The 54,852-nt window shown below is 71.8% G+C and carries 58 protein-coding genes (2 of these 58 only partly in view); 25 read left to right on the forward strand and 33 right to left on the reverse strand.

The window, feature by feature from the left end; genetic code table 11:
* The 4 genes from DMA15_RS23050 to DMA15_RS23065 form a co-directional block, all read left to right on the forward strand.
* Positions 1-99, forward strand: the 3' end of a protein-coding gene (locus DMA15_RS23050; RefSeq protein WP_125514648.1) for a Uma2 family endonuclease. 486 nt of this gene lie to the left of the window's left edge; only the last 99 of its 585 coding nucleotides appear in the window; its start codon lies beyond the left edge, outside the window; its stop codon occupies positions 97-99.
* A gap of 161 nt (positions 100-260) precedes the next feature.
* Complete coding sequence (locus DMA15_RS23055) at positions 261-1,178, forward strand: hypothetical protein (protein ID WP_346428920.1); 918 nt, start codon at positions 261-263, stop codon at positions 1,176-1,178.
* A gap of 218 nt (positions 1,179-1,396) precedes the next feature.
* A complete protein-coding gene (locus tag DMA15_RS23060; protein WP_240659899.1) occupies positions 1,397-3,301 on the forward strand; it encodes a DUF4157 domain-containing protein in 1,905 nt (634 codons plus the stop codon).
* 58 nt (positions 3,302-3,359) lie between these two features.
* Entirely contained in the window at positions 3,360-3,731 is a 372-nt protein-coding gene (locus DMA15_RS23065) for an STAS domain-containing protein (RefSeq protein WP_240659900.1), read from the forward strand.
* On the opposite strand, the gene DMA15_RS23070 is transcribed toward DMA15_RS23065, so the two are convergent.
* Together DMA15_RS23070 and DMA15_RS23075 are read right to left on the reverse strand one after the other, a co-directional pair.
* Positions 3,642-4,625: a sigma-70 family RNA polymerase sigma factor gene (locus tag DMA15_RS23070; protein ID WP_125514650.1), complete on the reverse strand. Its 984-nt coding sequence runs from the start codon at positions 4,623-4,625 to the stop codon at positions 3,642-3,644. The genes DMA15_RS23065 and DMA15_RS23070 overlap by 90 nt on opposite strands.
* Positions 4,626-4,738: 113 nt before the next feature.
* Entirely contained in the window at positions 4,739-6,025 is a 1,287-nt protein-coding gene (locus DMA15_RS23075) for an MFS transporter (RefSeq protein ID WP_125514651.1), read from the reverse strand.
* 62 nt (positions 6,026-6,087) lie between these two features.
* Here DMA15_RS23075 and DMA15_RS23080 point away from each other — a divergent pair, with 62 nt between their 5' ends.
* Entirely contained in the window at positions 6,088-7,062 is a 975-nt protein-coding gene (locus DMA15_RS23080; protein WP_125514652.1) for a LysR family transcriptional regulator, read from the forward strand.
* 48 nt (positions 7,063-7,110) lie between these two features.
* Here DMA15_RS23080 and DMA15_RS23085 read toward each other — a convergent pair whose 3' ends face one another.
* Positions 7,111-7,875: an alpha/beta fold hydrolase gene (locus tag DMA15_RS23085; protein WP_125514653.1), complete on the reverse strand. Its 765-nt coding sequence runs from the start codon at positions 7,873-7,875 to the stop codon at positions 7,111-7,113.
* Positions 7,876-7,977: 102 nt separating this feature from the next.
* Here DMA15_RS23085 and DMA15_RS23090 point away from each other — a divergent pair, with 102 nt between their 5' ends.
* Complete coding sequence (locus DMA15_RS23090) at positions 7,978-9,147, forward strand: adenosine deaminase (RefSeq protein WP_125514654.1); 1,170 nt, start codon at positions 7,978-7,980, stop codon at positions 9,145-9,147.
* A gap of 150 nt (positions 9,148-9,297) precedes the next feature.
* Entirely contained in the window at positions 9,298-9,696 is a 399-nt protein-coding gene (locus tag DMA15_RS23095; RefSeq protein ID WP_125514655.1) for an ATP-binding protein, read from the forward strand.
* A gap of 74 nt (positions 9,697-9,770) precedes the next feature.
* Here the strand turns inward: DMA15_RS23095 and DMA15_RS23100 are convergent, their stop codons facing one another.
* From DMA15_RS23100 to afsQ1, 5 genes are all read right to left on the reverse strand, one after another.
* Positions 9,771-9,974, reverse strand: coding sequence for a PspC domain-containing protein (locus DMA15_RS23100; protein ID WP_125514656.1), 204 nt, complete (start codon positions 9,972-9,974; stop codon positions 9,771-9,773).
* A gap of 87 nt (positions 9,975-10,061) precedes the next feature.
* On the reverse strand, positions 10,062-10,610 hold the full coding sequence (locus DMA15_RS23105) for a VanZ family protein (protein ID WP_125514657.1): 549 nt from the start codon (positions 10,608-10,610) through the stop codon (positions 10,062-10,064).
* A 114-nt stretch (positions 10,611-10,724) separates the two neighbouring features.
* Entirely contained in the window at positions 10,725-11,336 is a 612-nt protein-coding gene (locus tag DMA15_RS23110) for a hypothetical protein (protein ID WP_125514658.1), read from the reverse strand.
* Positions 11,333-12,895 carry a HAMP domain-containing sensor histidine kinase gene (locus DMA15_RS23115; RefSeq protein ID WP_125514659.1) on the reverse strand — a complete coding sequence of 521 codons (1,563 nt, stop codon included), beginning with the start codon at positions 12,893-12,895 and terminating at the stop codon, positions 11,333-11,335. The genes DMA15_RS23110 and DMA15_RS23115 overlap by 4 nt, the downstream gene beginning before the upstream one ends.
* Entirely contained in the window at positions 12,892-13,569 is a 678-nt protein-coding gene (gene afsQ1 / locus DMA15_RS23120) for a two-component system response regulator AfsQ1 (protein WP_030779097.1), read from the reverse strand. The genes DMA15_RS23115 and afsQ1 overlap by 4 nt, the downstream gene beginning before the upstream one ends.
* 213 nt (positions 13,570-13,782) lie before the next feature.
* Here afsQ1 and DMA15_RS23125 point away from each other — a divergent pair, with 213 nt between their 5' ends.
* Entirely contained in the window at positions 13,783-14,508 is a 726-nt protein-coding gene (locus DMA15_RS23125; RefSeq protein ID WP_125514660.1) for a SigE family RNA polymerase sigma factor, read from the forward strand.
* A gap of 139 nt (positions 14,509-14,647) precedes the next feature.
* On the opposite strand, the gene DMA15_RS23130 is transcribed toward DMA15_RS23125, so the two are convergent.
* A complete protein-coding gene (locus DMA15_RS23130; protein ID WP_125514661.1) occupies positions 14,648-15,286 on the reverse strand; it encodes an ATP-binding protein in 639 nt (212 codons plus the stop codon).
* Positions 15,287-15,441: 155 nt separating this feature from the next.
* Between DMA15_RS23130 and DMA15_RS23135 the strand changes: the two genes are divergently transcribed.
* Positions 15,442-15,828: a hypothetical protein gene (locus tag DMA15_RS23135; RefSeq protein ID WP_125514662.1), complete on the forward strand. Its 387-nt coding sequence runs from the start codon at positions 15,442-15,444 to the stop codon at positions 15,826-15,828.
* 94 nt (positions 15,829-15,922) lie between these two features.
* Here DMA15_RS23135 and DMA15_RS23140 read toward each other — a convergent pair whose 3' ends face one another.
* The 3 genes from DMA15_RS23140 to deoC are packed head-to-tail and all read right to left on the reverse strand — an operon-like array spanning position 15,923 to position 19,179.
* Positions 15,923-16,807, reverse strand: coding sequence for an aldehyde dehydrogenase family protein (locus DMA15_RS23140; RefSeq protein ID WP_125514663.1), 885 nt, complete (start codon positions 16,805-16,807; stop codon positions 15,923-15,925).
* Entirely contained in the window at positions 16,800-18,236 is a 1,437-nt protein-coding gene (locus DMA15_RS23145; protein ID WP_125514664.1) for an aldehyde dehydrogenase family protein, read from the reverse strand. Before DMA15_RS23145 ends, DMA15_RS23140 begins: the two co-directional genes overlap by 8 nt.
* Before the next feature lie 4 nt (positions 18,237-18,240).
* Entirely contained in the window at positions 18,241-19,179 is a 939-nt protein-coding gene (gene deoC, locus DMA15_RS23150; RefSeq protein ID WP_125514665.1) for a deoxyribose-phosphate aldolase, read from the reverse strand.
* A gap of 100 nt (positions 19,180-19,279) precedes the next feature.
* Here deoC and DMA15_RS23155 point away from each other — a divergent pair, with 100 nt between their 5' ends.
* Positions 19,280-19,915, forward strand: a complete 636-nt coding sequence (locus DMA15_RS23155; protein WP_125514666.1) for a PH domain-containing protein — start codon at positions 19,280-19,282, stop codon at positions 19,913-19,915.
* Positions 19,916-19,942: 27 nt separating this feature from the next.
* Here the strand turns inward: DMA15_RS23155 and DMA15_RS23160 are convergent, their stop codons facing one another.
* The 4 genes from DMA15_RS23160 to DMA15_RS23175 form a co-directional block, all read right to left on the reverse strand.
* A complete protein-coding gene (locus DMA15_RS23160) occupies positions 19,943-21,148 on the reverse strand; it encodes a mannosyltransferase family protein (protein WP_125514667.1) in 1,206 nt (401 codons plus the stop codon).
* 174 nt (positions 21,149-21,322) lie between these two features.
* Positions 21,323-22,975: a phospho-sugar mutase gene (locus DMA15_RS23165; protein ID WP_125514668.1), complete on the reverse strand. Its 1,653-nt coding sequence runs from the start codon at positions 22,973-22,975 to the stop codon at positions 21,323-21,325.
* Positions 22,976-23,707: 732 nt separating this feature from the next.
* Positions 23,708-24,532: a purine-nucleoside phosphorylase gene (locus tag DMA15_RS23170; RefSeq protein ID WP_055536250.1), complete on the reverse strand. Its 825-nt coding sequence runs from the start codon at positions 24,530-24,532 to the stop codon at positions 23,708-23,710.
* A 125-nt stretch (positions 24,533-24,657) separates the two neighbouring features.
* Positions 24,658-25,095, reverse strand: a complete 438-nt coding sequence (locus DMA15_RS23175) for a gamma-glutamylcyclotransferase (protein WP_030795388.1) — start codon at positions 25,093-25,095, stop codon at positions 24,658-24,660.
* A 120-nt stretch (positions 25,096-25,215) separates the two neighbouring features.
* Here DMA15_RS23175 and DMA15_RS23180 point away from each other — a divergent pair, with 120 nt between their 5' ends.
* Together DMA15_RS23180 and DMA15_RS23185 are read left to right on the forward strand one after the other, a co-directional pair.
* Complete coding sequence (locus DMA15_RS23180) at positions 25,216-26,664, forward strand: NAD(P)H-quinone dehydrogenase (protein WP_125514669.1); 1,449 nt, start codon at positions 25,216-25,218, stop codon at positions 26,662-26,664.
* Positions 26,665-26,840: 176 nt separating this feature from the next.
* Entirely contained in the window at positions 26,841-27,812 is a 972-nt protein-coding gene (locus tag DMA15_RS23185) for a DeoR/GlpR family DNA-binding transcription regulator (protein ID WP_125514670.1), read from the forward strand.
* Between the two features lie 34 nt (positions 27,813-27,846).
* On the opposite strand, the gene DMA15_RS23190 is transcribed toward DMA15_RS23185, so the two are convergent.
* From DMA15_RS23190 to DMA15_RS23220, 8 genes are all read right to left on the reverse strand, one after another.
* On the reverse strand, positions 27,847-28,410 hold the full coding sequence (locus DMA15_RS23190; RefSeq protein WP_125517955.1) for a TetR/AcrR family transcriptional regulator: 564 nt from the start codon (positions 28,408-28,410) through the stop codon (positions 27,847-27,849).
* Positions 28,411-28,573: 163 nt separating this feature from the next.
* Positions 28,574-28,774, reverse strand: coding sequence for a hypothetical protein (locus DMA15_RS23195; protein WP_125514671.1), 201 nt, complete (start codon positions 28,772-28,774; stop codon positions 28,574-28,576).
* Positions 28,774-29,655 carry a hypothetical protein gene (locus DMA15_RS23200; RefSeq protein ID WP_125514672.1) on the reverse strand — a complete coding sequence of 294 codons (882 nt, stop codon included), beginning with the start codon at positions 29,653-29,655 and terminating at the stop codon, positions 28,774-28,776. The genes DMA15_RS23195 and DMA15_RS23200 overlap by 1 nt, the downstream gene beginning before the upstream one ends.
* A gap of 237 nt (positions 29,656-29,892) precedes the next feature.
* Positions 29,893-31,668 carry a biotin carboxylase N-terminal domain-containing protein gene (locus DMA15_RS23205; RefSeq protein WP_125514673.1) on the reverse strand — a complete coding sequence of 592 codons (1,776 nt, stop codon included), beginning with the start codon at positions 31,666-31,668 and terminating at the stop codon, positions 29,893-29,895.
* A gap of 341 nt (positions 31,669-32,009) precedes the next feature.
* On the reverse strand, positions 32,010-32,615 hold the full coding sequence (locus DMA15_RS23210; RefSeq protein ID WP_125514674.1) for a nucleoside triphosphate pyrophosphatase: 606 nt from the start codon (positions 32,613-32,615) through the stop codon (positions 32,010-32,012).
* Positions 32,616-32,643: 28 nt separating this feature from the next.
* Positions 32,644-32,772, reverse strand: a complete 129-nt coding sequence (locus DMA15_RS38030) for a hypothetical protein (protein WP_276314365.1) — start codon at positions 32,770-32,772, stop codon at positions 32,644-32,646.
* Between the two features lie 72 nt (positions 32,773-32,844).
* Complete coding sequence (locus DMA15_RS23215) at positions 32,845-33,051, reverse strand: acyl-CoA carboxylase subunit epsilon (RefSeq protein ID WP_125514675.1); 207 nt, start codon at positions 33,049-33,051, stop codon at positions 32,845-32,847.
* Positions 33,052-33,071: 20 nt separating this feature from the next.
* Positions 33,072-34,655, reverse strand: coding sequence for an acyl-CoA carboxylase subunit beta (locus tag DMA15_RS23220; protein WP_125514676.1), 1,584 nt, complete (start codon positions 34,653-34,655; stop codon positions 33,072-33,074).
* Positions 34,656-34,779: 124 nt separating this feature from the next.
* On the opposite strand from DMA15_RS23220, the gene DMA15_RS23225 reads away from it, so the two are divergent.
* The 5 genes from DMA15_RS23225 to hutH all read left to right on the forward strand — a co-directional run bounded on the left by DMA15_RS23225 (position 34,780) and on the right by hutH (position 41,103).
* Positions 34,780-35,640 carry a biotin--[acetyl-CoA-carboxylase] ligase gene (locus DMA15_RS23225; protein ID WP_125514677.1) on the forward strand — a complete coding sequence of 287 codons (861 nt, stop codon included), beginning with the start codon at positions 34,780-34,782 and terminating at the stop codon, positions 35,638-35,640.
* Between the two features lie 386 nt (positions 35,641-36,026).
* Positions 36,027-37,115, forward strand: coding sequence for an adenylate/guanylate cyclase domain-containing protein (locus DMA15_RS23230; RefSeq protein ID WP_125517956.1), 1,089 nt, complete (start codon positions 36,027-36,029; stop codon positions 37,113-37,115).
* A 109-nt stretch (positions 37,116-37,224) separates the two neighbouring features.
* Positions 37,225-38,022 carry an enoyl-CoA hydratase-related protein gene (locus DMA15_RS23235; protein WP_125514678.1) on the forward strand — a complete coding sequence of 266 codons (798 nt, stop codon included), beginning with the start codon at positions 37,225-37,227 and terminating at the stop codon, positions 38,020-38,022.
* Positions 38,023-38,126: 104 nt separating this feature from the next.
* Complete coding sequence (locus DMA15_RS23240; protein WP_125514679.1) at positions 38,127-39,293, forward strand: GGDEF domain-containing protein; 1,167 nt, start codon at positions 38,127-38,129, stop codon at positions 39,291-39,293.
* Positions 39,294-39,555: 262 nt separating this feature from the next.
* Complete coding sequence (hutH, locus tag DMA15_RS23245) at positions 39,556-41,103, forward strand: histidine ammonia-lyase (RefSeq protein ID WP_125517957.1); 1,548 nt, start codon at positions 39,556-39,558, stop codon at positions 41,101-41,103.
* An 8-nt stretch (positions 41,104-41,111) separates the two neighbouring features.
* Here the strand turns inward: hutH and DMA15_RS23250 are convergent, their stop codons facing one another.
* Positions 41,112-41,735, reverse strand: coding sequence for an AAA family ATPase (locus tag DMA15_RS23250; protein ID WP_240660249.1), 624 nt, complete (start codon positions 41,733-41,735; stop codon positions 41,112-41,114).
* A complete protein-coding gene (locus DMA15_RS23255; RefSeq protein ID WP_125517959.1) occupies positions 41,732-42,025 on the reverse strand; it encodes an LPXTG cell wall anchor domain-containing protein in 294 nt (97 codons plus the stop codon). Before DMA15_RS23255 ends, DMA15_RS23250 begins: the two co-directional genes overlap by 4 nt.
* 128 nt (positions 42,026-42,153) lie before the next feature.
* Between DMA15_RS23255 and DMA15_RS23260 the strand changes: the two genes are divergently transcribed.
* The 3 genes from DMA15_RS23260 (at position 42,154) to DMA15_RS23270 (ending at position 47,648) form a co-directional block, all read left to right on the forward strand.
* Positions 42,154-42,489 carry a hypothetical protein gene (locus DMA15_RS23260; protein WP_125514680.1) on the forward strand — a complete coding sequence of 112 codons (336 nt, stop codon included), beginning with the start codon at positions 42,154-42,156 and terminating at the stop codon, positions 42,487-42,489.
* Between the two features lie 360 nt (positions 42,490-42,849).
* Positions 42,850-44,112, forward strand: a complete 1,263-nt coding sequence (locus DMA15_RS23265; protein WP_125514681.1) for an Ig-like domain-containing protein — start codon at positions 42,850-42,852, stop codon at positions 44,110-44,112.
* Between the two features lie 200 nt (positions 44,113-44,312).
* Positions 44,313-47,648, forward strand: a complete 3,336-nt coding sequence (locus DMA15_RS23270) for a S8 family serine peptidase (protein WP_125517960.1) — start codon at positions 44,313-44,315, stop codon at positions 47,646-47,648.
* A gap of 10 nt (positions 47,649-47,658) precedes the next feature.
* Here the strand turns inward: DMA15_RS23270 and DMA15_RS23275 are convergent, their stop codons facing one another.
* Complete coding sequence (locus DMA15_RS23275; RefSeq protein ID WP_125514682.1) at positions 47,659-48,066, reverse strand: nuclear transport factor 2 family protein; 408 nt, start codon at positions 48,064-48,066, stop codon at positions 47,659-47,661.
* A gap of 25 nt (positions 48,067-48,091) precedes the next feature.
* On the opposite strand from DMA15_RS23275, the gene DMA15_RS23280 reads away from it, so the two are divergent.
* Positions 48,092-48,487, forward strand: coding sequence for a helix-turn-helix domain-containing protein (locus DMA15_RS23280; RefSeq protein ID WP_240659901.1), 396 nt, complete (start codon positions 48,092-48,094; stop codon positions 48,485-48,487).
* Positions 48,484-48,957, forward strand: a complete 474-nt coding sequence (locus tag DMA15_RS23285; protein ID WP_125514684.1) for an ASCH domain-containing protein — start codon at positions 48,484-48,486, stop codon at positions 48,955-48,957. The genes DMA15_RS23280 and DMA15_RS23285 overlap by 4 nt, the downstream gene beginning before the upstream one ends.
* Here the strand turns inward: DMA15_RS23285 and DMA15_RS23290 are convergent.
* Entirely contained in the window at positions 48,939-49,325 is a 387-nt protein-coding gene (locus DMA15_RS23290; RefSeq protein WP_125514685.1) for a VOC family protein, read from the reverse strand. The two genes, DMA15_RS23285 and DMA15_RS23290, sit on opposite strands and share 19 nt — an antisense overlap.
* A gap of 158 nt (positions 49,326-49,483) precedes the next feature.
* On the reverse strand, positions 49,484-50,536 hold the full coding sequence (locus DMA15_RS23295) for an NAD(P)-dependent alcohol dehydrogenase (protein WP_125514686.1): 1,053 nt from the start codon (positions 50,534-50,536) through the stop codon (positions 49,484-49,486).
* A gap of 163 nt (positions 50,537-50,699) precedes the next feature.
* Between DMA15_RS23295 and DMA15_RS23300 the strand changes: the two genes are divergently transcribed.
* On the forward strand, positions 50,700-51,608 hold the full coding sequence (locus DMA15_RS23300) for a helix-turn-helix transcriptional regulator (protein WP_125514687.1): 909 nt from the start codon (positions 50,700-50,702) through the stop codon (positions 51,606-51,608).
* A gap of 125 nt (positions 51,609-51,733) precedes the next feature.
* Entirely contained in the window at positions 51,734-52,078 is a 345-nt protein-coding gene (locus DMA15_RS23305) for a helix-turn-helix transcriptional regulator (RefSeq protein WP_240660250.1), read from the forward strand.
* Positions 52,079-52,108: 30 nt separating this feature from the next.
* On the opposite strand, the gene DMA15_RS23310 is transcribed toward DMA15_RS23305, so the two are convergent.
* Both DMA15_RS23310 and DMA15_RS23315 read right to left on the reverse strand, forming a co-directional pair.
* Entirely contained in the window at positions 52,109-52,717 is a 609-nt protein-coding gene (locus tag DMA15_RS23310; RefSeq protein ID WP_125514689.1) for an ATP-dependent Clp protease proteolytic subunit, read from the reverse strand.
* 19 nt (positions 52,718-52,736) lie between these two features.
* Positions 52,737-53,396, reverse strand: a complete 660-nt coding sequence (locus DMA15_RS23315; RefSeq protein ID WP_125514690.1) for an ATP-dependent Clp protease proteolytic subunit — start codon at positions 53,394-53,396, stop codon at positions 52,737-52,739.
* Between the two features lie 202 nt (positions 53,397-53,598).
* Here DMA15_RS23315 and DMA15_RS23320 point away from each other — a divergent pair, with 202 nt between their 5' ends.
* Positions 53,599-54,030 carry a hypothetical protein gene (locus tag DMA15_RS23320; protein WP_240659902.1) on the forward strand — a complete coding sequence of 144 codons (432 nt, stop codon included), beginning with the start codon at positions 53,599-53,601 and terminating at the stop codon, positions 54,028-54,030.
* On the opposite strand, the gene msrA is transcribed toward DMA15_RS23320, so the two are convergent.
* Both msrA and DMA15_RS23330 read right to left on the reverse strand, forming a co-directional pair.
* On the reverse strand, positions 54,017-54,721 hold the full coding sequence (gene msrA / locus DMA15_RS23325; RefSeq protein WP_125514693.1) for a peptide-methionine (S)-S-oxide reductase MsrA: 705 nt from the start codon (positions 54,719-54,721) through the stop codon (positions 54,017-54,019). The genes DMA15_RS23320 and msrA overlap by 14 nt on opposite strands.
* Positions 54,722-54,808: 87 nt before the next feature.
* Positions 54,809-54,852, reverse strand: the final stretch of a protein-coding gene (locus DMA15_RS23330) for a hypothetical protein (RefSeq protein WP_125514694.1). The gene runs 1,075 nt beyond the window's last position; 44 of the gene's 1,119 nt are visible here — the last part of the coding sequence; its start codon lies beyond the right edge, outside the window — the gene reads right to left on this strand; its stop codon occupies positions 54,809-54,811.

A 54,852-nucleotide genomic window follows, 5' to 3' on the forward strand; every position in this document is an offset into this window, starting at 1 on the left:
GTCTACCGCGTCCTGCGGGCCTGCAAGTTCGGCGAGCCCGTCAAGCTCCCCGAGCCCTTCGACCTGGACCTCGACACCAGCGCGTTCCCCCAGGACTGACGCGGACGGGGCGGCGATCTATCAGGACGCGATGAGTCGGCTGGTGAAGCCTGGCCTGTTGCGGCGCGTGGCTGTTTTCTTGCCCGCCTTCTTCCCGTACCGCCCTGGGGGCACCGACTCTGACCGGAAAGCGGACCTGAGTCTGTGTAGAGGAGACCGGCATGAGCGGGATGCGGAGCAGGGGACCCGGGAACGTCGCTGCCGACGGCTCGCAGGCGTCGGAGATCCCCGCCCCGGAGGGGATGACGGCGTTCGACGACATCTACGATCAGCCGGATCCGCGGGCCTATTTCCGGGCATTGGGCCCTCTGGAATACCAGGCACCCCATCACGGGCAGAGCGTCTTCCGGCGGGCGGTCGCGGCCCTCACGCGGACAGCCCGCCCGGCGGAACGACCGGTGACCGTGCTCGACATCTGCTGCTCGTACGGCATCAACGCCGCTCTCCTCAACCATGAGGTGACACTGGAGGACCTCTATGCCCACTACACCTCGCCGCAGGCCACCGCGCTCACCACAGCCGAACTGATCGAATGGGACCGCAGCTACTACGCGGCTCGCCGGCGCCACGATGCGGCCCGGGTCATCGGACTGGACCCGGCCACGAACGCCATCTCCTACGCATGCGAGGTCGGCCTGCTGGAACGAGGGTTCGCCGAGAACCTCGAAACCGCGCCTCCCTCTCCGTCCCTGCTCCGCGCCGCGCGGCACACCCGTCTGATCACGATCACCGGAGGGGCCATCTTTCTGTCCCCCCGCACCTTCCAGACGATCCTGACCTGTGCTCAAGACCCAGTGTGGGTCGCGGCCTTCGTGCTGCGCACCACCTCGTACAAGCCCATCGCCGCATGTCTGGCTTCGAACGGCCTGGTTACCGAGAAGGCCACCACGCATACGTTCCGGCAACGACGCTTCACAGACGCGGACGAACAGCGATACGCCGTTCAAGCGGTGACGGCGGCCGGCGATGACCCGTACGGGATAGAGACCGACGGCTACTTCCACACGATGCTGCACTTGTCGCGCCCCTCTGAAGACACGACGGCATTTCCGCTGACCGACCTGCTGCCGCGCCGGTGAGCCCGGCCCCGCCCACACACTCCCCGGACCAACGCCCTGCACCAGGGCACTCGCCGCGACCAGCGTGTGGTCCCGCTTCGAGGCGGCACCGAATTCCCGGCCTCCTCGACCCCATCTGCCCGTCCGGCCACCCCCTCCTGCCCTCCCGTACCTGGACCCCACGCCTCCCACCCCGTAAGCAGGAGGAGAGTCCCATTCCGCGCGGGGGAGAGGTCACCTTGCAGCAGCGAGAACACAGCCGTACGGCCACAGCCGACAAGGGGCGCGGGCCTGCGCGCAGGGGCGAGGGCGCGGTACCGGGTGCCGGGATCCTCGGGCTGCAGCGCGGTGCCGGGAACGCGGCCGTCGTGCAGATGCTGCGCCAGTCCGGGCACCCCTGGGCGGGCGAGCCGCACCAGCACGGCGCCGGTTGCGGGCACAGCGGTGAGGAGCCGCAGGTGCAGCGGTCCGCCGTCCATGACGTGCTGCGCGGCGCGGGCAAGCCCCTGGACGACGCCACCCGCGGTGACATGGAGAGCAGACTCGGCGCCGACTTCTCCGACGTACGCGTCCACGACGACGCCGCCGCCAGGGCCTCCGCCGCCGAGGTCGGCGCCCGCGCCTACACCTCCGGCAGCCATGTCGTCATCGGCGACGGCGGCGCCGACCGGCACACCCTCGCCCATGAGCTGACGCACGTCATCCAGCAGCGGCAGGGACCGGTCGCGGGCACCGACAACGGCGACGGTCTGAAGGTGTCCGACCCCGGCGACCGCTTCGAGCGGGAGGCCGAGGCCAACGCCCGCCGTGTCATGGCGGCAGACCCCGGTCCCGCCCCCGCCGAACGGGCAGCGGCCCCGCGGACCGCCGGCGCGAGCATCCAGCGGTACGCCTCCGGAACCGTCAAGAGCCTCGCCAGCGAGCAGAGCGATGAGCCCTTCTTCGAGTCGCAGTCACCGCAGGGCGTCCTGGTCCCGGACGCCGGGCGGCTCTCCAAGCACTCGGTGGACCATGTCGGCGCCCGCGCCCACGACCCCTTCCAACAGGACGTGTCCGAGGAAGAGGGAGTGCAGCTCGACGCGCCCCTGGGTCTGCCGGTGAGGGTCGCGGGCGACGGCACCCTGGCCGTGCACGACACCGAGCGCGAACCGAAGGAGTTCTACGCGACCCGGGAGGTCCTCGCCGCGAGCAACACCAGCCTCCAGGACGTCAACAGCACCTACCGGCTTGAGGCGCGCGGCCAGAAGATCACCGTGCAGAACCCGGAGAGCCCGAACAACTCGGTCGTCCTCGAACGCGTACAGCCGGTCACCGTGGAGACCCCCCAGAACGCCGCCTCGGGCTTCGCGAACCTGATGAAGCACGAGTGCATCGACGTGGCCAGGGAGCTGATGGGCGGCGGGAAGCAGACGGAGGTCGTCCTGGAGGGGCGGGAGCCCATGCCCTGGCAGGACAGCACGGTCGACTCCGTGGCCCATGACCTCGCCGACCAGGTCGGCGCGGACCAGGGGCCGACTCCTCAGAGGTACGGCGGCGCCCTGCGCGAACACCCCGCCGAGATGGACGAGGCAGCAAGGGAGCGCGGGGTGAACAAGGCGGCCGCCCCCGTGGTCGGCGAGGGCTATACGACCGTCTCGCTGGGGCAGAGCGACAAGCTCGACTACGCCGACTCCGCCACCCCCGAAGCCAGGCCCCAGGACATCTGGGGGTTCCACTTCGCGGGCGTGGCCGCGATGAGCGCCGACGGCCAGGACCGCGTCACCCTGGAGAACTACACGCGGACCGCGAACTCCGGTGACGCGCTGAAGGAACTGCTCCCCAAGCTCGTGGAGGAGTTCAAGAAGCAGACCGCCATCCCGCTGCTCCGGCCCGGCGGCAAGACCCCGCCCACCTCCGCCTTCGAGATGGACCGGCTGAACAAGCTGCTGCGCGAGCTGTCGGGAAGCGCCCAGAAGGCCGGGGAGGAGTTCAAGCGGCTCTCGGACGCGAAGAACGAGTGGAACAGCAAGTGGTTCTTCCGCATGTACGGGTCGGGGGCGGGCCAGACCTTCCACGAGCAGCAGTACAACAACGGGCGGGGAGACTTCGTGAACCCCCTGACCCTGCGCGTGCGCAAGCCGCGGCCGCAGCAGCCCGCCTCCTGAACGGCACAGCCCGCCCCCCGAACCGATGAGTTCCGCCCGCCGGGACGGTCAACCCTGCGTGGCAGATTCCGAAGCGAACCTCATCCGTATCGAGGGCCCCCTGCGCGCGGGCGACGTCCCGCCCCTGTGCGCGCGGGTCGCGGCCGCCCGGCACGGGCCCGGCGGCGGCGACATCATCTGCGATGTCGCCGCCGTCACCACCGCCGACCTCACGACCGTCGACGCCATCGCCCGCCTGCACCTGGCCGCCCGCAGAGCCGGCGGCCGGATCCGCCTGAGGAATCCCGCCCCCGCCCTGCTGGCACTGCTCGGCCTCGTCGGGCTCGTCGAACTGCTCGGCCTAGTCGTCGAGATGGAGGGGCACCCCGAACAGCGGGAACCACCGCTCGGTGTCCAGGAAGCAGTGGAAGCCGGCGATGCGCCCCTCTGAGATCTCGATGACCTGGATGGACCACGGCATGAAGCCGCCGTTCTCCGGATCCGGCTTGTACTGGGCGAAGCCCGGCGTGCCGTTCACGTTCACCGGCAGCAGGCGGCCGTTGGCACAGGCCGCGCCCATCGTGGACATGAAGCCCGTGATGTCCGCGGTGCCCCGCAGCCACAGGTCGAACGGCGGCATCGTCATGACGGCGTCCTCGGCGAGCAGCGCGGTCAGCGCCGCCATGTCGTACCCCTCGAAGGCGGCGACATAGCGCTCCAGGAGCTTCTGCTGCTCCTCGTCCAGCGGATCGGAGACGGCCGTGTCGTCCTCCGGCCGCTCGGCGAGGGTGGCGCGGGCCCGCTGGAGCGCGCTGTTCACCGAGGCGACCGAGGTGTCGATCAGCTCGGCGACCTCGCTGGCCTTCCAGGCGAGGACCTCGCGCAGGATCAGCACAGCCCGCTGCTTGGGCGGCAGGCTCTGGAGGGCGGCGACGAAGGCGAGGCGCACCGACTCCTTGGCGACGGCGGCCTCCGCCGGGTCACCGGGCGTCGGCAGCACACGGGCGTCGGGCATCGGCTCCAGCCAGGTGTTGTCCGGGCGCGGGGTGAGCGCCGCCTGCGCCAGCGGGGCGGCGGCGGTCAGGTCCATGGGGCGGGCGCGGCGGTTGCCCGCGTTCAACATGTCCAGGCAGACGTTGGTCGCGATTCTGTACAGCCACGAGCGGACGCTGGAGCGGCCCTCGAACTTCTCGAAGCTGCGCCAGGCCCGCACCATCGTGTCCTGCACGGCGTCCTCGGCCTCGAAGGCCGAACCCAGCATCCGATAGCAGTACCCGGTCAGCTCGACCCGGTGCTTCTCCAGCGTGACGTCCAGATCGGTCGTCGTCCCTGCGCTGTCGCTCATCCCCACCCACCCCTGCGGCTTCCGAGAAGGGCCCGCCAGTGAGGCCCGACACATCGGAAGCTACCGCAGCCCACTGACAACGGCCCCCGGAGTGGGAAAACCCGCAGGTGAAATCAGCAGGAGCGGGCCACGAGCCCCCGGCGCCGCTCCAGCCGCGCCACGTGCGAGCCCCACACCGTCACCGAGACGACGCCGGCCACCGCGAGCAGCCCGAGCGCCACGGTCCCGCCCCAGCCGCCCGCGTGGAAGGCGACGGCACCGAGCGTGCCGCCCGCGCTGGATCCCAGGTAGTACGCGGACTGGTAGAGCGCCGACGCCTGCGCCCGCCCGGTGGTGGCCGTACGGCTCACCGACGAGGACGCGACCGCGTGCCCCGCGAAGAACCCCGCGGTGATCAGCACGAGCCCCAGCAGCACCAGGACCAGCGAGGCCGAGAGGGACAGCAGCAGCCCGCCCGCCGTCGTGCCCACCGCCAGATACAGCGCCCCGCGCCGCCCGAGCCGCGCCACGAGCTTCCCGGCCGCCGCGGAGGAGACCGTACCGACGAGGTAGACGAGGAAGATCGAGCCGATGACGCCCTGGGGGAGCGAGAACGGCGCCTCGGTGAGCCGGTATCCGATCACCGTGTAGACCGCGCCGAAGACGGTCATGAACAGCGCGCCGATCGCGTACAGCCTGCACAGCAGCGGGTTCGACAGATGCGTACGCACCGTCCGCGCGAGGGACTTGGGGTTCAGCGAGCCCCGCGTGAAGTGCCGGGGCGCGGGCAGCAGCGCGCGGAAGGCGACCGCGCACAGCACCGCGACGACGCCGACGACCGCCAGCGCCGCACGCCAGCCCCACGCCTGCGCGACCCAGCCCGTGACGATGCGCCCGCTCATGCCACCGATGGAGTTGCCCGCCACGAACATGCCGATCGCCCCGACCAGCGCCTTGGGCCGCACCTCCTCGGCGAGGAACGCCATCGCGGAGGCCGGGAGCCCGGCGAGGGCCGCGCCCTGCACGGCCCGCAGCCCGATGAGCACCTCGACCGACGGGGCGAAGGGCACCAGGAGCCCGACCGCCACCGCGACGCTCAGCGACGCCGTCATCATCGCGCGCCGCCCGAAGCGCTCGCTGAGCGCGCTCAGCGGAAGGACGAAGAGAGCCAGTGCGCCCGTGGCCGCCGAGACCGTCCAGCTCGCCGTGCTCGCGCTCGCGCCGAAGTCGGCGGAGAGCAGGGGCAGCAGGGCCTGCGTGGAGTAGAGGAGGGCGAAGGTGGCGACGCCCGCGAGGAAGAGCGCGAAGCTCATCCGGCGGTAGCCGGGACCGCCCGGTGTCAGACGGGAATCGGCGGCAGGGGACGACGGAGTGAGGGCGGCCGCGTGGGTGGCGGACGCCCCGCTACTGGCAGGAGGCATGCCACGAACGTACGACCCCATTTTTGATGCGTCCAATGCATGGAAACCCCATAATCGTTCCCATGCAGCATCAGCAGAGGTCACAGCCGCGCCTGTCACACAACAGTGACGTGGAGGACATCGTGACGCTGCTCGCGCCACGCCTCGCGTACTTCGCGGGAGTCGCCCGCACCGAGCACGTCACGCGCGCCGCGCAGGAGATGCAGATCCCCCAGTCGACGCTCTCCCGCGCGCTCGTACGCCTCGAACAGGACCTCGGCGTCGACCTGTTCGCCCGCCGGGGCCGCACCGTCTCGCTCACCCCGTCCGGCCGCACCTTCCTCACCTCGGTCGAACGGGCGCTCGGCGAGGTGGAGCGCGCCGCCGAGTCGGTGCGCGCCGACGCCGACCCGGCCTCCGGCAAGGTCGCCTTCGGCTTCCTGCACACCATGGGCTCCGAGACCGTGCCCGGGCTGATCCGCGCCTTCCGCGCCGACCACCCCCGGGTGCGCTTCAGCCTCGTACAGAACTACGGCGAGGCGATGCTGGAGCGCCTGCGCGCGGGCGAGCTGGACCTCTGCCTCACCTCACCCGTGCCGGACGCCCCCGACCTGGTCGCCCGCCGCCTCGACGAACAGCGCCTGCGCCTGGTCGTCCCCGACGACCACCGCCTCGCCATCCGCAAACGCGTCCGCCTCGCCGAGGCCGCCGACGAGGCCTTCGTGACCCTGGAGCCCGGCTACGGCCTGCGCCGCATCACCGACGACCTCTGCAAGGAGGCGGGCTTCAAGCCCCGCGTGGCCTTCGAGGGCGAAGAGGCGGAGACCCTGCGCGGCCTGGTCGCGGCGGGCCTGGGGGTGGCCCTCCTGCCCCCACCGGCCGTGCCGCGCCCAGGAGTGGTGGAACTGACGGTGACGGGCCAGCGGGCGGTACGGGAGATCGGCGTGGCCTGGCTCGGCGGCCACCCGGACACACCTCCGGTGGCGGCGTTCAAGGAGTTCCTGCTGAGCAGAAAGGGAAAACTGCTGCCAGAAGGGGGTAGCCCGTCCGGCGATTGAGGACGAACTCGGCGAAGCCGGTGATCAACCGCGCCCCAAGCACGGGGCTCACCGCCGAAGAGACCGCCCGAACCCCGAGGCAAGCGGCATCCGCAACCCCAAGGGCGGCGGCGCGGCCAACGCGTCCTCCAACGGCCGCGCGAAATCCGTGCCGAAGAGCGTCCCCCGCACGAAGTCCGAGGCCAGCGCGAGGACTTCGTCCTGGTGCTGCTGGAGCCGGTGCCCGTCGGAGTGCACCTCGAACCGGCACACATCGCGGTTCGTCTTCTTCGCCCGCTCCGCCAGCCGGAACGACAGCTCGGGATCGGTCCGCTCGTCGTTCGTGCCGTGCACGATCAGGACCCGCCGCCCCGCGAGCTGCTTCACCGGCTCGGGGGGCGCCGCCACATCGTCCTCGGGGAGCCAAGGGGCGATGGCGAGCACGGAGCTGACCGCCGGGTGCCCGCCCGCGCGCAGCGCCGCCCGGCCGCCCATGTCCACTCCGACCAGACAGACAGGGACGTCGCCGTAGAGGCGTACGACCTCGTCCGCCGCCCATGCCGTGTCCTCGGCGAGGTGGGCCTGCGCGCCGTTCCAGCCCCGGCAGCGGTAGTGCACGACATGCGTGGCGAGGCCCTCGGCGCGCCCGTCCCGGGCCAGTCTGCGCCCCAGCGCGCGCACGGCCCCGGCCGCCAGCGGCAAGGGTCTGCGCGTGGACGTCTCGGCGCCGCCGGGCAGCAGGAGGGCCACGCCGCTCACCGCCGAAGGGGCCGCTTTGATCACTCGCCCGAGCCTGGGTGGGCCCGCGGGCCCCGCCGTCCCTTGCTGTGCCATGACAGAACAGTGTCAGAAGCCATGGTGTACGCCACCCGTCCGCAGGGTCACCGTTCCGTATCGACCAGTGAGTTCTACGCGCGTAGGCGCTAGAGTGCCGAAATGACGAGCCAGACACACGCGACCGGTCACACGGACCGTGAGACGCCCAGCGCCGACCAGATCCGCCGCGCCCCCAAGGTGCTCCTCCACGACCACCTCGACGGCGGCCTGCGCCCCGGCACGATCGTCGACCTCGCCCGCGACTGCGGCTACGAGGGACTGCCCGAGACCGACCCCGACAAGCTCGGGATCTGGTTCCGCGAGGCGGCCGACTCCGGTTCTCTGGAGCGCTATCTGGAGACCTTCGCCCACACCTGCGCGGTGATGCAGACGAAGGAAGCCCTCAAGCGCGTGGCCGCCGAGTGCGCCGAGGACCTCGCCGAGGACGGCGTGGTCTACGCCGAGATCCGCTACGCCCCCGAGCAGCACCTGGAGAACGGCCTCACCCTCGAAGAGGTCGTCGAGGCGGTCAACGAGGGCTTCCGCGAGGGCGAGCGCCGCGCGAAGGCGAGCGGCCACCGCATCCGCGTGGGCGCGCTGCTCACCGCCATGCGTCACGCGGCCCGCGCCCTGGAGATCGCCGAGCTGGCCAACCGCTACCGCGACCTGGGCGTCGTCGGCTTCGACATCGCGGGCGCGGAGGCGGGCTTCCCTCCCACCCGCCACCTCGACGCCTTCGAGTTCCTCAAGCGCGAGAACAACCACTTCACGATCCACGCGGGCGAGGCCTTCGGTCTGCCCTCGATCTGGCAGGCCCTCCAGTGGTGCGGCGCCGACCGCCTCGGCCACGGCGTGCGCATCATCGACGACATCGAGATCGCCGAGGACGGCACCGTCAAGCTCGGCCGCCTCGCCTCGTACGTACGGGACAAGCGCATCCCGCTGGAGATGTGCCCCAGCTCCAACCTCCAGACGGGCGCCGCCACCTCCTACGCCGAGCACCCCATCGGCCTGCTGCGCAAGCTGCATTTCCGCGCCACGGTGAACACCGACAACCGTCTGATGTCGGGCACCAGCATGAGCCGCGAATTCGAGCACCTGGTCGGCACTTTCGGGTACACGCTCGACGACATGCAGTGGTTCACAGTCAATGCGATGAAATCAGCGTTCATTCCTTTCGATGAACGACTCGCCATGATCAGTGACGTGATCAAGCCCGGTTATGCCGAGCTGAAGTCCGAATGGCTGTTCCGCCAGACCGTCTCGACCAGCGCGTCTGTCGGCGGCTAGCGGGCCCTGTCGCGTCCTTGCGCGGCACATCGGCGGCCGGGTTGTGCGTCACCCGGCCGCTTTTCGCTGCCCGCTGCCCGTGATCCGGGGTGTTTACGCTCGTTGAACCGCGCAGATCCCCGTCATCGAATTCGCAAGGACGCATTCAAGATGAAGCAGTCTGCTGCCAAGACCCTCGGTGTCGCCGCTCTCGGTGCCGCCTTCGCCGCCGCGGGCGCCGGCGCCGCGAACGCCGCCGCCGGTCTTCCCGACGTGACCTCGGCCCTGGGCCCGGTCAGCTCCGTCCTCCCCCTGGGTGAGGCCGCCAAGACGCTCCCCGCCGGCGCCCCCCAGTCGCTCGCCGCCGCGCAGACCGCCGTCGCCGGTGGCCTCACCGCCCTTCAGCCCTCCGTCGACAAGGTGGTCTCCTCCGCCCTGCCGCCCCAGGCCACCACCAAGGGCGCGGGCGCCGCCTCCGCCGCCCCGGCCGCCCCCGCCTCGCCGGTCTCCGGTCTGCTCGGCGGCCTGCCCCTCGGCGGCACCGGCGTCAACGGCCTGCCGCTCGGCTGACCCTTCTCGCGTACGCCGAATGGGGCGCCCCTCCACCAGGAGGGGCGCCCCGTCGCGTCGTCCGGTGGGCGGCGTCACCAGGCCTGACGGGTGGCCTTGTCCTCGGACGGCAGCAGGAACCACAGGGCGATGTAGAGCAGGAACTGCGGGCCGGGAAGCAGGCAGGACGCCACGAAGATCACGCGCATCGTGGTGGCGGAGGTGCCGAAGCGCTTGGCCAGGGAGGCACACACTCCGCCGATCATCCGGCCGTGGGTGGGGCGGGTCAGGGCGGTCATGTCGGGCTCCTTCACGAACCGTCGGGACGAGGCGGGTATGCCTCGATGCTTCAAAGCTACGGGTACCCCATCACCCGGAACGTCCCCCTACGGTGCGATCCCGACCCTGGGAATCGTCGGGGTCGACCCCTGAGAGGACTCCTCCCGCAGCAGGGCCGTGACACGCTCCGGGCCCTTGAGGCGGCGGAGCCTGGCCCGCGCCGCGGGCACCACCGCGAGATGCGCGAGGGCCACCCCGAGGGTGTTCAGGAACAGCGAGTCGATGTCGACGACCTGGCCGGGCACCCCGGTCTGGAGCAGTTCGATGCCGAGCGAGAGCAGCGCCCCCGCGGCGACCGTGCGTACGAGCGAACCCCACGGCGAGACGACGAGCCGTCCGCCGGCCAGGGGGAGCAGCACGCCGAGCGGGGCGAGCAGCAGCAGGCCCTCACCGATCCGGCGGGCCGCCTGGAGGCCGCCGAGCGCCAGATCCGCCTTGATCCCGGCGAGCGGCCGCAGATTGGCGGCGCTCACCCAGGGGACGTCCAGCGGACGCAGCGTGATCCACCCGACGAGCAGGAGGTGTGCGACGAGGAGGAATCCCCCCGCCGCACGGAAGCGGATGGCGGCAGTACGGCCGCCCGAGCCTTGACGCACGCCCCCCAAGACGCCAGAGGCGGCAGGATCGGTTCCGCGTCCCGCCGCCGGTTACTCCGCCGGTAACACCGGCTACGCCGACGAGAACACCGGCAGCCCCACCGGTGACACCCGCTACTTCACGGCCTCGGTGGGTAGCGCCACCGTGCCGGGCCGGGAGCGGACCTCGGGCGTGCAGGCGTACCGCCGCAGCGGATCGTCCGCGGGGCCGCCCATGATCACCGTGTGGTCCTCGGCCGCGGCGGCGCTGTCGGCCAGCGTGCAGACGATCTGCGCGAGCGCGAACGCGGACAGGTCCTCTGGCGGCGTACTGAAGCGCAGCGCGTCCTCGGGGTCGCCCTCGGCGGGCCCGGACACCCGGGCCCCGGCGCGTACGTCCGTGGCGAGGCCCGCCTGCTTCTCGGGCTCCGAGGGGGGCGCCGCCAGCTCGTCGAGGAGGGACTGGGCGATCCGCACCCGGTCGGTGACGGCCTCGTCGGCCCTGTTCTCCCGCACCCGCACGGTCCTGTCGACGCTCACCAGCTGGGCCGCGCAGACCAGGAAGACCTCCACGGGAACCCCGCTGCCCGACTGCGAGGCGATGCTGGAGCCCGACATCACGCACGGCACCCGCGAGGGGGCGGGCCCGAAGTCGGTGGGCACCTCCGTCGACCTGATGCCGCACCCCGCGAGCGCGGCGGCGAGCACCGCGGTGGCCGCCGCGGCCCGGATCCGTCGCCCGTTCATGCCTGGCCTCCCTCGGCAGGGACCTCGGTGGCCTGGCAGCCGACCTCGCTCTCGCTCTCGCACGGCAGCCACAGCGTGAAGACGGCGCCGCCGTCCGGGCAGTTGGCCGCGGAGATGTCGCCCCCGTGGATGTGCGCGTTCTCCAGGGCGATGGAGAGGCCGAGGCCACTGCCCTCGGAGCGGGGCCGGGACGCGCTGGCCTTGTAGAAGCGGTCGAAGACGTGCGGCAGGACGTCCTCAGGGATACCGGGGCCGTGGTCGCGTACGGAGATGACGAGCTTCGCGTCCTCAAGGCGCACCGACACCTCCACCGGGGAGCCGCCGTGCTTGAGGGCGTTGCCGATGAGGTTGGCCAGGATGACGTCGAGGCGGCGCGGGTCGAGCCGGGCGGTGATGCCGCGCTCGGCGTCCAGCTCGACCGCGTCCAGCCAGGCGCGCGCGTCGATGCACGCGGTGATCTGGTCGGCGATGTCGACGTCGTCGAGGACGAGGCGCGCGGTGCCCGCGTCGAAGCGGGTGACCTCCATGAGGTTCTCCACGAGATCGCCCAGGCGGCGCGTCTCGCTCACCACGAGCCGCACGGCCGGTTCGATCATCGGATCGACGGAACCGGTCTCCGCGTCCAGCTCCTCCTCCAGGACCTCGGTCACCGCGGTGATCGCCGTCAACGGCGTACGCAGCTCGTGCGACATGTCGGCGACGAACCGCCGGGACGCCTCGTCACGGGCGCTCATGTCGGCGACCTTCTTCTCCAGGTTCTCGGCGGTCCTGTTGAACGTCCGGGAGAGATCGGCGAGTTCATCGGTGCCGGACACGCGGAGCCGGGTGTCGAGCTTGCCCTCGCCGAGCCTGCGGGCGGCGACCCCGAGGCGGTGCACGGGTTTGAGTACGGTCGTGGCGGCGGCCTGCGCGAGCAGCGCGGAGCCGATCAGCGCCAGGGCCGTGGCGATCGCCAGGGACCAGCCGAGCGAGCTGAGGTCCTTGGCCTCGGGCTCCAGGGACTTGAGCATGTAACCGGTCGGGCCCCCGCCGATCACCGTGGCGCCGCCGACCAGATACGGGGTGCCGTGGTCCACGGTCCGCTGCCAGTACAGGTGGTACGGGCTGTCATTGCCCGAGGTCAGCTCCTGCTTCTTGAGCACGGCCTTCTGCAGCGACCCCGGCACCTTGGCGAGCGTGAACGCGTCCAGGTCGGAGTAACCGACTATCCGCCCGCCGCCTTTCTTCTCGGCGACCAGGAGCACGCTGTAGCCCTGGCTGCTGTTGGCCATCTGCCCGGCCGCCGCCTGCAGTTCCTCCTGCGTCGCGTCGGCGCGCAGCGCGCCCGCGCGGGTCTGCATCTGCTGGCGGAAGTCCTTGAGCGCCGCGTCCTGGGCGCGCGTCAGCACCGCCTCGCGGTTGAGCCAGTACGCGATGCCGGACGCGGAGACGGCGGCGGTGAGCGCCACGAGGCCGAAGACCACGACGAGCCTCAGGCGCAGACTCGTGAAGCGCAACCCCGCCAGGAGGGCCTTGCGCGCCGCGGGCAGGCCGCGGAGCTTGTCCTGCGGTTTGGTCACTGAGGCGTGTCCAGCCGGTATCCGACCCCGCGCACCGTGCGGATCAGCGTGGGCGACGAGGGCACGTCCTCGACCTTGGCGCGCAGCCGCTGCACGCACGCGTCCACGAGCCGCGAGTCACCGAGGTAGTCGTGCTCCCACACGAGCCGCAGCAACTGCTGGCGCGACAGGGCCTGTCCGGGCCTGCGGCTCAGCTCCAGGAGCAACCGCAGCTCGGTGGGTGTGAGCTGGAGGTCCTCGCCGTTCTTCGTCACGGTCATCGCGGCCCGGTCGATGACGAGCGAACCGAACGTCGCCGCGTCATTGGCCTCCCGCTCACCGCGCCGCAGCACGGCCCGGATCCGGGCGTCGAGGACCCGCCCCTGCACGGGTTTGACGACATAGTCGTCGGCGCCGGACTCCAGGCCCACCACCACGTCGATGTCGTCGCTGCGCGCGGTCAGCAAGATGATGGGCAGCTGGTCGGTGCGCCGGATGCGACGGCACACCTCGAACCCGTCGATGCCCGGCAGCATCACGTCCAGCACGATCAGGTCGGGCCGCTGCTCACCGAGCAGTTTCAGGCCGTCCTCGCCGGTGGCAGCAGTGGCCACCCGATGCCCCTGGCGCGTCAGCGAAAGCTCCAGGGCCGTCCGGATGGCGTCGTCGTCCTCGATCAGCAACAGGGAAGGCACGGAGGTCATTCTGTCCCATGCCCGGCCGCACTTCGACTGCTGGAGCGCTCCCACACCGCACCCTCACGCGCGGAAGGGGTGCCGAAGCCCTGTGACAGGCCTGTGACAGTCGGCGGACACCGTCATGAAGTGGGTCCGGCAGAGTTCTGGTCACACGCAAGAAGCACGGAAGCAAGACGGGGAAAGCCGGACTCCACCGATGGGGGGCGCGAGATGAATACGCTGCACAGCACCAGCTCAAGCGCAGTTGTCACGCGTCTCCACGACGTCGGGCGGGGATCTGAGAAGTCCGGCGCCGTGAGCGGGCGGGGGTGCGCTCGCGGCGCCGGGCGTCAGCACACCACGTACATGACGGTGGTTGACGCGCCGCACGGGGGAAACGCGTACGGGGAGGGCTCGGGGGAGCGGAAGACCTTGTCGGAGGCGGAGTTCACCGCCTACGTCCAGGAGCGCCGCGCCTCTCTGTACGCGACGGCCTACCACCTGACCGGCGACCGCTTCGAGGCCGAGGACCTGCTCCAGAGCGCCCTCTTCTCGACGTACCGCGCCTGGGACAGGATCAGCGACAAGGCCGCGGTCGGGGGCTATCTCCGCCGCACCATGACGAACCTGCACATCAGCGCGTGGCGCCGCCGCAAGCTGAACGAGTACCCGACCGAGGAACTGCCGGAGACGGTGGGCGACACGGACGCCATGCGCGGCACGGAGCTGCGCGCGGTCCTGTGGCAGGCCCTGGCCCGGCTGCCCGAACTCCAGCGCACGATGCTGGTCCTTCGCTACTACGAGGGCCGCACCGACCCGGAGATCGCGGACATCCTCGACATCAGTGTGGGCACGGTCAAGTCCAGCATCTGGCGCTCACTGCGCCGGCTGCGCGAGGACGAGGTCCTCAGCTTTGGCCGCGACCAGGAGGAGTCCTTCGGCGAGTTGGTGGCCTGAAGGATCGGGGGGAGGGACCGCCGCTCCGGGGGGACGCGGCGGAAGCACGGGGGAAACACGGGGGAGAGCACGGGGGAAAAGCAGCGGGACCGGAGGGCCGGGGGGGCCTTTCCGGTCCTTCTGTTTGTCCGGTACGGGCTCAGCGCGGGGCAAACGGGCTGCTTGTCCGGTACGAGGTCAGCGCGGAGGCAACCCGCCCCAACGCCTCCTCGCCCCCGCAGGGATACGCCCCGAGCGCGGCCTGCCGCGCCACGATCGCACGCTCCGCGCGCATGAGCCGCCACCCCCTCCGAAGGAGGAACGGCACGGACTTGCGCCCCTCCCGGAGGTCCCGGACGAGCCGCCGCCGGAACGTGGTGGAGGGCCGCCCCCGAAGACAGATCGCGTCGGCGAGCACGCCGATCTCCCGGCACCGGTCCACGATGTCCGCCGCGAAGATCCCCTCCGCGATGAACACGGGCGCCCGCTCGATGTCGAGGGCCTCCTGCCCGACACGGGCGCTGCGCGCGATGTCGTACACCGGGACGCTCGTACGCCCCGTGCGGCACAGCTCCTCGATCGCGGCGACCGCCACCTCCGCGTCCCAGGACGCCGGGGAGTCCCAGTCGATGTCCGAACTGCCGGGCACCTGCGGCAACGTGGGGTCGCCGGCTTCCTTGTAGAAGTCGTCGAGGCACAGCACGGGCAGCCCGGAGCGGGCGGCGAAGGAGGACTTGCCCGAGCCTGAGGGGCCGCAGAGCAGCACGACGCGGGTGGGTATCGGGGGATGCGAGCTCACGAGAGAACAGTGTGCGGCATCGCGGCGCGGGACGGCCCCCCGCGGGTCGGCTTTGGCGACCACGTCACACGTCAACTACGCTACGTGCTCGCTCGATTACACAAAGCGCACCACGGCACACCGATATCACTTATCACCGATATGGGGCGGTACTCATGACAGGACACGCGGCACCCAGGTCACCCCGTCCGGGCTCCCGCGCGCTGCTGCGCGCCGGTCTCGTGCTCACCGCGGCGGGCGCGGCGCTCGGAGCGGGGAGCGCGAGCGCGGCGGCGGTGGCCACGCCGCTCGGCGATGTCGACGGCGCCGCGGCGGTCAGCGCGCTCACGGCCGCGGCGCACAGCGCGCTCGCCCCGGCCAAGAACCTGCAGCTCGACCCTCTCGCCAACACCAGCGTGGACCCGCTCAACAACGCGCTCGGCACCCAGGTGGCGGACTTCAAGCCGGTCACCACCGCCGTGGCGACCGGCCCGCTCGCCCGGGGCGGCTCCCTGGACGACCTGCCGCTCGTGGGCCCCGTGACGAAACTGCTGCCGGGCTAGGGCCTGTCCGGCGGCGACGGACAGGGCGAAGCCCCGGTCTCCTGGACGGAGGAGGCCGGGGCTTCGGCGGGGAGACGGGCGGTGGGGCCGTCGGCTAGTAGGCCGAGCCGGAGGCGCCGAGGGAGCCCGTGGGGTGCCAGACCGTCTTGGTCTCCAGGAAGGCCGTCAGGCGGTGCGTGCCGGGGTCGGCGCTCCAGTCCACAGGCTGTGGACGCAGGACGCGCTTGAGGTTGTCCGCGGCCGCGATCTCCAGGTCGCGGGCGAGGTCCGCGCCGGCACCCGTGAGGTCGATCGCGTTGACGTCCTGGTGCGCGGCGAGCGGGGCCGCGATCTCGGCGGCCTTGCCGGTGAGGATGTTGACCACACCGCCGGGCACGTCCGAGGTCGCGAGGACCTCGCCCAGCGAGAGCGCCGGGAGCGGGGCCTTCTCGGAGGCGATCACGACTGCCGTGTTGCCCGTCGCGATCACGGGGGCGAGCACGGAGACCAGACCGAGGAACGACGACTCCTGGGGCGCGACGACGGCGACCACACCCGTCGGCTCCGGCGTCGAGAGGTTGAGGTAGGGGCCCGCGACGGGGTTCGCGCCGCCCACGATCTGGGCGATCTTGTCGGTCCAGCCCGCGTACCAGACCCAGCGGTCGATCGCCGCGTCCACCACGGCGGCGGCCTTGGACTTCGAAAGGCCCTCCGCGTCCGCGACCTCGCGCGTGAACTGCTCGCGGCGGCCCTCCAGCATCTCGGCGATGCGGTAGAGGACCTGGCCGCGGTTGTACGCGGTCGCGCCCGACCAGCCGCCGAACGCCTTGCGCGCCGCCACGACCGCGTCACGCGCGTCCTTGCGGGACGAGAGGGGGGCGTTCGCCAGCCACCTGCCCTTTGCGTCGGTCACTTCGTACACCCGGCCGCTCTCGGAACGCGGGAACTTCCCGCCGACGTACAGCTTGTAGGTCTTGAAGACAGTGAGTCGCTCAGACATCGAGGTACGCCTCCAGGCCGTGGCGGCCGCCCTCGCGGCCGAAGCCCGACTCCTTGTAGCCGCCGAACGGCGAGGTCGGATCGAACTTGTTGAATGTGTTGGCCCAGACGACGCCCGCCCGGAGCTTGTTCGCGACCGCGAGGATGCGCGAGCCCTTCTCCGTCCAGATGCCGGCGGAGAGGCCGTACTGCGTGTTGTTGGCCTTGGCGACGGCCTCGTCCGGCGTACGGAAGCTGAGCACGGACAGAACCGGGCCGAAAATCTCGTCGCGGGCGATGGTGTGCGCCTGTGTGACGTTCGTGAAGAGGGTCGGCGCGAACCAGTACCCGGACGTGGGCAGTTCGCACGCGGGCGACCAGCGCTCGGCACCCTCGGCCTCGCCGGTCTCGGCGAGCGCGGTGATGCGGGCCAGCTGCTCGGCGGAGTTGATGGCGCCGATGTCGGTGTTCTTGTCGAGCGGGTCGCCCAGGCGCAGGGTGGACAGGCGCCGCTTGAGCGAGTCGAGCAGCTCGTCCTGGATCGACTCCTGTACGAGGAGGCGCGACCCGGCGCAGCAGACCTGGCCCTGGTTGAAGAAGATGCCGGTGACGATGCCCTCGACGGCCTGGTCGATGGGGGCGTCGTCGAAGACGATGTTGGCGCCCTTGCCGCCCAGTTCGAGCGTGACCTTCTTGTCCGTGCCCGCCACCTGGCGGGCGATGGCCTTGCCGACGGCCGTGGAGCCGGTGAAGGCGACCTTGTTCACGTCCGGGTGGGCGGTGAGGGCCGCGCCCGCGTCGCCGTATCCGGGAAGGATGTTGACGACGCCCTTGGGCAGGCCCGCCTGGCGGCAGATGTCCGCGAAGAAGAGGGCGGACAGCGGGGTGGTCTCGGCGGGCTTCAGGACGACCGTGTTGCCCGTCGCGAGCGCCGGGGCGATCTTCCAGGCCAGCATCAGGAGCGGGAAGTTCCAGGGGATGACCTGGCCCGCGACACCGAGCGGGGCGGGGTTCGGGCCGTACCCGGCGTGGTCGAGCTTGTCGGCCCAGCCCGCGTAGTAGAAGAAGTGCGCGGCGACCAGCGGGAGGTCCGCGTCGCGGGTCTCCTTGATCGGCTTGCCGTTGTCCAGCGTCTCCAGGACGGCCAGCTCGCGGCTGCGCTCCTGGATGATCCGGGCGATGCGGAAGAGGTACTTGGCGCGCTCGGCGCCCGGCAGCGCCGACCACTTCTCGAAGGCCCTGCGGGCGGCCTTCACCGCGCGGTCGACGTCCTCGGAGGAGGCCTGCGCGACCTCGGAGAGGACCTCTTCGGTGGACGGGGAGACCGTCTTGAAGACCTTGCCGTCGGCGGCCTCGGTGAACTCGCCGTCGATGAACAGGCCGTAGCTCGGCGCGATGTCGACGACGGAGCGGGACTCGGGCGCCGGTGCGTACTCGAAGGGGGAAGTCATCGGATCAGTCCACCGTCACGTAGTCGGGGCCGGAGTAGCGGCCGGTGGCCAGCTTCTGGCGCTGCATCAGCAGGTCGTTGAGGAGCGACGAGGCACCGAAGCGGAACCAGTGGTTGTCCAGCCAGTCGGGGCCCGCGGTCTCGTTCACCAGGACGAGGAACTTCACCGCGTCCTTGGTCGAGCGGATGCCGCCCGCGGGCTTCACGCCGATCTGCACCCCGGTCTGCGCGCGGAAGTCGCGGACGGCCTCCAGCATCAGGAGGGTGTTGGGCGGGGTGGCGTTGACGCCGACCTTGCCGGTCGAGGTCTTGATGAAGTCGGCGCCCGCGATCATGCCGATCCAGCTGGCGCGCTTGATGTTGTCGTACGTGGACAGCTCGCCCGTCTCGAAGATGACCTTCAGGCGGGCGGTGCCGCAGGCCTCCTTCACGGCGCGGATCTGCTCGTACACCGTCATGTAGTCACCGGAGAGGAAGGCTCCGCGGTCGATGACCATGTCGATCTCGTCGGCCCCGGCGGCCACGGCCTCGCGCACGTCGCCGAGCTTCACCTCGATCGCGGCGCGGCCCGCGGGGAAGGCGGTCGCGACGGAGGCGACCTTCACGCCGCTGCCCGCGACGGCCTCCTTGGCGGTGGCGACCATGTCCGGATAGACGCAGACGGCGGCTGTGCGCGGCGTCTCGCGGTCCGTCGGGTCGGGGTTGACGGCCTTCGCGCCGAGCGCCCGGACCTTGCCCGGGGTGTCGGCGCCTTCCAGCGTCGTCAGGTCGATCATCGAGATGGCCAGGTCGATGGCGTACGCCTTCGCCGTGGTCTTGATCGAACGGGTACCGAGCGAGGCGGCACGCGCCTCCAGGCCGACCGCGTCGACGCCGGGCAGTCCGTGGAGGAAGCGGCGGAGCGTGCTGTCGGACGCGGTCACGTCAGCGAATGCAGTGGACATGGTCACGAGGGGAGCATATCTACGCGCGTAGCTGCTGTACAGGGGTGGGGTTGCCCCGGGGGCGAGCGGCCCCGGGAGAGGCGTCAGGCAGAATCACGGTATGAGCGACCCCCAGAACCCCGTGGCGGAGCCCGCATACAAGGACCGCACCTTCCGGTCCCCCGCCGGTATCGCCGGTGGCGTCCTGCTGCTCGCCCTGGGCGCCTGGCTCGGCATCGACGCCGTCATCCGCGGCGAGGGCCGCACCCCGTGGCTCGCGCTCGCCGGGCTGCTCCTCGCGGTGCCGCTGGTCGTCGCCTTCACCGTGCGGCCCGCCGTCTACGCCAACGGCGACCGGCTGCGCGTGCGCAACCCCTTCCGGACCATCACCCTGCCGTGGGCGTCCATCGCGACCCTCCGCTCCGGCTACTCCAACGAGGTCCTCACCCACACCGGCGCCAAGTTCCAGCTCTGGGCCATCCCCGTCTCCCTGCGCGGCCGCAAGAAGGCGGCGCGCAGGCAGTCGCAGGCCGCCGCCTCCGGGGACCCGACCGGCGGCCGCCCCTTCCTCGACCCCCACGCCCCGCCCCCGCGCTCCACCGGCGACCAGTCCATGGACGAACTCCGCGGCCTCGCCGAGCAGCACGCCGACGCCGAGTCCGCCCAGGGCGAGCCCGTGGTGCGCTGGGCCTACGAGATCCTCGCGCCCTGCGCCGCGGGGGCCGTACTGCTCGCTGTTCTGCTCGCGGTGACCTGACCTGACCTGACCTGAGCACGGCCCGGCTCACGGCGGGCCGTGCCACCCCAGCAGCATGTGGCCGCCGAACGCGGCCGAGCCGAGCGCCGCCGCCGTCAGCAGCGTCACCCTCACCGGCGTCCTCGCGCGCGCCAGGGCCACGGCGAGCGGCAGCAGCAGCGGGAAGCCGGGCAGCAGGAAGCGGGCCCGGGGGAAGTAGACGCCACTGCTGCCGAGCACGATCAGCAGGAGAAGCCCGGTGAAGACCAGCAGGGGGAGCGGCTGGCGGTCGGCCACCGAGAGCACGTAGAGGACGACCGAGCCCAGCAGGACAGCCGTCACCATCGCGTAGAACAGCGCGGGCCGCTCGGTCATGAGCAGCGCCTGCATGCGACGGACCGTCTCGACACCGCCGTCCCACTTGTTGCGCCACAGCTTCTGTACGGCGAAATAGCCGTCCCAGCGGCCCAGGCGCAGCCCCACCCAGGCGACGTACGCCAGCCAGCCCGCGGGGGCCAGGAGGGCGCCCAGGAGCGGGCGCGGCGAGAAGCCGCGCCGCAGCGCGAGGAGCGCGCTCAGGGAGACCGCCGCCGCCAGCGCCACCCCGGTGGGCCGGGTGAGCCCCGCCAGCGCGGCCAGCGAGCCCGCCCACAGCCAGCGGCCGCTCAGCACCGCGTAGAGCGACCACGCGGTGAGCGCCGTGAAGAGCGACTCGGTGTAGCCCATCCACTGCACGAGCGCCACGGGCAGGCTGCCCCACAGGACCGCGAGGACGACCCCGGTCCGGCGCCCGTACAGCCGGTCGCCCACCGCGAAGATCCCCCACGCCGCGAGGAACGAGCAGAGCAGCGAGACGCCGAGGCCCACCGCGCCGCGCGGCAGGGCGGGTACGAGGGCGTCACCCGCCCGCACGAGCAGTGGGTAGAGCGGGAAGAACGCCAGATTGTTCGCGTCGTACGCGGTGCCCAGCGAGTGCGCGTACCCCTGCGAGGCGATCCGCAGGTACCAGTCGCAGTCCCAGGACGCCATCAGCAGATGCCGCACGCCGCGCCGCTCGCTGTGCGCCCAGGGGACGAAGACCAGCAGGCCGAGCGTGCGTACGGCCGCGTATGCGAACAGGGCGGGGGAGGCGTGGCGCAGGGCGCGGGCCGCGCGGTGGCGCAGGCCGGGGGCGGGCCGGGCCGCGCCGAGGGGGCGCCGGGACGCCGGGACCCTGGACGGGGCGGCGGTCGAGGGAAGTGGTCCGTACGGCACTGCGGCGGCTCCCGGAACGTACGTGGTCGTGCGTACGTGATCGTGCGCTACCGGTCGAACCTTCCTGGGGGACCGGCGGTGCACCGTGCCCTTGCGGCAGCCGCAGGAGTGGAATCACTCGGACGGGTGGCCTTTTGGGTGGGCCACCCGTCCGAGGCTCCGAGGGGGAGGGGCTCAGATGCCCGCGGCCGCCGAGAGGTCGCGCTTGATGTCGGCGAGGAGCCGCGCCGCCCGCGCGCGGGCCGCCGGGAGTTCCGCCTTCGAGGCCAGCGGGACGACCACTTCGAGGTAGCACTTGAGTTTCGGCTCGGTGCCGCTCGGGCGCACGATGACGCGGGCCCCGTCGAGCGTGTAGCGCAGGCCGTCGGTGGGCGGCAGCGTCTCCGTGCCCCGCGTCAGGTCCTCTGCCTTCGTCACCGGCAGACCGGCGAGCCGGGCCGGGGGCTGCTCGCGCAGGCGGCGCATCGCGTCCGCGATCAGGGACAGGTCCTCCACGCGGACCGACAGCTGGTCGGTGGCGTGCAGGCCGTGCTCCAGGGCGAGGTCGTCCAGGAGGTCCAGGAAGGTGCGGCCCTGCTCCTTCAGCTCGGACGCCAGCTCCGTGAGGAGGAGCGCGGCGGTGATGCCGTCCTTGTCGCGTACGCCCTCGGGGTCCACGCAGTAACCGAGGGCCTCCTCGTAGCCGTAGCGCAGGCCGTCGACGCGGGCGATCCACTTGAAGCCGGTCAGCGTCTCCTCGTACGGGAGACCCGCCTTCTCGGCGATCCGGCCCAGGAGGGAGGACGACACGATCGACTCGGCGAAGGTGCCGCGCGCGCCGCGCTTCACGAGGTGCGCGGCGAGCAGCGCGCCCACCTCGTCGCCCCGGAGCATCCGCCAGTCGGCGTCGCCCTCGCCGTCCTTGACCGCGGCGGCGCAGCGGTCCGCGTCCGGGTCGTTGGCGATGATCAGGTCGGGGGCCGGGGTGGTACGGGCCGCCGTGGCGAAGGCCAGGTCCATCGCGCCCGGCTCCTCCGGGTTCGGGAACGCGACCGTCGGGAAGTCCGGGTCCGGCTCGGCCTGCTCGGCCACCAGGACCGGGGCGGGGAAGCCGGCGCGGGCGAACGCGGCGAGGAGGGTGTCCTTGCCGACGCCGTGCATGGCCGTGTAGACGGCGCGGGCGGTGCGGGGGGAGTCCGGGGCCAGGACGGCGTCCGTACGGGCCAGGTAGGCCTCCAGGACGTCGTCACCGAGGATCTCCCAGCCGCTCTCGGGGCGGGGCACGTCGTGCAGGCTCGCGACCGCGGCGATCTCGGCGGCGATCTCCGCGTCGGCGGGCGGCACGATCTGCGAGCCGTCGCCGAGGTAGACCTTGTAGCCGTTGTCGCGCGGGGGGTTGTGGCTCGCCGTGACCTCCACGCCCGCGACCGCCCCGAGGTGCCGTATGGCGAAGGCGAGGACGGGGGTGGGCAGGGGGCGGGGCAGGACGGCCGCGCGCAGGCCCGCGCCGGTCATCACGGCGGCGGTGTCGCGGGCGAAGTCGGCGGACTTGTGGCGGGCGTCGTAGCCGACGACGACCAGGCCGTCGGTCTCGCCCTTCGCCTTCAGGTACGCGGCGAGGCCGGCGGCCGCGCGGATCACCACGGAGCGGTTCATCCGCATGGGGCCCGCGCCCAGCTCGCCGCGGAGGCCGGCGGTGCCGAACTGGAGCGTGCCGGCGAAGCGGGCGGTCAGCTCGGCGGTGTCCTCGGCGTCGATGAGCTTGGCCAGCTCTTCGCGGGTCTCGGGGTCCGGGTCCTCGGCCAGCCAGGCCTGGGCTCGCGCGATGAGTTCGGGGTTGTCCTGCACGGGGTCGTCAGCCTCTCGTTGCGGCGGTCGCTGTGGCGGTCGGCGGGGCGTGGGATCGGGGTGGGCGGTGTGGGGTGCCCGGGGTATGCCTACCCGGTTGTTCTGGGGGCGGTCGGGGTGTGCCGCGAGCGGGTGCTCCGGGCTCCCCCTCCTGGTTGGTTCGGGGGTGGGCGGGGTGTGCCGGGTGCGGGTGTCCCGGGGTCCCCCGGTTGGTCTCGGGGCGGGGCCGCGCCGGTATGTCCGTCCTCGCCATCTCGGTCCGGGCGCCCTCCTGCTTCGGTGGCCCGGGGCGGTAAGCGACGTGCTCCGGGCGGAAATACCGACACGTCCCCTCACGTCTCGATCCGGCCCGCGGGCCGGTGGGGGTTCCCGGTGGGGGTGAGCCCGGGGGGCCACCACCGGTTCCTACCCGGCCCGCCGGTACGGGGCAAACGAACCCCGCCCCGGCCCCTTACCCCGCCCGCCGGTGCGGGGGGAACGGACCCCGCCCCGAGCCCCTACCCCGCCCATCGGTGCGGGGCAAACGGACCCGCACCGGCCCCTTAACTCCGCCCGCCGGTGCGAGGCAAACGGCCCCCGCCCCGGCCGCCTACCCCGCCCACCCGGTACGGGGTGAACGGGTGGGTGGGTGGGGAAGACCCGGCGCGGAGCGCCGGAGGCCGAGCCGGGGCACGGGGTGCGGGACCAGCGGACGCGAGGCGAGGCGAGGCGAGGCCCGCCCAAGACGCCCCGTCAGATCCGGTTCAGGACCTTCCCGAGCAGCTCACCCATGCGCGTAGCGCTGTCACGCCCTGCCTGGAGGACCTCTTCGTGGTTCAGCGGCTCACCCGTCATGCCGGCGGCGAGATTGGTGACCAGGGAGATGCCCAGCACCTCCGCCCCCGCCTCGCGCGCAGCGATCGCCTCGAGGACGGTCGACATGCCGACCAGGTCCGCACCGATCGTGCGGGCCATCCGGATCTCCGCGGGCGTCTCGTAGTGCGGGCCGGGGAACTGCGCGTAGACGCCCTCTTCGAGGGAGGGGTCGATCTCCTTGCAGAGCGCCCGCAGCCGCGGCGAGTACAGGTCCGTCAGGTCCACGAAGTTCGCGCCGACGATCGGGGAGGTCGCCGTGAGGTTGAGGTGGTCGCTGATCAGCACCGGCTGCCCGGGCCGCATGCCCTCGCGCAGCCCACCGCAGCCGTTGGTCAGCACGATGGTCTTGCAGCCCGCGGCCACGGCGGTGCGGACGCCGTGCGAGACGGCAGCCACGCCACGGCCCTCGTAGTAGTGGGTGCGGCCCAGGAAGACCAGCACGCGCTTGTCGCCGATCTTGAAGGAGCGGATGCGGCCACCGTGCCCCTCGACCGCCGGCGGCGGGAAGCCGGGCAGCTCGGTGACGGCGAAGTCCGCCTCGGGCTCGCCCAGCGCGTCGACGGCCGGCGCCCAGCCGGAGCCCATCACGAGGGCGACGTCGTGGGTCTCGGCGCCCGTCAGCTCACGCAGCCGCGCGGCGGCGGCGTCGGCGGCGGCGTACGGGTCGCCCTGGATGTCGTCCGGAATAACTGAAGCGTTCACGCCGACGAGGGTAGCGGGTTACGGCCTACGCGCGTAGATGACGATGCTCACGGGATTCCGATCGTTGCTTTGTCGTTTCCGACGAGAACGCGCCGCGGCCCCGAGCAGGGCCTCTCGGCAAGGCCTCAGCAAGGCCTCTTGCGCAGCTCCATCACATAGTCGTGCGGCGCCCCCGCCGACTCCGCGGCGTCCGCCAGCTCGCCGAGGTAGCGCGCTGAGGGGAGGCCACCCTCGTACCCGTTGAGGACGTACACCCAGGCCGGCTCCTCGCCCTCCAGGGTGTCCACCCGGACCCGCATGCGCCGGTAGATGTCCAGGCCCACGCCCTCCCAGCGGTCCATGGAGTCCTCGTCCATGGGAGCGATGTCATAGAGGGTGACGAAGACCTGGGAGCGGGGTGCCTCGACGATCGTCGCCAGGGCGCCCTCCCACCCCATGTGCTCCCCGCCGAACGTGAGCCGCCAGCCGGTCAGCCAGCCGGTCGAGCGCAGCGGTGAGTGCGGGGCGCGGCGTGACATGAGCCGCGGATCCAGATTGCCGGCGTACGCGGCGTAGAGCGACATGACGTCGAGGGTACGGCAGCAATCAAGGACGCAGGTTCCGTGCCGGAAGGACCGCCCGGACGTGGGCGCTCGCCCGGACGGTGGGCCCCGGCGCGTCCGTACCTTGAAGCGTGCGGGACAATGGAGTACGTGACTCGGATCGTGATCATTGGCGGCGGACCCGGCGGATACGAGGCGGCCCTGGTGGCCGCCCAGCTCGGCGCGGAGGTGACCGTCGTCGACTGCGACGGTCTGGGCGGGGCGTCGGTGCTCACCGACTGCGTGCCGTCGAAGACCCTGATCGCGACGGCCGAGGTGATGACCACCTTCGATTCGTCGTACGAAGAGCTGGGGATCATCGTCGCGGACGACACCCCGCACATCGACTCGCCCGCGCGCGTGGTCGGCGTGGACCTGGGCAAGGTCAACCGCCGTGTGAAGCGGCTCGCGCTCGCGCAGTCCCACGACATCACCGCGTCCGTCACGCGTGCGGGCGCGCGCGTGCTGCGCGGCCGGGGCCGTCTCGAGGGCCAGCAGGAGGCCGACGGTTCGCGCAGGGTCGTGGTGCGGGCCGCCGACGGCAGCGAGGAGACCCTCGTCGCCGACGCCGTGCTCATCGCGACCGGCGGTCACCCGCGTGAGGTCCCGGACGCCCAGCCCGACGGCGAGCGGATCCTGAACTGGACCCAGGTCTACGACCTCGACGAGCTGCCCGAGGAGCTCATCGTGGTCGGTTCGGGTGTCACGGGAGCCGAGTTCGCCGGCGCCTATCAGGCGCTCGGGTCGAACGTCACCCTCGTCTCCAGCCGCGACCGCGTGCTGCCCGGCGAGGACCCGGACGCCGCCGCCGTCCTGGAGGACGTCTTCCGGCGCCGCGGCATGAACGTGATGTCCCGCTCCCGCGCCGCCTCCGCCAAGCGCGTGGGCGACCGCGTCGAGGTCACGCTGGCCGACGGCCGCGTCATCTCCGGCACGCACTGCCTGATGGCCGTCGGCGCCATCCCCAACAGCAGCGGCATGGGCCTGGAGGAGGCCGGGGTCAAGCTCAAGGACTCCGGGCACATCTGGACCGACAAGGTCTCCAGGACCTCCGCCCCGGGGGTCTACGCCGCCGGTGACGTCACCGGAGTCTTCGCGCTCGCCTCCGTCGCCGCCATGCAGGGGCGCATCGCGATGTACCACTTCCTGGGCGACGCGGTGACCCCGCTGAACCTGAAGACCGTCTCCGCGAACGTCTTCACCGACCCGGAGATCGCGACCGTCGGCTACAGCCAGGCCGACGTCGACGCGGGCAAGATCGACGCGCGCGTCGTCAAACTGCCGCTGCTGCGCAATCCGCGCGCGAAGATGCAGGGCATCCGCGACGGATTCGTCAAGATCTTCTGCCGTCCGGGTACGGGCATCGTGGTCGGCGGCGTGGTCGTCGCGCCGCGTGCGTCGGAACTGATCCACCCCATCTCGATCGCGGTCGACAACAATCTGACGGTCGAGCAGATCGCGAATGCGTTCACCGTGTACCCGTCGCTTTCGGGGTCGATCGCCGAGGTGGCGCGTCAACTCCACACGAGGAAGACGGCGGGCGAGGGCTGATCGACGCGGCGGCCTGTTTCCACACTCCGCAGGTCACGCGCTGTTGTCACCCATTCGCGCGGCATAGACCGAGTAACTGGGCACCTATACCACTCCGCGACCTGCTGTGCGAACAACTTCTGTAATTCGGCGCAAACTGCTGAAAGCAGACGGTCGTTGGGGTTACTGTCAGTTTCGTGTTCGCTGCAGAACGTCGCCAATTGATCCTCGAAATGGTGCGGGCCAACGGAGCGGTATCGCTCCGCGAGCTCGCCCGCGTCGTCCAGACCTCCGAAGTGACCGTACGGCGGGACGTGCGCGCGCTGGAGGCAGAAGGACTCCTCGACCGCCGGCATGGCGGTGCGGTATTGCCGGGCGGATTCACGCGGGAGTCCGGCTTTCCGCAGAAATCACATCTCGCGACCGCCGAGAAGACGGCCATCGCCGATCTCGCGGCGGGACTCGTCGAAGAAGGCGAAGCCATCGTCGTCGGGGCGGGTACGACCACGCAGGAGCTGGCCCGACGGCTCGCGCGGGTACCCGGTCTGACCGTCGTCACCAACTCCCTGTTGGTGGCACAGGCGCTGGCCCATGCCAACAGGGTCGAAGTCGTCATGACCGGCGGCACCCTGCGCGGTTCCAACTACGCCCTCGTGGGCAGCGGGGCCGAGCAGTCCCTGCAAGGGCTGCGGGTGTCGCGCGCCTTCCTCTCGGGCAGTGGTCTGACGGCCGAGCGCGGCCTTTCCACGTCCAACATGCTCTCCGCGAGCGTGGACCGCGCGCTCGTCCAGGCGGCGGCCGAGGTGGTGGTCCTCGCCGACCACACCAAGCTCGGCACCGACACGATGTTCCAGACGGTGCCGACGGACGTCATCACCCGCCTGGTCACGGACGAACCCCCGGCGCACGACGACCGGTCGGCCACGGAACTACAGGCCCTGGCCGACCAGGGCGTGCAGATCGCGGTGACGGGCGGCGCCGCGAGCCCCGGCACGGGACCCGGCGTCGACTCCGTCCAGACGGGCCGCCAGCCGCGCCGTGACGTGCCCCTGCCGGGTCAGCGCCGCAACCACGGCGCGGGCCCCGGCCAGCAGCTGCGCAACGCGCTCCTCGGGGAGCAGCCGCCGGGGGAGCGGGCCGCGCGCGTCGCGGATCTGCGCCGCCGCTGACCGCGGGGCGGGGCCGGTCCGCCGGGCAGGGGGCTTACGCCGCCGTGCACCCGTCGGCCTTCAGGCCCCGCAGGGTCAGCGTGAGCAGGCGGTCGGCCAACTCCGGGTCGTCCGGGGTCTCCTCGGCCGCCAGCGAGATCGCGTTGGTCAGCTGGAGCAGGTCCGCGATGGAGACGTCGGGCCGCACGGCCCCCGCCTCCTGCGCGCGGGCGAGCAGCGCCGCGCCCGCCTCGCGCATGGGCTTGCTGCACCGCGCCAGCGCCGAACTGTCGTCCTGCGACGCCGACATGAGGGCGCTCGACAGGCCGCGGTACTCACCCGCGTGCGTGACGATGGCCCGCAGCCACGTCACCAGCGCCGCACAGGGCTGCGGGTCGTCGAGCAGCGCGTGCGAGCGCGCGAGCAGATCGCTGACCGCGTCCTCCCAGACCGCGCTCATCAGCGCGTGCCGGTTGGGGAAGTGCCGGTAGAGCGTGCCGATGCCCACCCCCGCGCGGCGCGCCACGTCCTCCAGGGACGTGCCGGTGCCGTGCTCGGCGAAGGCCGCGCGGGCCTCCGCGAGCAGCCGGTCGTAATTGCGGCGCGCGTCGGCCCGCATGGCCCGCGTGGAGTGCTGCGCCGCTCTCGCCTGCTGGCCCATGCCGGTCGTCATCCCCGCACCCTTCGTGAACGTACGCGTCCTTCAAGGATGCCACTGCCGGTGAAGCGCGATCGGCGGGAGGCCGGGCCTCCTCCGGCGGAGAGCGCCCCTCTCCGGCGGCTCAGGCCTTCTCCGACGGAGGGCGGCCCCCCTCGCGGCCGAAGAAGGCCTCGAGCTCCGCCCTGGCCCTGCGCTCGCGCCGGTGCGGCGGCAGGGCGCCCCCGCGCAGGTTCCGGACCAGCCACAGCACCAGGGGGTACATGACACAGGTGCCGACGAGCAGCCCGCTCAGCACACCGGCGACCAGCTCTTCCATGATCATCAACTCACCTTCGCGCGGAGCGCCTTGCCGCCGCTGCCGCGCAGGCTCCTCGGCGGTGCGCGGAACCCGTCGTGGGCCGCGGCGATCATGGCGGCGCCGCTGTCCGGGCCCACCGCGCCGTAACCGAGCAGCCGCCAGCGCGGGTCGACGGCGTCACTGTCGTGGTACGGCACGGGCCCGGCCGCCGACGGCACCAGGAGCGGGGCGGGATCCAGGGCGCAGCCGTGGCAGACGGCGACCTCTTCGGAGGCGCCGGGGAGCACCACGCGCGCGTGGCCGCGTTCGTGCAGCGGGTTGAAGTAGCAGGGCGGGTCGGGCCGCAGCGGCCGCTCGGTCACCAGCGCCTCCAGGGCCCGCAGCCCGATGCGGCTGAACTCGACGGCGGCGACCAGCTCTCCGAGGGCGTACGCGGCGTCGTAGGCGGGGTCGGGGCTGCACGGCCCGCCGTCGCCCGCGGGGTGCAGCGTGGAGTTGCTCGCCTGGATCGACGCGGTGGTGGCGTACGAGGTGAGTTCCGCGCGGAGCCGGGGCGCCAGCGCGCAGCTGTGGCGCAGCGAGCTGCCGAGCGCGGAGGCGTCGCTCAGGAGCCGGGCGCGCTGCTCGGCGTACGGGCGCAGGGCCGCGGGCTCGCCGTGCGGGTCGGGCGGCGGGGCCCGCCAGTCGGGCGCGGGCAGCGGCAGTGCGTAGGTGTAGGGCCGGCGCCGGCCGGGCGGCAGCGTGGTGAAGCGCCGCAACAGCGCCATGGCCAGCCCCGCGGCGAGCCCGAGGACGAGCCCCGCCTCATAGCGCTCTCCGGCCCCCGCGCCCACCGCGAGCCCCCCGGCACCGGCGAGGACGCCCGCGGCGGTCAGCAGCGCCAGTAATTCCCCTGTACGTGTCACTGAAGCCCCCCGTGGTCTTCGGCTCTACGTGAGGAGGACGCGGGTCGGGGCCGGGCCGGTTGCGGAGGCACGCCCCGGGGCGCGGTGCGGTCGCTCACCGGATCCGCCGAGTCCGTCCTCGAACACCGGACGGGCTTGATATACCCGCCGGGCGGGGCTCGATACGCACGCCGGGCCGGGCTGGATGGTCCAGCCCGGCCCGGTCGTGTCAGCTGCTCCGGCGTTCGAGGAGCGGGGTCAGTCCTTGATCTCGCAGATCACCGCGCCGGAGGTGAGCGAGGCGCCCACCTCCGCGGTGAGGCCCTTGATCGTGCCCGAGCGGTGTGCGTTCAGGGGCTGTTCCATCTTCATGGCCTCCAGGACGACGATCAGGTCGCCCTCGTTGACCTCCTGGCCCTCCTCGACCGCGATCTTGACGATCGTGCCCTGCATGGGCGAGGCGAGGGTGTCACCGGAGGCGGCGGGGCCGGACTTCTTGGCCGCGCGGCGCTTGGGACGGGCGCCGCCCGCCGCGGCGGTGCGGGCGATCGTCATGCCGAGCGAGGACGGCAGGGAGACCTCCAGGCGCTTGCCGCCGACCTCGACGACCACCGTCTCGCGGCCCGGCTCCTCGTCCGACTCGGCCTCGGCGGCGGGCGCCGTGAAGGCCGGGATGTCGTTGACGAACTCGGTCTCGATCCAGCGGGTGTGGACCGTGAACGGGTCGCTGGAGCCGGTCAGTTCGGGCGCGAACGCCGGGTCCTTGACGACGGCGCGGTGGAAGGGGATGGCGGTGGCCATGCCCTCCACGTTGAACTCCGCCAGCGCACGTGCGGCACGCTGGAGCGCCTGCTCGCGGGTGGCGCCGGTGACGATCAGCTTGGCGAGGAGCGAGTCCCAGGCCGGGCCGATGACCGAGCCGGACTCGACGCCCGCGTCCAGGCGGACACCGGGACCCGAGGGCGCCTCGAACTTCGTCACCGTGCCGGGCGCGGGCAGGAAGTTGCGGCCCGGGTCCTCGCCGTTGATGCGGAACTCGAAGGAGTGGCCGCGCAGTTCGGGGTCGCCGTAGCCCAGCTCCTCGCCGTCGGCGATGCGGAACATCTCGCGGACCAGGTCGATGCCGGCGACCTCTTCGGTGACCGGGTGCTCGACCTGGAGACGGGTGTTGACCTCCAGGAAGGAGATCGTCCCGTCGACGCCGACGAGGAACTCCACGGTGCCCGCGCCGACGTAGCCGGCCTCCTTGAGGATCGCCTTGGACGAGGCGTACAACTCCGCGACCTGCGCCTCGGAGAGGAACGGCGCCGGGGCCTCCTCCACCAGCTTCTGGTGGCGGCGCTGGAGCGAGCAGTCACGGGTGGAGACGACGACCACGTTGCCGTGCTTGTCGGCCAGGCACTGGGTCTCCACGTGCCGCGGCTTGTCGAGGTAGCGCTCCACGAAGCACTCGCCGCGCCCGAAGGCGGCCACTGCCTCGCGCACCGCCGAGTCGTACAGCTCCGGGACCTCTTCGAGGGTGCGGGCGACCTTCAGGCCGCGCCCGCCACCGCCGAACGCCGCCTTGATGGCGATGGGCAGGCCGTGCTCCTCGGCGAAGGCGACGACCTCCTCCGCGCCGGAGACCGGGTCGGGCGTGCCCGCGACGAGCGGGGCACCGGCACGCTGGGCGATGTGCCGGGCGGCGACCTTGTCACCCAGGTCGCGGATGGCCTGCGGCGGCGGGCCGATCCAGATCAGGCCGGCGTCGAGGACGGCCTGCGCGAAGTCGGCGTTCTCCGAAAGGAAGCCGTAACCGGGGTGGATCGCGTCCGCCCCCGAGTCCTTGGCCGCCGCCAGCACCTTGGAGATGTCCAGGTAGCTGGTGGCCGGAGTGTCACCGCCCAGCGCGAACGCCTCATCGGCCGCCCGGACGTGCAGAGCGTCCCGGTCGGGGTCTGCGTAGACGGCTACGCTCGCGATCCCTGCATCCCGGCATGCACGGGCAACGCGGACAGCGATTTCGCCACGGTTGGCGATGAGCACCTTGCGCACGATGGCTCCCTCCTTGAAACAAGCCGAGTTTAGGGACTGCCGACACGGCCTTACGACCCGTCCCCAAGGGTGAGCTTGCCCACACGGAGTGTGATGCGAGGTCCCCTCGATCCGCTAAAACCCTTGTCGTACCACGGTACGCGGGGTTCCTGCCCGGCAGCGTAGCCCCCGGATGTGGTCAAGGTCTCTGTGAGGCAGCGCTGCGGCGAAGGGTCATTCTTTGTGGAGTCCCTACGAATGGCGCAATGATTCTTTGCCATCGGAAGAGCCCTTGTCCTGGCCTTTACCCATTAGTAGCGTTCACGACAGCTCGACGTACCAGGGGTAACGGCAGCGGAAAGCTACGCCCACAACTGCGTGATGCCCACGCCCAGTTGGCCGAGCAGGCGGCGCAGCAGCGGCAGGGAGAGGCCGATCACGTTGCCGTGGTCGCCCTCGATGCCGTCGATGAACGGCGCCGAGCGGCCGTCCAGCGTGAAGGCCCCCGCCACGTGCAGCGGTTCGCCGCTCGCGACGTACGCGGCGATCTCGTCGTCGGAGGGTTCACCGAAACGGACCACGGTCGACGCCGTGCCCGACGCGTACTGCCCGGTGGCGGTGTCGTAGACGCAGTGGCCCGTCTGCAGGACGCCCGCGCGCCCGCGCATGGACTTCCAGCGGGCGGTCGCCTCCTCGGCGTCGGCGGGCTTGCCGAGCGCCAGGCCGTCCAGCTCGAGGACCGAGTCGCAGCCGATGACCAGGGCACCCTTGGCCTCGGGCCGCGCGGCGACCACGGAGGCCTTGGCCTCGGCCAGGGCGAGCGCGAGTTCGGCGGGGGTCGGCGCGGAGACCTTGTCCTCGTCGACGCCGCTGACGATCACCTCGGGGGCGAGACCGGCCTGCCTCAGCAGGGCCAGGCGGGCGGGGGACTGCGAGGCGAGCACGAGACGGCGTTGCTGATCACTCATGCGGCCAGGGTAGCGAGCACCCGGGTGCTCAGTGGATGCCCAGCACGAACATGGCGATGACCATGGCCAGAGCGAGGACGAGTCCCGCACGGCGCATCTTCGCCTGCATGTCCCGCATGTCCTTGGGCGGGTTGTTCTCGGGGTCCGACCACAGCATGGCTCCGATACTGCGGCCGGGCGGGCCGGGGCGCCTGAGTACGCGTACTCAAGTTCCCCGGCCCGGTCCGCCCTAGCCGGGCCAGTACGTGCGGCCCCACGCCGTGGGCCCCGGCGCGGGCAGCCGGTCGCGGGCCACGCGCGCGGGGTCGGCCCACGCGTCTGGCGGCGCGGGCGCGCCGGACGGCTGGTTCGCCACCGCCGCGGCGCGCGCCTGGACCACCGCGAGCGCGGCGGCCAGCTCCTCCGGGGTCGGGTTGCCCCGTACGACCTTGATCATTAGGGCTCCTCTACAGAGGTCTACAGGGGGATGTTGCCGTGCTTCTTCGGAGGCAGGGACTCCCGCTTCGTACGCAGCTGCCGCAGGCCCCGCACGAGGTGTGAACGGGTCTCGGACGGCATGATCACGGCGTCGATGTATCCGCGCTCGGCCGCGGTGTACGGGTTGAGCAGCGCGTCCTCGTACTCCTGGATCAGCTTCGCGCGCGTGGCCTCCTGGGCCGCCTCGTCACCGGCCGCGGCGATGGTGCGCCGGTGCAGGACGTTCACCGCGCCCTGCGCGCCCATCACCGCGATCTGGGCGGTGGGCCAGGCGAGGTTCAGGTCGGCGCCCAGGTGCTTGGAGCCCATGACGTCGTACGCGCCGCCGAAGGCCTTGCGGGTGATGATCGTGATGAGCGGGACGGTGGCCTCGGCGTAGGCGTAGATGAGCTTGGCGCCGCGGCGAATGATGCCCGTGTGCTCCTGCTCGACGCCGGGCAGGAAGCCCGGCACGTCCACGAAGGTCAGGACCGGCACGTTGAAGGCGTCGCACGTGCGCACGAACCGGGCCGCCTTCTCGGAGGCGTCGATGTCCAGGCAGCCCGCGAACTGCATCGGCTGGTTGGCGACCAGGCCCACCGGGTGGCCCTCGACGCGGCCGAAGCCGGTGAGGATGTTCGGCGCGAAGAGCGGCTGCGTCTCGAAGAACTCGCCGTCGTCCAGGACGTGTTCGAGCACGCCGTGCATGTCGTACGGCTGGTTCGCGCTGTCCGGGATCAGCGTGTCCAGCGCGCGGTCCTCGTCCGTGGGCGCCAGGTCCGCCTCCTCGGGGAAGGCGGGCGGCTCGCTGAGGTTGTTCGAAGGCAGGTACGACAGAAGGGACTTGACGTACTCGATGGCGTCCTTCTCGTCGCCCGCCATGTGATGGGCCACGCCCGAGGTGGAGTTGTGGGTGCGTGCGCCGCCCAGCTCCTCGAAGCCGACGTCCTCGCCGGTGACCGTCTTGATGACGTCCGGGCCGGTGATGAACATGTGCGAGGTCTGGTCGACCATCACCGTGAAGTCGGTGATGGCGGGGGAGTAGACCGCGCCGCCCGCGCACGGGCCGACGACCAGGGAGATCTGCGGGATCACACCGGACGCGTGGGTGTTGCGGCGGAAGATCTCGCCGTACATGCCAAGGGCCATGACGCCCTCCTGGATGCGGGCGCCGCCGGAGTCGTTGATGCCGATGACCGGGCAGCCGGTCTTCAGCGCGAAGTCCATGACCTTGACGATCTTCTGCCCGAACACCTCGCCGAGCGCGCCGCCGAAGACCGTGAAGTCCTGCGAGAACACGGCTACGGGGCGGCCGTCGACGGTGCCGTAACCGGTCACCACGCCGTCGCCGTACGGCCGGTTCTTCTCCAGGCCGAACTGGGTCGAGCGGTGCTGCGCGAACTCGTCGAACTCGACGAAGGACCCCTCGTCGAGCAGCAGATCGATCCGCTCGCGTGCCGTCAACTTGCCCTTTGCGTGCTGCTTCTCGACCGCGCGGGCCGATCCCGCGTGTGTCGCCTCCTCGATGCGGCGCTGGAGGTCCGCGAGCTTTCCGGCGGTCGTGTGGATGTCGATCTCGGACATAGGGATGCGGCTCCCTGCCTGCTCAAAGGTGCGTATGGCGGCTTACGGCTGGCTACTGACCCGTAGCGTATCGGCGCGGATACGGTTCGGCAGTGCGGCGTTTACCACACCTAGGGTGGCTTGCATGACGCCGCGAGATGCTGAAGACAACCGCTGGTCCGACCTCGGACGACCGCCCCTGAACGCCGCCTCCCTGCGGCGGACCCTGCTGCGGGAGGGCGGCCTCTGGACCTCCCTGGACGTGGTGCCCCGCACCGGCTCCACCAACACCGACCTCGCGGCGCGGGCCGGGGAGCTGCCCGAGGGGGCGGTGCTGATCGCCGAGGAGCAGAGCGCGGGGCGCGGGCGCCTGGACCGGCAGTGGTCGGCGCCGGCCCGCTCCGGGCTCTTCTTCTCCGTGCTGCTCAAGCCCGCCGAGGTGCCGGTCGAACGGTGGGGCTGGCTGCCGCTGCTCACCGGCGTCGCCGTCGCCACGGGGCTCTCCCGGGCGGCCGGGGTCGACACCGCACTCAAGTGGCCCAACGACCTTCTGGTCACTGTCGGTGAGGAGGAGCGCAAGGCCGGCGGCATCCTCGCCGAACGGGCCGGGGGCGCCGACGGAGGCATCGTCGTCGGCGTCGGCCTCAACGTGACACTGCGTGAGGACGAGCTGCCGGTCCCCACGGCCGGTTCCCTCGCGCTCGCCGGGGCGGGCACGACGGACCGGGACCCCTTGCTGCGGGCCGTGCTGCGGTCCCTTGAGCAGTGGTACGGGGTGTGGCGGAAGGCGGACGGCGACCCGGCCGCCTCCCGGCTCCAGGAGGCGTACGCGGCGGGGTGCGCGACGCTGGGCCGCCGGGTGCGGGCGGAACTCCCGGGAGACAGGGCGATCGTGGGCGAGGCGGTAGCGGTGGACGGCGACGGCCGCCTGGTCCTGGCCACGGAGCAGGGTGTGCAGGAGCCGGTGGGAGCGGGCGACATCGTCCACCTACGCCCGGCCCCGTAAGCCTGCGAGGGCCCCGCAGGCTCGGGCGGCCTGGCGAGGGCCCCGTAAGGGGCGCGGGGAACGGCGCGAGCAACCACGAACAAACCCGCGCGAAGGGGCCCCGTAAGGGGCGCGGGGAACGGCGCGAGCACCACGACGAACCCGCAGAAGTCCCGCAGGGGGCCGCACGGAATCACCCCGCACAGCACACAGGCCCCCGGCCAGGAAAGGGCAGGCCCCCGACTCCCGGGGAGTCGGGAGTGAGCTGCGGCACACCTGCCGTAAAGTTGGCGCCGGTCGATACCTGACCGCGGCAGATCGGAAGGGCAGCAGGCGTGACCGTCGATGACACGGGCTCCGGCGCGGGCGCACAGCGCGGTCCCGAGGCCGGGACGGACGCCTCCGCGATCCCCGAGGTAGAGGACGAGAAGGCGGACGGCGAGTCCGCGAAGAACCCCCTCGCCCTCCAGCTCGAACAGCTCATCCTCGGCGCGGACCGCCGCTACACCCCCTTCCAGGCGGCCCGCAGCGCCGGCGTCTCGATGGAGCTGGCGTCCCGCTTCTGGCGAGCCATGGGCTTCCCCGACATCGGCCAGGCCAAGGCGCTGACGGAGGCCGACGTGCTCGCGCTGCGGCGCCTGGCCGGCCTCGTCGAGGCGGGGCTGCTCAGCGAGGCCATGGCGGTGCAGGTGGCCCGGTCGACCGGGCAGACCACCGCACGGCTCGCCGAGTGGCAGATCGACTCCTTCCTGGAGGGGCTCACCGAGCCCCCCGAGCCGGGCATGACCCGCACGGAAGTCACGTACCCGCTGATCGAACTGCTCCTGCCCGAGCTGGAGGAGTTCCTCGTCTACGTCTGGCGCCGCCAGCTCGCCGCCGCCACGGGCCGCGTCGTGCAGGCCGCCGACGACGAGGAGATGGTCGACCGCAGGCTGGCCGTCGGCTTCGCCGACCTGGTCGGCTTCACCCGGCTGACCCGGCGCATGGAGGAGGAGGAACTCGGCGAACTCGTCGAGGCCTTCGAGACCACCGCCGCGGACCTCGTGGCCGCGCACGGCGGACGGCTCATCAAGACGCTCGGCGACGAGGTCCTGTACGCAGCCGACGACGCGGGCGTCGCCGCGGAGATCTCGCTGCGGCTCATCGAGACCATGGCCAACGACGAGACCATGCCGGAGCTGCGCGTCGGGATCGCCTTCGGGACCGTGACGACGCGCATGGGCGACGTCTTCGGTACGACGGTGAACCTCGCGAGCCGGCTCACGTCGATAGCGCCCCGGGACGCCGTCCTGGTGGACGGCGCGTTCGCCGAGGAGCTGACGCGCACCGGCGACGCCCCCGCCTCCGAGGCGCAGGCCGCGGAGGCCGCCGCCGCGGCCGAGAAGGAGGGCGAGGAGCCGCCCTCGTACCGCTTCGCGCTCCAGCCGATGTGGCAGCGGCCCGTACGCGGCCTCGGCGTCGTCGAGCCCTGGCTCCTCGCCCGCCGTACGCCGTGACGCGCCGGGCCCCAGGCGCCCGCCGCATGCCGTGATGCCTCTTCCCGGCGTCGGGCCCGGCTGACATGATCGGCCGGGTAACGGTCGTTAACCGGAGGAGGCGTCGGTCATGGGTGACGAGCAGCGGTACGGGGCGTACGTGGCGGTCAGGCGGCACGGCCATGTCGTCGAACTCGTCCTGGACCGCCCGAAGGCGATGAACGCCGTCTCCCTGGAGATGGCCCGCTCCATCGCCGCCGCCTGCGCCGCCCTCTGTGAGGACCGCGACGCCCGGGTCGTCGTCGTGACGTCCACCCACGAGCGGGCGTTCTGCGTGGGCGCCGACCTCAAGGAGCGCAACTCCCTCAGCGACGCCGAGTTGCTCCGCCAGCGCCCCGCCTCCCGCGCCTGCTACACCGGCGTGCTTGAGCTGCCCATGCCCACCGTCGCCGCCGTGCACGGCTTCGCGCTCGGGGGCGGGTTCGAACTCGCGCTCTCCTGTGACGTGATCGTCGCCGACCCGAGCGCGGTCGTCGGGCTGCCCGAAGTCTCCGTCGGTGTCATCCCGGGCGGCGGCGGTACGCAGCTCCTGCCGCGCCGCGTCGGTGCCGCCCGCGCCGCCGAGCTGATCTTCTCGGCGCGGCGCGTGGAGGCTGCCGAGGCAAGGGAGTTGGGCCTCGTCGACCTGCTGGTGGGGGAGGGCGAGGCGCGTACGGAGGCGCTCGCGCTCGGCGCCCGTATGGCCGCCAACTCGCCGGTCGGGCTGCGCGCCGCCAAGCGTGCGCTGCGCCTGGGGCACGGCCTCGACCTGCGGGCCGGTCTCGAGGTGGAGGACGCGGCGTGGCGTGCGGTGGCGTTCTCGGGCGACCGGGCGGAGGGCGTCGCGGCGTTCAACGAGAAGCGGAAGCCGCAGTGGCCCGGGGAGTAGGGAGACCCGGGTGCGGGGAGCGGGGTGCGGGGAGCGGAGCGCGGGGAGTACGCAGAGTTATGTCCCGAAGTTCGGCATTGCCGTAAACGTCATAGCCTGGAGTGATGGGTGAGGATGTCCGGCTGCGGGCCGTGGTGGAGCTGGCGCGGGGAATGGCCGCCGCGCGGACTCCGCGTGAGTCCTGGCGGGCCGCCGCCCTCGGTGCCTGCCGCGGGCTGAGCGGCAACTTCGCCGCGCTCTCCGTGTGGGAGCGGGACCTGGGCCGGCTGCGGGTGCTCGTGAACGCGGGCGAACGGGCCGAGGGCGAGGAGGAGTTCCCCGAGGGGGAGGCGTACCCCGTCCATCAGTTCCCGGAGATCACCGAGTTCCTGCACGAGCGCTGGGTCGGCGGCGGGGAGCCGAACGCGTGGGTCGAGACGGCCGAGGGCCCCCGGGGCGGCCGCTCCGCGGGCTACTGCCACCAGCGCGTCACGGCGCTGCGCCGGCGCGGGCGGGGCTGCTGTGTGGTCGCGCCGATCGTGCTGCACGGGCGGGCGTGGGGCGAGCTGTATGTGGCGAGGCCGGTGGGGGCGCCCGTCTTCGGCCGCTCCGACGCCGACTTCGCCACGGTGCTCGCGGCGGTGGCCGCCGCCGGGATCGCCCAGACCGAGCGCCTTGAGGAGGCCCGCCGCCTTGCCTTCACGGACGCGCTGACAGGGCTCGCCAACCGGCGCGCGGTGGATCTGCGCCTGGACGAGGCGGTGGAGCGGCACCGCGCCGCCGGGGCCGTGGTGAGCCTGGTCGTCTGTGACGTGAACGGACTCAAGCGGGTCAACGACACCCGGGGCCACGCCGTGGGTGACCGCCTCCTGGAGCGCTTCGGCTCGATCCTCTCGCTCTGCGGGGCGATGCTGCCGGGCACGCTGGCGGCGCGGCTCGGCGGCGACGAGTTCTGTCTGCTCGCCGTGGGGCCGACCGCGGACGAGGTGGTGCGGGTCGCCGATGAACTGTGCCTGCGGGCGGCCGAGTTGGAGCACGGCGACGGCGTCGCCTGCGGGGTCGCCTCCACCGGCGACCCGATCGGCCCGGTCCGCTCGGCCCGCCGCCTCTTCCGCCTCGCGGACGCGGCCCAGTACCGGGCGAAGGCGGCACGCGCGGCGAAGCCGGTGGTGGCGGGCCGCGAGGGCCCGGCGGGCGGCCGGGACCCGGTGATCAGCCTCGCGGACTCGCCCCCGCGCACGGACGATCCGGGGGAGCGCCGCCGGTTCCGGGGGCGGGGGGCGCCGGGGTAGGCGGCTCGGGCGCGCGGCGCCCGGTGGTTCGGGGTGCGAGGTACATACGTCCGCGGAGGCGCGGCAGGCGGGGCGAGGCCCGGTCCCGCCGGGCCGCCTGCTCGGTTCGGCCGGGCGGGACCAAGGGGTGCTCCGCCCGTTTCAGGGGCCGGGGCGCTCCGGGCCAGACGCCCCGGGCGTGCCGTGTCCGTCGCGTAAGTGGTCCCGGCCGCATCCACCCGTGACACCTGGCGATTCAATCCGTACGCTGCTGAATATGGATATGCACAGCGTGGGCACCGTGGCCCTTGGGACGTCCGGGACGACCGCGGCGGATGTCGTCGCCGTCGCGCGCGGGAACGCGCGCGTCGAACTGAGTGACGAGGCGCGGACCGCCCTCGCCGCCTCGCGGGAGATCGTCGACGCCCTCGCGGCCAAGCCCGACCCCGTCTACGGCGTCTCGACCGGCTTCGGAGCCCTGGCGAGCCGCCACATCGGCCCCGACCTCCGCGCCCAGCTCCAGCGCAACATCGTCCGCTCGCACGCCGCGGGCATGGGCCCGCGCGTGGAGCGCGAGGTGGTCCGCGCGCTGATGTTCCTGCGCCTGAAGACGGTCTGCTCGGGCCACACCGGCGTACGCCCCGAGGTCGCGCAGACGATGGCCGACGTGCTCAACGCGGGCATCACCCCGGTCGTCCACGAATACGGCTCGCTCGGCTGCTCCGGCGACCTCGCCCCGCTCAGCCACTGCGCGCTGACGCTGATGGGCGAGGGTGACGCCGAAGGCCCCGACGGCGAGCTGAGGCCCGCGGGCGAGCTGCTCGCCGCGCACGGCATCACCCCGGTCGAGCTGCGCGAGAAGGAGGGGCTCGCCCTCCTCAACGGCACCGACGGCATGCTGGGCATGCTCGTCATGGCCCTCGCCGACCTGGAGAAGCTCTACAAGTCGGCCGACGTCACCGCGGCCCTCACCCTCGAAGCCCTGCTCGGCACGGACAAGGTCCTCGCCCCCGAGCTGCACGCCATCCGCCCGCACCCCGGCCAGGCCGCGTCCGCCGCCAACATGCTCGCGGTCCTCGCCGGTTCGGGCCTCACCGGCCACCACCAGGACGACGCCCCGCGCGTCCAGGACGCCTACTCGGTGCGCTGCGCCCCGCAGGTCGCGGGCGCGGGACGCGACACCATGGCGCACGCCCGCACGGTCGCCGAGCGCGAGCTGGCCGCCGCCGTCGACAACCCCGTCGTGCTGCCCGACGGCCGCGTGGAGTCCAACGGCAACTTCCACGGCGCCCCGGTCGCGTACGTCCTGGACTTCCTCGCGATCGCCGCCGCGGACCTCGGCTCGATCGCCGAGCGTCGCACCGACCGCCTCCTCGACAAGAACCGCTCGCACGGCCTGCCGCCCTTCCTCGCGGACGACGCCGGGGTCGACTCGGGCCTGATGATCGCTCAGTACACGCAGGCGGCCCTGGTCAGCGAGATGAAGCGGCTCGCGGTCCCCGCCTCCGCCGACTCCATCCCGTCCTCCGCCATGCAGGAGGACCACGTCTCCATGGGCTGGTCGGCGGCGCGCAAACTCCGTACGGCCGTCGACAACCTGACCCGCGTCGTGGCCATCGAGCTGTATGCCGCGACCCGCGCCGTCGAGCTGCGCGAGGGCCTCACCCCGGCCCCCGCCACCCGCGCGGTCATCGAGGCGGCCCGCAAGGCGGGCGTCGAGGGGCCGGGCCCGGACCGCTTCCTCGCCCCGGACCTGGCGGCGGCGGACGCGTTCGTCCGCTCGGGCGGGCTGCTCGCGGCCGTGGAGCCGGTCACCGGCCCGCTGGCCTAGAACCGCACTCAGACCGGCAGGCCCTCGCGCAGGGCCTGCCGGATGCGGCGGGTGAGCGTGGTCCAGGGGCGCGAGTCGACCACGGGCAGCGCGCGCAGGGCCGCCTGCCGGGCGAGCCAGTGGGAGTACGCGGCGCTGACCTCGGCGCGCGCGGACTGGTCCCCGCTGCCGGGCTCCCGGCAGGCGTAGTTGGCCGTGATCCGGCGCGGGTCGCCCTCATGGAGGAAGACGGCCCGCACCTCGCGCCCGGCGGCGGCGCCCTCGCGCATGGCGAGCGCCGCGGCCGCGGGCGTGAGGTAGTCGCCCTCGATCACCGCGGGCACGTCGACGGTCAGGCGGTTGCGCACGACCCCCAGGAGCGCGGGGTCCAGGGCCTCGGCGGTGGCGATCTGCTCGTCCAGGACCCGCTCCGGGGAGAGCCGGGAGACGTCGAGGCCGTCGAAACGGTGGAGCCCCGGGTGCCCCTCGGCCGTGGTGATCGCCTGGACCGCGCCGACCACGTCGTCGAACTCGACGACGAACGCCTTCGACTCCTCGGCCAGTTCGGCGGCGACCCGGCTCTTGCCGATGCCGGACGCACCGCCGATCAGCAGGATGTCCCAGGGTGGGGCGATGGCCGCGCCGCCGTTCAGTACGCCGCGCCGCGGGCCCCGGCCGAACGCTCTCTGCGTACGGAGTAGGCGACGAAGCCCGCTCCCAGGCCGAGGAACGCCGTCCCGCCGATCACGTACGGAGTCGTGTCGAAGCTGCCGGTGTCCGCGAGGCGGCCGGTGGACGCGGCCGTCTCGTGGTGAGGTGCTGCTGCCGAGGTCGTGGGCCTGTCGTCCCGGGCCGTCTCGTGCGGCCCCGGAGAGGTCGCGTTCGCGGAGGGGACGAACCACAAGGCGCCGAGGAGGGCTCCTGCGGCGGTGGCGGTCAGCATGGATCGACGTGCGGACACGGAATCGGATCCCCCTTGTGGTGCTGGCGAATTGGCCGTGTGGGCCGATGGTAGTGAAAGGCGCGGGTCGCGGGAAAGTCGCGGGGGAGCCGGGCCGTACGCTCCGTCATATGACTGGAGACGAGACATCACGGTTTGTGCGACTGCGGGTCGAAATGGTGGTCGAGATCGATGACGCCGGAAAGCTGACCGGCGCGGCGCTGGGGCGCATCGCCGAGGACGAGCGGATGCCCGCCGAGGAGCGCGCGCACGCCGAGGCCGCCGTCAAGGAGGACGGCGCCGAGGCGCTCGCCTATCTGGTGGATCCGTTCGACCTGGTCAGCGCGGTCCCCGGGGTCGAGCTGACGCAGGCCTCGTGGAGCAGCGAGATGGTCGACTACGACCCCGATTCGCCGGACTGGGACCCGGACGAGGATGATGACGACGAGGACGACGAGTTGGTGTGAGCCGACGGCGCGAGCCGGCATGACCGGCAGCGCGAGTCGGTGCAAGTCGGCGGCGCGAACCGGATTGGACGATCCGGAATCGGGGACCCCGGACAGCAACCGCCGTCCGGGGTCCCGTCGTCTCACCCCCGCGTGATGATCGGTTTTCCCGTGGGCCCTCCCATGCCGCACAGTGGGGGCAGGGGACGGTTCCAGTACCGCGGAGGTGGTGTTCCCCACACCCGGTGCGGTAGTGGAACGGGACGAACCGGGCAGAACGTTATGCGGGTGACGAGGGGCTCCCGGGGCTGGTCCGGGTATCCGGACACATTCGGGTATCCGGCCTCATTCGGGGATTCGGCAACTATGGAGATGCGTGTGATGACGGACAGTAGGCGTCGCAAGCCGGGGCGCGGACGCAAGGGCCTGGCGGCCGTGTCCGCTCTCGTCGGCGGCGTGCTCGTGCTCTCGGCGTGCAACGGCGACGACGGCGACAAGGCCTCCGGCGGCAAGGAGTCGCAGAACCAGGTCGACGAGGCGGCGGCCAAGAAGACCTCCGCCGCCCAGATCAGGATCGCGCCGAAGAACGGCTCCGACAACGCCAGCATCAACAGCGCGGCCAAGGTCACGGTCAGCGACGGCACACTCACCGCCGTGACGATGAAGTCCGCCGAGGGCAAGGCCGTGGCCGGTCAGATATCCGCTGACAAGAAGAGCTGGAAGCCCGCCGCCCAGCTCGAGCGCGCCACGAAGTACAAGATCTCGGCGACCGCCACGGACTCCGAGGGCCGCAAGGCGCACGAGAACTCCGCGTTCACGACCGTCTCGCAGGCCAACAGCTTCATCGGCAATTTCACGCCGGAGGACGGCTCCACGGTCGGCGTCGGCATGCCCGTGTCGATCAACTTCGACAAGGGCATCACGAACAAGAAGGAAGTCCAGTCCGCGATCAAGGTGTCGTCCACCAGCGGCCAGGAGATCGCCGGCCACTGGTTCGGCAACAACCGCCTGGACTTCCGCCCCGAGGACTACTGGAAGGGCAACTCCACCGTCACGCTCAAGATGAGCCTCGACGGTGTCGAGGGTGCCGACGGTGTCTACGGCGTCCAGCAGAAGACCGTCCAGTTCAAGATCGGGCGCAACCAGGTCTCCATCGTCGACGCCAAGACGAAGACGATGAAGGTCACCCGGGACGGCAAGGTCGTCAAGACCATCCCGATCTCCGCGGGCTCGCCGGAGAACAAGACGTACAACGGCAAGATGGTGATCTCCGAGATGTTCAAGGAGACCCGCATGGACGGCGCGACCGTCGGCTTCAAGGACGGCGACGGCAAGGGCGAGTACGACATCAAGGACGTGCCGCACGCCATGCGCCTGTCCTCGTCGGGCACCTTCATCCACGGCAACTACTGGGGCTCGCCGTCCATCTTCGGCAACGCCAACACCAGCCACGGCTGCATCGGTCTCGAGGACGCCAAGGGCGCGGGCGACAAGAGCAAGCCCGGCGCGTGGTTCTTCGACAACACCATCACCGGTGACGTCGTCGACGTCCGCAACACCGGCGACAAGACCATCGCCCCGGACAACGGCCTCAACGGCTGGAACATGGACTGGGCGCAGTGGAAGGCCGGCTCCGCCGTCTGACCCCACACGCTCGTACGGCGGAACGGTCGTACGACAGGCATGAACGCGGCCCGCATCCCGAAAGGGGTGCGGGCCGAAAACGCACCCGTACCAACTCTCCACTTACTCCCCACTATTGAGCAGATGTTCGGCTCTGGGCATACTTCGCTCCACGAGGGGCGACAGCCCCTGAACCTCCAGGGGGAGACTTGCACAGACAAGTGAAGAGAGCGTGCGGGGCCAGCGTCGCCGCGGCGGTCGCCGTGGCGCTTGCGGCGGGCATGACCAGCCCGGCGGCAGCGGAGCCGGTACCCGCGGGGGACGTGATCGGTGCGCAGGGCACGGCGGGCAAGGCCGTGGGCAACCACCGCATCACGCTGATCACCGGTGACCGGGCCGTCGTGGACGCCAAGGGCCGCGTCGTCGGCCTGGAGCGGGCCAAGGGGCGCGAGCACATACCCGTGCAGGTGCGGCGCAGCGGCGGGCACACGCTGCTGATACCCGCCGACGCGCAGCGGCTGATAGCCGACGGCAAGATCGACCAGCGGCTGTTCGACGTCACCGAGCTGAACAGCAAGCGCAACCGAGCGGCCCAGAAGAAGGGCCTCAAGCTCATCGTCGGCTACAAGGGAGCCGCGGCCGGCGCCAAGGCCGATGTCCGCTCCGCCGGTGACACCACGGTCCGCAGGACCCTGAAGTCGCTGAACGCGGACGCGGTCACCACGCCCAAGAGCGACGCCGCCGACCTGTGGGCGGCCCTCACCAGCGGCAAGGGCGACGCCCGCACCGCCGCGTCCGGCGTCGGCCACGTCTGGCTCGACGGCGTCCGCAAGGCGCGCCTGGACAAGAGCGTCAAGCAGATCGGCGCCGACAAGGCGTGGGCCGCCGGGTACGACGGCAAGGGCGTGAAGATCGCCGTCCTGGACACCGGCGTCGACGCCACCCACCCGGACCTCAAGGACCAGGTGGTGGCGGAGAAGAACTTCACGCCGTCCCCGGACGCCAAGGACCGCTACGGCCACGGCACGCACGTCGCGTCCACCGCGGCCGGTACGGGCGCGAAGTCGGGCGGCAAGTTCAAGGGCGTCGCGCCCGCCGCCAAGCTCCTCAACGGCAAGGTCCTCGGCGACGACGGCTACGGCGAGGACTCCGGCATCATCGCCGCCATGGACTGGGCGGTCGCCGAGGGCGCCGACATCGTCAACCTCAGCCTCGGCGGCGGTGACACCCCCGGTGTCGACCCGCTTGAGGCGCAGGTGGACAAGCTCTCCGCGGAGAAGGGCGTCCTCTTCGCGATCGCCGCGGGCAACGACGGCTCGCCCGGTTCGGTCGGCTCCCCGGGCAGCGCGGACTCCGCGCTGACCGTCGGCGCGGTCGACGGCGACGACAAGCTGGCGGAGTTCTCCAGCCAGGGTCCGCGGGTCGGCGACGGCGCGATCAAGCCCGATGTCACGGCCCCGGGTGTGGACATCACCGCGGCCGCGGCGCCGGGCAGCATCATCGACGGGGAGGTCGGCCAGAACCCCGCGGGCTATCTGACGATCTCCGGTACGTCGATGGCGACCCCGCACGTCGCGGGCGCCGCCGCGCTGCTCAAGCAGCAGCACCCCGACTGGAAGTACGCCGAGCTGAAGGGCGCCCTGACCGCGTCCACGAAGGACGGCAAGTACACGCCGTTCCAGCAGGGCTCGGGCCGTATCGCGGTCGACAAGGCCATCAAGCAGACCGTCTACGCCGACCCGGTCTCGGTGAACTTCGGCACGCAGCAGTGGCCGCACGCCGACGACAAGCCGGTCACCAAGAAGGTCACGTACAAGAACACCGGCAAGGACCCCGTCACCCTCGACCTGACCGTCTCCGGCAAGGACCCGAAGGGCCGCACGGCCCCGGCCGGTTTCTTCGCCCTCGGCGCGAAGAAGGTGACCGTCCCCGCGGGCGGTTCGGCCTCGGTCGACCTGACCGCCGACCCCAAGCGCGGCGCCGCGCTGGACGGCACGTACTCCGCGTACGTGGTGGCGAGCGGCGGCGGGCAGTCCGTGCGGACCGCCGCCGTGGTCGACAACGAGGTGGAGTCCTACGACCTGACGCTGAAGGTCATCGGACGGGACGGCGCTCCGGCCAAGTCCTACGACGCCGACCTCGAAGGCGTCACCGGGCTCGCCAAGGACAAGTCCTACAACCCGTTCGACGCCTCCGGCACCGTCAAGGTCCGGGTGCCCAAGGGCGGTTACATCCTGAACTCCGGGATCGTCGTGGACCCGGCGGACTTCACCAAGGGTGCCGACTGGATCGCGCAGCCGAAGCTGAGCGTCACCAAGGACACCACGGTGACGCTGGACGCGCGCACGACGAAGCCGGTGGACATCACCGTGCCCGCCGAGGGCGCCAAGATGGAGTTCGCGGCTCCGGACTACAGCATCGACACCGCGAGCACGGGCTACAGCTTCGGCTGGTTCCTCGACTCGTACGAGAACTTCCGTACGAAGCACCAGGGCCCGCAGGTGACCGACGGCTCCCTGTTCCAGCAGTGGGACGGGCACTGGACCAAGGGTGAGGACACCGAGTACAACGTCGTCACCGGCCGCAAGGTCAAGCAGGTCGCGACCGGTTACACCAAGCACTTCAAGGCGAGCGAGCTTGCCAAGGTGAAGGTGAACCTGGGCGCGTCGAGCTCGGGCAAGAAGGGCACGCTCAACGCCTTCGGCTACGTCCCCGGCAGTTCGAGCGGTTCCTCGCTCGGCATTCCGCGGCCGCTGCCCTCCACGCGGACGCTGCACCTGTCCACCGTGGACAAGGTGGAGTGGAGCTTGGACATGGAGCAGCAGGCGGGGACCACCCCCGACGGCTGGCCCATCGTCGACGCGGCCTACTCGCTGGGTGCCCCGCAGGTCTTCAAGGCGGGCCAGAGCTACGAGAAGACCTTCAACACGGCGGTCTTCGGTCCGCGTGTCGGCGGCGACTACGGCGTCTTCCGCAACGACAACGAGATCGTGGGCTACCTGCCGCTCTTCGCGGACGGCAAGAACCACGCGGGCTCCTCGCTCTACACGTCGGCGAAGTCGACGCTGTACCGCAACGGCACCAAGGTCGGCGAGAACGACAGCCCGCTGGTCGGCGAGCCGTTCAAGGTGTCGTCGGGTGACGCGGCGTACGAGCTGAAGACCTCCGTCAAGCGCTCCGTGAAGGTGGCCGCGGCCTCCACCCGGATCGACGCGAGCTTCAAGTTCCGCTCCAAGAAGGTGGAGAGCGCCAAGCTCCCCGTCTCCGTGGCGCGGTTCAGCCCGGCGGTCGACCTGCGCAGCAGGGCGGAGGCCGGCAAGACCCAGTCCGTGCCGGTCACGCTCCAGGGCTCGGCGGCGGGTTCGAACCTCAAGTCCCTCTACACCTACGTCTCCTACGACTACGGCCAGACCTGGAAGCAGGTCAAGGTGGTCAACGGGAAGATCTCGGTGAAGAACCCCGCCAAGGGTGAGGGGATCTCCTTCCACGCCAAGATCACGGACAAGAAGGGGAACAAGTCGACGCTGTCGATCTACAACGCGTTCTACGGCAAGTGATCTTGCCCGGCTAGTGCGTTGACCCCGGCGCGGCGCCGAAGGGACTGTCGATCACGTATCGCCAGTATCCGTCGGCGCCGCGTCGTACCACGTCCGTGGCGGTGGAGCGCACCACGCCCTCGCCGATCTCCCAGTCGACGACGAGGAGCGCGATGTCACCGGCGACGTGCACGTGCCGGGGCGTCACCGAGATCGGCAGACCGAGGGCGAGGAAGGGGCCGTTGGCGGCGGCGATCTCCGCGCTGCCGTGCACGGCGGCTCCGGTCTCGGGCACGAAGGCGGCCCGCGCCTCGTACAGCTCGCGCACGGCGTCGGCGTCGCCGCTGTTGAACCGCTCGGCGAACGCGGCGGGGACGTCCTCGGCGCGGGTGGGCAGGGAGGGCAGCGAGGGCGTGGCCGCCGGTGTCGATATCGTCATGGGCACGACGGTAGGAGGCGGCTTCGTGACTCACCGAACGGAAAGCGGCGCCGGTGCCGGGCGGGCGGCCCCGGGCCTGCCGGACGACGCGCGGGCCAGGGTCACGGCCCCGAGCCCCGCCTGCCCCGTGGAGATCACGCTTGCCGCCCTGCGGGGCCGCTGGACCACGCTCCTCGTCCGCGAGCTGCTGCGGCGCGAGCGGAGCACGTACAGCGAACTGGCCGCGGCCCTGCCCGAGCTGTCCGACAAGGTGCTTGCCGACCGCCTCGCCCAGCTCGTCGCCGCGGGCGCCGCCGAGCGCACCCGCACCCCCGGCTGGCCCCCGACGGTCACCTACGAACTCACCGTGCGCGGGCGCGCCCTGGGGCCGGTCATGCAGGCCCTCTGGGACTGGGGCGCGGCGGCTACTGTGAACCCATGACCACCCCACCACCCGACCCCGCGAGGGCCCACTCCGCCCTCCCCAAGGCCGAGTTCGCCTTTCCCGGCCCCCTGCGCGACCAGCTCGTGGCGGCCGTCCTGGACGGGTCCAAGACCTCCACGACGGGTCTGGTCCTGGACTACGAGCGCGCCGGTGACCCCCTGCCGAAGGCCGGTGAGCGCTCGGTCGTCGTCGACTCCGCTGACCGGCCCGTGGGCGTCATCGAGGTCACCGAGGTGCGGGTGGCGCGGCTGGCCGACGTGGATCTCGCGCACGCCGTCGACGAGGGCGAGGGGTTCACCTCCGTCGCCGCGTGGCGGGCGGGCCACGAGGGCTTCTGGCACAGCGCCGAGATGCGGGCCGAGCTGGGGGACGAGGAGTTCACCGTGGACGACACCACCGAAGTCGTCCTCGAACGCTTCCGGCTCATCGCCGACCTGCGGGCGCCGGCTCAGCCGCCGCTGCCGTAGGGCTTGGTCAGGATCTCCAGCTTGTGCCCGTCCGGGTCGTCCCAGTAGACGCCGCGGCCGCCGTCGTTGGTGTTGATCTCACCGGCGTGGTGGTGGTACGGATCGGCCCAGTAGGGCAGGTCCCGCTCCTTGATCCGCCCGAAGATCGCGTCGAACTCGTCCTCGGAGACCAGGAAGGCGTAGTGCTGCGGGGTGATCGGCCCGCCGTCGCCCTCGAAGTAGTCGAGGGTCACGCCGTTGGGGATCTCCACGGGGATGAACGGCCCGTACTGCGGGCTCACCTCAAGCCCCAGGATGTCCGCGAGGAACTGGGCGGACGCCTTCTTGTCCGTGGCCGCGACGATCGTGTGGTTCAACTCGATGGACATGAGTGACCTCCTCGTTTCCCGGAACCCCCGTGGTCCTGCGCTGACGGGGACCACGGTAGGCCGGGGCACGGGGCGCCCGGATCGGTCACGGGTCCCGGTTCCGCCGCGCCCTGCGGACCAGGCCCCGGGACCGAGGCGTTTTCAAGCCACGCGGGCGCTCAGATCGTCGCGGCGTCGATCACGAAGCGGTAGCGCACGTCGCTGGCGAGGACGCGCTCGTACGCCTCGTTGATCTGGTCGGCGCGGATCAGCTCGATCTCGGAGCCCAGGCCGTGCTCGGCGCAGAAGTCCAGCATCTCCTGGGTCTCCCGGATCCCGCCGATCATGGAGCCCGCGAGGGTCTTGCCGCCGCCGATCACGGAGAAGAGGTTGAGCGAGACCGGCTCCTCCGGGGCGCCGACGTTGACGAAGGCGCCCTCCGGGCGCAGCAGCCCCAGGTACTTGTCGAGCGGCAGCGGCGCCGAGACCGTGGAGAGGATCATGTCGAAGGTCCCGGCCAGCTGCTCGAAGGTGGCGTCGTCGCTGGTCGCGTAGTAGTGATCGGCGCCGAGCCGCTCGCCGTCGGCCTTCTTGCGCAGGGACTGCGACAGGACGGTCACCTCGGCGCCCAGGGCGTGCGCGATCTTGACGCCCATGTGGCCGAGGCCGCCGAGGCCCACCACGGCGATCTTCTTGCCGGGGCCCGCGTTCCAGCGCTTGAGCGGGGAGTACGTGGTGATGCCGGCGCACAGCAGCGGCGCGGCCACGTCCAGCGGGAGCCCGTCGGGGATGCGGACGGTGAACGCCTCGTCCACGACGATGTGCGTGGAGTAGCCGCCGTAGGTCGGCTCGCCGTTCTTGTCGAGCGCGTTGTACGTCCCGACATTGCCCCGCGTGCAGTACTGCTCGAGGCCCGCCTCGCAGTTCTCGCACGTACGGCAGGAGTCGACCATGCAGCCGACGCCGACGCGGTCGCCCACGGCGAACTTGGTGACACCGGGGCCGACCTCCGTCACGACACCGGCGATCTCGTGGCCGGGCACCATCGGGAAGATGCCCTCGCCCCAGCCGTCGCGGGCCTGGTGGATGTCCGAGTGGCAGATCCCGGCGTACTTGATGTCGATCAGGACGTCGGACTCGCCGACGGCGCGGCGCGGGATCGTGGTCCGCTCCAGGGGCGCGCTGGGGGCGGGTGCGGCGTAGGCGGTAACGGTGGTGATCTGCTCAGTCATGGCATCCACACTGCCAATGAGCTGCGGGTTCACCCAGCCACCCGTTCTGCCTACGTCCAGCGGTCCTACTACTGGTGGGGTCAGGCTCGGGGTCGTACGACCCGGGATACTGGAACGTATGGACGAGTCACCCCAAAAGCCCGAGACGCCTGAAGCGCCAGGAATGCCTGAGTCGGCCGAGACGCCTGAGGCGGCCGCGGGCAGGCCCCTGGACGGCCGGGCCGAGCTGAGCGAGTTCCTGCGCACCCGCAGGGCGCGGCTGCAGCCCCAGGACGTCGGGCTGCCCAGCTACGGGCGCCACCGGCGCGTGCCCGGGCTGCGGCGCGAGGAGCTGGCGCAGCTCGCGGGGGTCTCCGTCGCGTACTACACCCGCCTCGAACAGGGCAACGGCCGCAATGTCTCGGGCGAGGTGCTCGACGCCATCGCGCGCGCCCTGCGCCTGACGGACGCCGAACACGCCCACCTCACGCACCTTGCGAAGCCGAAGGCGCTCAAGAAGAAGCGGGCCGCTCGCCCGCAGCACATGCGGCCCGCCCTGCAACAGCTCCTCGACTCCATCGACGGCGTCCCCGCGTACGTCGTCGGCCGCCGCTCGGACATCCTCGGCTGGAACGCGATGGCGGCGGCGCTCTTCGGCGACTGGGGCCGACTGGCGCCGAAGGACCGCAACTGGGCGCGGATCTGCTTCCTGGACGAGGGCTCCCGGGACCTCTTCGTGGACTGGGAGCAGAAGGCCTCCGACATCGTCAGCTACCTCCGCATGGACGCGGGCTGCTACCCCAACGACCCGCGGCTGACCGCCCTGGTCGGCGAACTCTCCGTGAAGAGCGAGGAGTTCAGGAGCCTGTGGGCCACGCACGACGTGCGGGAGAAGGGCCACGGCGTCAAGCGGATGCGCCACCCGCTGGTGGGCGAGGTGACCCTCGCGTACGAGACGCTGCGGCTGCCGGACGACTGCGACCAGTCGCTGATCATGTACCACGCGGAGCCGGACTCGGCGGCGGCGCAGGCGCTGCGGCTGCTCGCGAGCTGGGGCAGGGACGCGGCGTCGGTGGGCTCGGCCACTCAGTGAGGAACGGCCTTGCGCAGCAGGCGATTTCGCGGGCGGCAGAACGCCTGGTGCTGCCCGATGGCGTGATCGCTCCCTAGGCTGGGGGAGTGAGCAGTGATGAGCGGCAGAAGCCGAACGAAGCCCGCGTGATTCCCCTGCGCCCGGTGAAGGCGGCGCCGCGCCCGCCCGCCGACGAGGCCAAGGAACCTCTCTGGCGGGACGTCGTCGGGGATGTCCTGCGCCGGGAGCGCCTGGCCCAGGAGCGCACGCTCAAGGACGTGGCGGACGCCGCCCGGATCTCCATGCCGTACCTCTCCGAGCTGGAGCGCGGCCGCAAGGAGGGCTCTTCCGAGGTCCTCGCGGCCGCGGCCCACGCGCTCGGGCTGCGCCTTTCCGACCTGCTCTCCCTGGCGCAGGGACAGCTGGCCGGCCTCCCCCGTGCGAGGCCGGCCAGGGCGTCGTACCAGGGCGAGGTACGGCTGGCCGCGTGAGCGCGGATCTCAGGCGGCCACGGGCCCGGCTCAGGCGGCCACGGGCAGGTTCCGCCTGCTGAGCACCTGGTCGGCGAGTCCGTACGCGACGGCCTCCTGCGCGGTGAAGACCTTGTCCCGGTCCATGTCGGCGCGCAGGGTGCCGATGTCATGGTGCGTGTGCCGGGACAGCACCTCCTCCACCTGGGAGCGGATCCGCAGCATCTCCTGTGCCTCCAGGGCGAGATCGGAGACCGTCCCCTGCCGGCCGCGGCTCGCGGGCTGCCCGAGCAGCACGCGCGCGTGGTCGAGCACGAAGCGCCTGCCGGGGTCGCCGCCCGCGAGCAGTACGGCGGCGGTGGAGGCGGCCTGTCCCACGCAGAACGTCGAGATCGGCGCGGAGATGAAGCTCATGGTGTCGTAGATGGCCATGAGCGAGGTGAAGGATCCGCCGGGCGAGTTGATGTAGATGGCGACCTCGCGCTCGGGGGCGGAGGACTCCAGGTGGAGCAGTTGCGCGATGACGACGTTGGCGACGCCGTCGTCGATCTCCGTGCCGAGGAAGATGATGCGCTCGGAGAGCAGGCGGCTGTAGATGTCGTAGGCGCGCTCGCCCTGCGGGGTGCGCTCGACGACGGTGGGAATCGTGTACTGACTCATTCCGTTCCCTCTTCCTCTCTCAGATCCCGAGCCCGATGCGCCGCTTCGACCCGGCGGGCCGCACGTCCTCCAGGGACTCGACCACGCGGTCGACCATCCCGTACTCCTTGGCCTGTTCGGCGGTGAACCACCGGTCGCGGTCGCCGTCCCGGGAGATCGTCTCCGGGCTCTGTCCGGTGTGCTCGGCGGTGATCCGCTCGATCGCCTTCTTGGTGAACTCCAGGTTCTCGGCCTGGATGGCGATGTCGGCGGTGGTGCCGCCGATGCCGGCCGACGGCTGATGCATCATGATCCGCGCGTTGGGCAGCGCGAACCGCTTGCCGTGCGCGCCCACGCTCAGCAGGAACTGGCCCATGCTGGCGGCGAATCCCATGGCGAGGGTGGAGACGTCGTTGGGGATGAGCCGCATGGTGTCGTAGATGGCGAGCCCCGCGGTCACGGAGCCGCCGGGACTGTTGATGTACAGCCCGATGTCGGTCTTCGGATCCTCCGCCGACAGCAGCAGCAGCTGCGCGCAGACGCGGTTGGCGGAGACCTCGTCGACCTGTGTCCCGAGGAACACGATCCGCTGGTTGAGCAGTTGCGCGGCGAGATGGTCGTCGAACCGCGACGGTGAGGTCTCCCCCTCCTCACCCGCCCACGGCCCCGCCGCACCCCAGCCCTTGCCGAACCCTGACATGACACCTCCCAAAACCCTCGCGACGCCCAACGCCCCGCGCTGCCTTCACTGTTGCCCGTCGCCCCGGCCCTTGTCAGAAATCTCGGCTGTGGGCAGATTCGCTGAGGGCAGAGGGGGAGGGGAGAGGGGGGCGGGCCGTTAGGGTCGTGGTCTCGTGGAGTGGATATCGCCTGTAAGTACCCTGCTGGGAGCGGGAATCGGCGTGAGCGCGACCCTCTTGGCCGACCGGGCCCGGTGGCGGCGGGAGAGCGCGGAGCGCGAGACGGCGACGCGCAGACAGCTGTACGCGGAGTACACGGCGGCGCTCTCCCGCGTCCGCTCGGCACTCCACGAGTCCGCGCGGGCCACCGGCGGCCCGAGCCCCGGAAGCGAGGAACACGCGCGCGAGGTCAGGGACCGGTTCCTGGCGCCGGGGGCCTACGAAATCCGCCACCAGCTGGCGATCATCGCGCCCTTGGAGGTCGTCGACGCGGCCAGGTCGGCCTTCATCGCCCTGCGGACGACCCGGGACCGCGTGATCGAGGGCGCGAGAGCCGACAGCGCCATCTACGCGGAGCTGGAGGCCGGCAACGACGCGGCCATCGCCGAGCTGCGTCGGGTGATGCGGCGGGATCTCGGGGTCAGCCCTCGCTAGGAGCCGGAGTGATGCCCGTGGGGCAGGCGCGGCCCCAGTTGGTTTCCGAGGGGGTGTCCAGGAGGGCGCCCGTGCCGCCGATGCCGCAGTAGCCGTCGGGGTTCTTGTCCAGGTACTGCTGGTGGTACGGCTCGGCCGGCCAGAAGGGCCTGTCGGCGGCGGGGAGGACCGTCGTCGTGATCGTGCCGTGGCCCGCGGCGGTCAGGACGCGCTGGTAGGCCTCCAGGGACGCCTTCGCCCCCGCCTCCTGCTCGGCGGAGTGGGTGTAGATCGCCGAGCGGTACTGCGTGCCCACGTCGTTGCCCTGGCGGAAGCCCTGCGTGGGGTTGTGGGACTCCCAGAAGAGCTTCAGGAGCGAGGCGTACGAGACCTTGGCGGGGTCGAAGACGACGCGGACCGCCTCCGTGTGGCCCGTCAGGCCGGAGCAGACCTCCTCGTAGGAGGGGTTCTCGGTGTAGCCGCCCTGGTAGCCGACGTATGTCGTCCAGACGCCGGGCGTCTGCCAGAACTTGCGCTCGGCGCCCCAGAAGCAGCCCAGCGCGAAGTCCGCGACCTCCAGGCCCTCGGGGTAGGGGCCGAGCAGCGCGTTGCCGAGGACCGTGTGGCGCGAGGGGACCTCGAATTCCGGGGTCGCCCGGCCCTTCAGTGCCTGCTCGGGGGTGGGCAGCTCGGGCGTGCGGCCGAAGATCATGCGGGTCTCTCCTCGTGCGGGGCCTGACAGGGACGGACAGGGGCGTCATGAGGGGAACGTGCGGGCGGGCCCCGGCATTCCAGGGGCTCAGTGCGGCAGCGTCGCCGGGCTGCCGCCGTTCGCCTCGTACC

This window comes from Streptomyces sp. WAC 01529, assembly GCF_003945545.1.
Lineage (GTDB): Bacteria > Actinomycetota > Actinomycetes > Streptomycetales > Streptomycetaceae > Streptomyces > Streptomyces anatolicus.

Excerpts from the sequence above, each read along its gene's own strand:
- msrA (WP_125514693.1), bottom strand. The coding sequence starts at position 54,721 with ATGATCTTCGGCCGCACGCCCGAGCTGCCCACCCCCGAGCAGGCACTG.
- DMA15_RS23260 (WP_125514680.1), top strand. The coding sequence starts at position 42,154 with ATGACTGGAGACGAGACATCACGGTTTGTGCGACTGCGGGTCGAAATG.
- DMA15_RS23235 (WP_125514678.1), top strand. The coding sequence starts at position 37,225 with ATGGGTGACGAGCAGCGGTACGGGGCGTACGTGGCGGTCAGGCGGCAC.
- DMA15_RS23275 (WP_125514682.1), bottom strand. The coding sequence starts at position 48,066 with ATGACGATATCGACACCGGCGGCCACGCCCTCGCTGCCCTCCCTGCCC.
- DMA15_RS23080 (WP_125514652.1), top strand. The coding sequence starts at position 6,088 with ATGCAGCATCAGCAGAGGTCACAGCCGCGCCTGTCACACAACAGTGAC.
- DMA15_RS23290 (WP_125514685.1), bottom strand. The coding sequence starts at position 49,325 with ATGTCCATCGAGTTGAACCACACGATCGTCGCGGCCACGGACAAGAAG.
- DMA15_RS23095 (WP_125514655.1), top strand. The coding sequence starts at position 9,298 with ATGAAGCAGTCTGCTGCCAAGACCCTCGGTGTCGCCGCTCTCGGTGCC.
- DMA15_RS23155 (WP_125514666.1), top strand. The coding sequence starts at position 19,280 with ATGAGCGACCCCCAGAACCCCGTGGCGGAGCCCGCATACAAGGACCGC.
- DMA15_RS23140 (WP_125514663.1), bottom strand. The coding sequence starts at position 16,807 with ATGTCTGAGCGACTCACTGTCTTCAAGACCTACAAGCTGTACGTCGGC.
- DMA15_RS23085 (WP_125514653.1), bottom strand. The coding sequence starts at position 7,875 with ATGGCACAGCAAGGGACGGCGGGGCCCGCGGGCCCACCCAGGCTCGGG.
- DMA15_RS23125 (WP_125514660.1), top strand. The coding sequence starts at position 13,783 with ATGAATACGCTGCACAGCACCAGCTCAAGCGCAGTTGTCACGCGTCTC.
- DMA15_RS23075 (WP_125514651.1), bottom strand. The coding sequence starts at position 6,025 with ATGCCTCCTGCCAGTAGCGGGGCGTCCGCCACCCACGCGGCCGCCCTC.
- DMA15_RS23215 (WP_125514675.1), bottom strand. The coding sequence starts at position 33,051 with ATGATCAAGGTCGTACGGGGCAACCCGACCCCGGAGGAGCTGGCCGCC.
- DMA15_RS23220 (WP_125514676.1), bottom strand. The coding sequence starts at position 34,655 with ATGTCCGAGATCGACATCCACACGACCGCCGGAAAGCTCGCGGACCTC.
- DMA15_RS38030 (WP_276314365.1), bottom strand. The coding sequence starts at position 32,772 with ATGCTGTGGTCGGACCCCGAGAACAACCCGCCCAAGGACATGCGGGAC.
- DMA15_RS23090 (WP_125514654.1), top strand. The coding sequence starts at position 7,978 with ATGACGAGCCAGACACACGCGACCGGTCACACGGACCGTGAGACGCCC.
- DMA15_RS23135 (WP_125514662.1), top strand. The coding sequence starts at position 15,442 with ATGACAGGACACGCGGCACCCAGGTCACCCCGTCCGGGCTCCCGCGCG.
- DMA15_RS23190 (WP_125517955.1), bottom strand. The coding sequence starts at position 28,410 with ATGCGGGCCGACGCGCGCCGCAATTACGACCGGCTGCTCGCGGAGGCC.
- DMA15_RS23255 (WP_125517959.1), bottom strand. The coding sequence starts at position 42,025 with ATGCTGACCGCCACCGCCGCAGGAGCCCTCCTCGGCGCCTTGTGGTTC.
- DMA15_RS23300 (WP_125514687.1), top strand. The coding sequence starts at position 50,700 with ATGCCTGAGTCGGCCGAGACGCCTGAGGCGGCCGCGGGCAGGCCCCTG.
- DMA15_RS23285 (WP_125514684.1), top strand. The coding sequence starts at position 48,484 with ATGACCACCCCACCACCCGACCCCGCGAGGGCCCACTCCGCCCTCCCC.
- DMA15_RS23195 (WP_125514671.1), bottom strand. The coding sequence starts at position 28,774 with ATGATCATGGAAGAGCTGGTCGCCGGTGTGCTGAGCGGGCTGCTCGTC.
- DMA15_RS23100 (WP_125514656.1), bottom strand. The coding sequence starts at position 9,974 with ATGACCGCCCTGACCCGCCCCACCCACGGCCGGATGATCGGCGGAGTG.
- DMA15_RS23315 (WP_125514690.1), bottom strand. The coding sequence starts at position 53,396 with ATGTCAGGGTTCGGCAAGGGCTGGGGTGCGGCGGGGCCGTGGGCGGGT.
- DMA15_RS23175 (WP_030795388.1), bottom strand. The coding sequence starts at position 25,095 with ATGTCGCTCTACGCCGCGTACGCCGGCAATCTGGATCCGCGGCTCATG.
- DMA15_RS23180 (WP_125514669.1), top strand. The coding sequence starts at position 25,216 with ATGGAGTACGTGACTCGGATCGTGATCATTGGCGGCGGACCCGGCGGA.
- DMA15_RS23110 (WP_125514658.1), bottom strand. The coding sequence starts at position 11,336 with ATGAACGGGCGACGGATCCGGGCCGCGGCGGCCACCGCGGTGCTCGCC.
- DMA15_RS23295 (WP_125514686.1), bottom strand. The coding sequence starts at position 50,536 with ATGACTGAGCAGATCACCACCGTTACCGCCTACGCCGCACCCGCCCCC.
- DMA15_RS23240 (WP_125514679.1), top strand. The coding sequence starts at position 38,127 with ATGGGTGAGGATGTCCGGCTGCGGGCCGTGGTGGAGCTGGCGCGGGGA.
- DMA15_RS23225 (WP_125514677.1), top strand. The coding sequence starts at position 34,780 with ATGACGCCGCGAGATGCTGAAGACAACCGCTGGTCCGACCTCGGACGA.
- DMA15_RS23310 (WP_125514689.1), bottom strand. The coding sequence starts at position 52,717 with ATGAGTCAGTACACGATTCCCACCGTCGTCGAGCGCACCCCGCAGGGC.
- DMA15_RS23210 (WP_125514674.1), bottom strand. The coding sequence starts at position 32,615 with ATGAGTGATCAGCAACGCCGTCTCGTGCTCGCCTCGCAGTCCCCCGCC.
- DMA15_RS23265 (WP_125514681.1), top strand. The coding sequence starts at position 42,850 with ATGACGGACAGTAGGCGTCGCAAGCCGGGGCGCGGACGCAAGGGCCTG.
- deoC (WP_125514665.1), bottom strand. The coding sequence starts at position 19,179 with ATGTCCACTGCATTCGCTGACGTGACCGCGTCCGACAGCACGCTCCGC.
- DMA15_RS23070 (WP_125514650.1), bottom strand. The coding sequence starts at position 4,625 with ATGAGCGACAGCGCAGGGACGACGACCGATCTGGACGTCACGCTGGAG.
- DMA15_RS23145 (WP_125514664.1), bottom strand. The coding sequence starts at position 18,236 with ATGACTTCCCCCTTCGAGTACGCACCGGCGCCCGAGTCCCGCTCCGTC.
- DMA15_RS23055 (WP_346428920.1), top strand. The coding sequence starts at position 261 with ATGAGCGGGATGCGGAGCAGGGGACCCGGGAACGTCGCTGCCGACGGC.
- hutH (WP_125517957.1), top strand. The coding sequence starts at position 39,556 with ATGCACAGCGTGGGCACCGTGGCCCTTGGGACGTCCGGGACGACCGCG.